This window comes from Pseudomonas sp. RL_5y_Pfl2_69, assembly GCF_963970465.1.
Taxonomy (GTDB): domain Bacteria; phylum Pseudomonadota; class Gammaproteobacteria; order Pseudomonadales; family Pseudomonadaceae; genus Aquipseudomonas.
Window position 1 is genome coordinate 114,119 of record NZ_CAXAOU010000015.1, and the last position, 46,915, is coordinate 161,033.

Below are 46,915 nucleotides of genomic sequence, written 5' to 3' on the forward strand. Positions count from 1 at the left end.
AGGCGTGGGGGTGGTTGCAGGTGCATTCATGGCCAGTTCCTTGTGCTGGAAAACCCGTGGAGCATAGGCCAGGAACAAGCGATGGGCCTTGATGCCTGTCAAGGCCCAGGGTAGGTAACCTTGTAGCAGCTGCCGAAGGAACGAGGCTGCGTCCGATTGCGAAGCAATCGCAAACCCGAAACATCAGCTCTGCCTGACACAAGGATGAGTCCGACTTTACGACGGCTTCGCAATCGGACGCAGCCTCGTTCCTTCGGCAGCTGCTACGAATACTTCCTGCACACGTTACTGGATCTTGTAGTGAAAGGTATTGCGCACCCCCGGTACGGTCACGGCCTGACCATCGACCATCCGCGGTTGATAACGGAATGTCTCCGCCGCCACCAGTGACGGCCGGATAAACGCGGGATGGCAGTTGCCCACCACTTTGGGGTTGTCGACCTTGCCTTGCGGGGTCACCGAATACTCGACCGTGCAATCACCCTCAATGCCCTTGTCCAGTGCCCGCTGCGGGTAATCCGGGGCTTGCTTGCTGATGGGCAGGTATTGGCGCACATCCGATGCCGCTGCCGCCTGTTGCGCTCGCCTGGCGTTATCTGCTGCCACACGGGCCTGCTGCTCCGACGCTTCGGCCAGCGCTCGCTGGCGCTGAACCTCAACCTGCGCGGCTTTTTGTTGCTCCACTTGCGCCTGTTTCTGCTCCTCCACACGTTTGCGCGCAAGCGCCGCCTGTTCCAGTTTGCGTGCCTGTAACTGCGGGTCCACTTTAGGCTTTACCACCTCGGGTTTTGCCTCAACCACCGGCGCAGGGGCTACCACCGGCAGCGGCTCGGGCGCAGGTGGTGCCGCAGGCATTTCGGCGGGCAGCATCACCAGCCGGGTTTTCAGGGTCGACGGGGCGGGTTCCGGCAATGATTGCTCCATGCTCCAGCCCAGCACCAGAAAAGCCACCACGGCGCTGTGCAGGGCAACACTCACCACCACGGCCTGGCTGTTGTGCCACAGCCGGGTCCAGGGCAACGGCGGAGCGGGCGCCAGCGCGCCATGCATCAACGCGGCACTCATTGCGGCGCCTCGGTCACCAGCCCCAGGTTGTTCACGCCACCTTGCTGCAGGGCCGCCATCGCCTTGACCACGCTGCCGTAACCCGCTTCGTTGTCGGCACGGATATACACCTGGGTGTCGCTGTTTTGCGCCACCACCTGACCGATCTTGGCTTGCAGCTCTTCAAGACTGACGGCACTGTCGGTCTGGTTTTTGGTGTCCAGTTCACTGCCCAGATTCCAGTAGTAACCGCCCTCGGCCTTGACTGACAGCGTGAGGATTTTTTGCTGGCTGTCATTGATCAGGGCTTCGCTGGCGACTTTGGGCAGTTCGATTTTTACCCCCTGGGTCAACATGGGCGCGGTCACCATAAAAATCACCAGCAGCACCAGCATCACATCGATGTAAGGCACCACGTTCATTTCGGCCTTGGGCCCGTGTTTGCGCTGTGGTCGAGCAAGCATGTTCAAACTCCCTTTCAAGCGACGGCGGACATGTTCCGCGAACCGGCATGCAAGCTGCGGTACAAGCGCATCTGCACTTCGTTGCCCAGGCTGTAATAACGGGTCAGCAGGGTCTGGCCACGGGCCGAGAAGCGGTTATAGGCAATCACCGCCGGAATGGCTGCAAACAGGCCGATGGCCGTGGCGATCAGGGCTTCGGCAATGCCGGGGGCCACGGTGGACAACGTCGCCTGTTGCACCTGCGACAGGCCGATAAAGGAATTCATGATCCCCCACACGGTGCCAAACAGCCCGATGTAGGGGCTCACCGAGCCAACGGTCGCCAAAAACTGCAGGCCTTTTTCCAGGCGGATTTCCTGCTCGCTGATGGCCACATACAACGCACGCTCAACCCCTTGCATCACCCCTTCGGCATCCACGGCGGGCTGCTGCCTGAGCTGGGCGTACTCCGTGTACGCGGCGACAAACACCTGCTCTGCGCCCGCGTCTTCATGGCTGACATCGCTGCTTTCGCGGTACAGCGCATTCAGCTCACCCTGAGCCCTCAGCCGCTGCGCAAAGCTGTCCATGTCGCGCTCGCTGCGACGCAAAATGGCGCTGCGCCGCACAATCAGAAACCAGCTCAACAGCGAGGCCACCAACAGGGTCAGCATTACGCCTTTGACCAGCAGACTCGCGTCGCTGATCAGGCCCCAGATCGTCATGTGTTCCATGGTTGCGTGCATGTTGTTACTCCATTGATCCGCGATTTAAGGATTGAAAAGCATTCAGATGACCGGGTTATGGCAAGTGCAACGCATTGGCCACATCGCTCCAGGGGATGTACTTGAAGTTCTGGGCTTGCTCGGGCATGCGTTTGCGACCGTCCTGCACCACCAGCATGCCTTTGCTCCAGGGGCCACCGAGGTTGGCCGACGTCACATCCAGGCCATCGGTTTCCGACGCGCCATCGATGCCCGCGACAGCGTTCACCCCAACCCAAAAAGCACCACGCAGGGCGTAAGGCGGCTCGGCATCCACCACCACATAGCTGTCGTTGCCCTGGCTGGAGATCACCAGGTAGTTGTCTTTTTCGGTCTGATACAGGCCCATCCCCTCGATGTCGTCATGCACCTGCTCACCCACCCGGATCACGCTGGTCAGCGTTGCCGGCTGGTCGGGACGGGCATCCACCGCCCACACCGCCACATCCTCTTCACCGAGGAACAGCCGTTGATTGCGGTCGTCCGCCACGCAACCTTCGGGCTGGGTTTGCACCTTGAACTGGCGCACCAGTTCGCCCTCGACCGTATTGCCTCTGGCGACCAGGCGGTGCTGCACAAAAGTGCCGTCCTTGTCGTTGGCAAAGCTGTAGATTTCCCCCGAGGGCGCCTTGAACAGGCACAGGCCGTAGATGTCCGAAACCGGCGTGGCGATCTCGCCCGCCTCCTGCAAGGTGCCAGTGGCGCGGTCGATGCTGAACACGCTCAGGCTGTTGTGATCGCGATTGGTCGCCACGGCCAGATCCACGGTGCGCCCGCCCAGCTCGAAGCCCGGGCGCACATCGACGTTATTCAACCGCCCGACCGGCAGATGCTGCACACGCTTGCCCTGCAGGTCGTATACCTCAAGGCCCTGCTGTTTATTGGTGCCCAGCACACGGCTGAGGGCCGGTGTTTGCGGGTGAACCCAGATCGCCGGGTCATCCGCCGCATCGCCCTGACTCATCACCACCTCGGTTTGCACCGCAGGTTTTACGCTGACCAGCACAGGGGGCTGGCTGGTCGGTGTGGCTTTCCAGGCCAGTGCGCCTTCGTACAATTTGCTGCTGGCGCCGTCCTGCACCAGCAGTTGCAGACCTTGGGGCGTCTGGCGCAGGGCCAGGTGTTCGGGCTCGATCATCCCGTTCAGCGTCAGGCTGGCTACAGGCGACCAGCGTTTGCCCTGCTGCTGATACAGATTCAACTGCTCTGCTTGCGGGTCAAGCCCGAGCATCCCGCCCGGTACCAGCGCCATGGCCCCTGCACTTTTCTTCACATTGCCGAAGGGCTCGACCATCGCCACGGGCACGCGCTCAACATCGGCTTCTGCGTGCGCCGGGTAAGCCCACCAGCCGACATTTTCTTCGTTGACGAACAGGTTCTGCGCGCCATCGTCCACCTGACAAAACTTCGCCTGTGGCGGCAACGGCAGGCTGCGCACCAGCCGTGGTGCGGGCAAGCGCTGGCTGTCGGCAGCTACCAGCCACTGCTCGCCCTTGCCTTCTTCGCCCACGGTGAACAGGTAGATATTGCTTGCGTCATCCTGGTACAGGCACACCCCTTCAACCCCATAGTCACGGGCGGGCAAGTACGTCGGGGGTTGCCATTGATGGCTCTTGGGGTCGAGGCTGAACAGCGCCACTTGCTGCCTGTCCTTGTCGTGACTGGCTACCAGGACCTGATCCCCCAGCGCACGGCTGTCCAGCCCGGCAAAAGCCCCCGGCACCCGGCTCAGGGTTTTGCCCTGTTTGTCGAGCAGCAACACACCCTCGCGCTTGCTCACGGCCAGGCGTTCGTCCCCGGTGCCATTTGGCAAATAACTCAAGGCCTGGGCCTTGCTGGTGGACCATTGCTGCAATGCCGGGGCGGCCACTTCGGTAGCCGCCTGCACGCTGCCTGCGCCCAGGCACACCAGCAATGGCAGTAGTCGGGGTGTGCGTTTGAATACATGGGTCATGGGTCATGCAATCCATAAGAAGATGGGGTTAAAGCCTGGTCTGCCCAGCGCTTAGAAATGGGTGAAGGTCAGGCCTACGGAGTAGGTGGGGCCGTATTCTTCGTACTGGTTGTTGTAGCGACTGTTGCCGCTGTAGACGAAGTACGGCTGGTCCGTAAGGTTCTGGGCGTCGAACTTGATTTGCAGGTTTTTGGTCAGCGAGTAGCGGGCGCTGAAGTCGACAAACGTCTGGGCATCGACATGGGTGTCATGGGCCTTGTCGTTGACCCCCGCCAGTTCGTAGAGGTAGTCCGACTTGTAGTTGGCCGACAGGCGCAGGCTCAGCTTGTCGTCTTCCCAGCCGAGCATCAGGTTGCCGACGGTGTTGGACTGGTTCGGCAAATCAATATCGCGCTTGAGGCTTGCTCCGGTGGCTGCATCAACGCCCTTGATGCTGGCGCTGGAGCGGCTGAACGTGCTGTTGGCACCCAGGATCACGCCGTTCCAGGGCGCTGGCAGCCAGTCGAATTTTTGCGAGTAGGCCAGTTCCAGGCCGTAGAGCTTGGCGCTGTCGCCGTTGGCATAGCTGTGAGCTTCAGTGAAGTCGACCCACTCGCCACTGCCGGCCAGGTCGTTGTTGTAGACGAAGTTCTTGATGTCTTTGTAGAAGAGGAACGCCGACACCGTGCCCGCCTGCCCCATGAAGTGCTCAATGCCCAGGTCGAAGTTGCTCGACTCCAGCGGTTTGAGGTTGGGGTTGCCGAACTCGGCCTTGTCATCCTCGATAACAAAACCCGGGGCCAGCTGGCCGAAGGTCGGACGCACCACGGTGTTGGTCCAGGCCGCACGCACCTGGGTGTTTTTCGCCAATTGATAACGGGCATGCAGGCCGGGCAACCAGTGGTGGTAATCACGCTGGGTGTCCTGATCTTCGAAAACGCCATCGCGCACACCCGTGCCCTTGGCTTCGAACTCGGTGCCTTCGTAGCGCATGCCGGCAATAAAGCGCCAGTCATCGATATCGACGGTGTTCATCAGGTAAGCCGCGTTGATGTCTTCGCGCATCGTGAAGTCATTGGCCCGCGAGTCTTGCTCGTTGTAGAAATCGTTGCGGTTCAAGCCTCCAATCAGATCCTTGATCGCACCGCCGCTGATGCCTGGTCCGAACCGGCCGAGGTTGTAGTGCAGGTTGCCCTTGTTGAACTGCTCGAGGCTGAGTTGCTCGTCACTGAAACCCAGATCCGAAAAGTCCTTGTAGGTCCAGGCATTGAGGTCATTGTCCTTGTTGCGACGGCTGACCTTGCCGCCGAATTTGACCTGGGAGGCATAGCCCTGCACGTCGTAGTCGCGGGCCAGGTCCAGGCGGATATTTTTCTCGGTGTCCTTGGTGTGTTGCTCTTGCCAGTCCACCTTGTCGAGGCTGAAATTGGCCGGGTCATAAAAGCCTGCGCCAATGATGGGCCGGGGTTTTTCGGTGTCGTAAAAACCCCCTTCACCGATGCCGGAATTGCCTTTGAAGGTGGCTCCGGCAATGCCACCCGGATTGTCTTCGCTGGATTCGCTGTAACCGGCCTGGCCGCTCAGGGTCCACAGGCCCATCATGCGTTCGCCGCCGAACACGTAGGACTGGATTTCCTGGGTTTCTTCGCGCTGTTTGAGCTTGCGCTTGGTCTTGGTCGGGCCCACTTCGCCTTCGGCCTGGGGGTCGGAAAATTCAAAACTGGTGGAGTTGCGGGTTTCGTTGTCTTCGAAGCGGCTGTACAACGTGCGCAGGTACAGGCTGGTGTCGTCGTCGGGCTTGTAGTCGAAGTTGAGGCCACCACCGGTGCGCTCGCGGCTGATCTCATACACCCGCTGCTCGAAGCTGTTGAGTCGTGCACCCTCGCTGAAGTCCCAGTCGCCGCCGGTCTCGACGTTGTCAGAGCGAAAGTCGCGCTTGTTCCAGCTCAGCGCTGCGGCGACACCAAAGTTGTCGACGCCGTCGCCCAGGCTGAAACGGTCACTGATGGCCCCCGACACCTTGGGGCTGGTCTTGTGGCTGTTCTTGTTGTACCCGGCCTCTGTGCTGCCCGTGTAGAACAGGCCCTTGTGGTCGAACGCGGACAGGCTCTGGACGTCCACCGTGCCACCCAGGGAGTTGGCGTCCATGTCCGGGGTCAGGGTCTTGATCACCGACAGCGACTGCACCAGCTCCGAGGGCAACACGTCCAGGGCCACGGCACGACGGGCGCTTTCCGGGGACGGCACCAGCGTGCCGTTGATGGTCACACTGTTCAGGTCCGGCCCCAGGCCCCGCACGCTGACGAAACGGCCTTCGCCCTGATCCCGTTCAATGCTGATACCGGGCAGGCGTTGCACGGCCTCGGCGACGTTGGCGTCCGGCAACTGCGCCACGCCATCGGCATGCACCACGCTTTCAATGTTGTCCGAATTGCGCTGCTGCTTGAGCGCCTTGTCCAGGCTGACGGCCTGCCCGACCACTTCAACGTGTTCGGTGGCGCCGATACTCGATGCCTCGGCGGCGCTCAGGCGCTCACTGGCAATTGCCAGGGCCAATGCACTGACGGTAAAGCCGACCCACTGCGCCTTGCTGCGACACTTGTACATGTTTGTCCTCCCCCAAAATCGCCCATCAGGCCGGGCAAATGGCCCGACAACTTGGGAGCGAAAGCTAGGGTTGGTGGATGACAACGCTGTGACAGTGTTTGGCTAAAACCCCGGAACAGAGGGTTTTTAGCGGCACTTTGAAGGCAATTGAGCTGATATGACCCGCGTCAGCTACCCCGCACCCTGTGGGAGCGGGCTTGCTCGCGATAGCATCAACGCGGTGCAACTGAGCCACCCCGTCGCCTGCATCGCGAGCAAGCCCGTTTTCACGATCAAACAGGGGAATGTTCAAGATTTTTGCACGAGACACCTGAGCTGATTCGACCCGCACGCCCCGTCACACCGCTGTCACACACCTCTGTTCTGCTGACCGGCAATACGTTTTGGCAGAACTGAAATGACTTGGTTAAACGTCCTTAAACACCACCGCTACAAGCTCGGCCTGCTCCTGTTGGCGGCCAATCTTGCCGTACTGCTGAATCTGGCTTTTGGTACGCCCAAAGCCTTCAGCGAGTGGCATTGGCTGGACATCATCGGCGAAGGGGGAACAGCCCTGTTCATGCTGTTCTGGCTGGGGCTGGTGCTTAAAAGCCGGCCCACCGGACGGGTCACCAACTACCTGGCCTACGGTCTGTGCTTCATGTTTTTTTCCTGGTGGATGGACGTGCTGGACGAGTTTGTCCGCCTGCCCAAGCACATCGGCTGGGATCACTGGCTGGAATCGGGGCCAATGCCCATCGGCATGATTTTGCTGACCATCGGCCTGTTCCACTGGCACCGTGAACAACAGGCGATCAACCAGCACATGGAGAAACGCGAACGGGTGTTTCGCGAGCATCGGCTGTTCGACAAACTGACTCCCCTGGGCGGCGCCGAATACCTCAAGCGCCAAGTCAGCGAATGCCTCGTGCAAAGCCTTGAGCAGCAACAGCCGCTGTCACTGCTGGCGCTGGATATCGACGACTTTGCCTCGATCAACCGGCACTACGGGCACCCCGAAGGTGATGCCGTGCTGCAAGCCCTCAGCCAATTGCTCCTGCTCAACCTGCGCCGCCACGACCTGCTCTGCCGATTGGCCGGTGACCGCTTTGTCGTGCTGCTGCCCGGCACCGGAGAAAGTCAGGCCCGGTTGCTGGCCCTTGAGTTGCAACAGGCGGTTCAAAGCCTGGCCCACAAAACCCGGCAACATGGCGAGCGGGTCTATTTGTCGGCCAGCACCGCCGTGGTGATGGCCCTCGATGATGCACCCGATGAGTTGCTCAAGCGGCTGAATCTGGCGCTGGTGCGCGCCAAGCCGCCACGGAGCAAACGCGCATGACGCTCCATACCCGCTGGTACGAAACGGACAGCCGTTTTATTGCCGGGCATTACCAACCCGCCACACTGATTGATCTGGCGCTATCACGGGACATCGACAGCCATCGCCTGCTGCGCGGTACCGGGCTGTTCTACGACGATATTGTGGCCGGCCACACCCGCCTCAGTCCCCAGCAGTGCTTTGGCCTGATTGCCAACGCCCAGCGCTTGCTCGAAGCCGATGACAGCAGCTTTCTGTTTGGCCAACGCCTGTGGCCGGGGCACTACGGCCCGGCCAGCCACGCCCTGCAACAGGCGCAGAATCTGCATCAGGCCCTGGAAACCCTGATCCATCACCGCGCCCTGCTCAGCCCGCTGCTGACGCCGCGCCTGTTGCTGGACGACAAGTACGCCTACGTGTACTGGCTCGACAGTTGCGGGGCCCGGGAGCAATTGCGTTTTGTGCTGGAGGCCAGCATGACGGCGCTGATGGCGATGAGTCAGTGGCTCAGCGGCGAACGCCTGCCGTGGGAGTGCAGCTTCAGTCATCCAGAGCCGCGCTATGTGGAGCAATACTGGGTGCATCTGGGGGAAAACACCCAGTTCGGCTGCCAGCTGGACATGATGCGCCTGCCCCGCGAATACCTGACGCGGCCCTGGCCCAACGGCTCGGCCATTGCCCGGCAGGTGGCGTACCAGCAGGCCCAGGAGCAATTGCACAGCCTGGGCTTCAGCGCCAGCCTGCTGGATCGGTTGTATGTGTACTTGCGCAACAATGCGCAACACGCCCCGAGCCTTGAGCAGGCGGCGCAGCATTTTTCAATGAGCCAGGCCACCCTCAAGCGCAAACTGAACAAGCATGGCACGCACTTTCAGGCCCAGCAGGATCAAGCGCGCAAACACATGGCGCTGTACCTGTACCAGATCAAGGGGCTGAGTAACGAGGCCGTGGCCGAGCACCTCAACTTCAGCGACCCGGCAAACTTTCGCCGGGCGTTGAAGCGCTGGACGGGGTGTACGCCCAATCTGATCCGGCAGTTTCTGGCGCTATAAGCAACCACCCAACCTGATGCGCGCAGATGAATTGTGGGAACGGGCTTGCTCGCGATGCAGGCCACGCGGGGTTTCAGGCAAACCGCGGTGATGCTATCGCGAGCAAGCCCGCTCCCACAGGTAATCGGATCCTTCGCGCAGTTACCCCGCCAGCTCACGCAACCTGGCCAACTCTTCAGCCCCAAGCGGGATGCCTTCGTCCAACGATTTCGCACGTTCGATAAAGCGACGGTCGCCGGGCATGCGCTCCAGGCCCACGGCGTGCATCTGACGCACCAGTTCTGCGCTGCGCTGGGCAAAGCTGTCGCCGCCGGATTTGCTCGGGTCGATCACGATCAGCAATTGGCCCGTCCACGGGGTTTGCGCACCCGGGTGTTTCGACCAGTCGAACTCAAACGAGAAGTTGCCACCCGTCAGCGCCGCCGCCAGCAATTCGACCATCATCGACAGCGCCGAACCCTTGTGCCCGCCAAATGGCAGCAAGGCACCGCCGTCAAGAATCGCTTTCGGGTCTTGAGTCGGCTCACCCTGTTTATCTACCCCCATACCGGCAGGCAACTGATGACCCTTGCGCGCGGCAATTTGCACATCGCCGTGGGCGATGGCGCTGGTAGCCAGGTCGAATACGATCGGATGACCCTCGGCGCGGGGCGCCGCAAAGGCAATCGGGTTGGTGCCAAACAAGGGCTTTTGCGCACCGTGGGGCACCACGCAGGTCATGCTGTTCACCACGCTCAACGCCACCAGACCTTCTTCGGCAAACGGTTCCACGTCCGGCCAAAGCGCAGCAAAGTGATGCGAGTTGCGAATCGCCAGTACCGCAATCCCGGCGTTGCGGGCTTTCTCGACCAGCAACTGACGGGCAGCAGCCAATGCAGGCTGGGCAAAGCCACCGGCAGCGTCCACGCGAATAAAGCCCGAGGCTACATCTTCCACGACCGGAACAGCCTGACCATCGACCCAATTACTGGCCAGCGAAGACAGGTAGCCCGGAATGCGGAATACCCCGTGGCTATAAGAACCATCGCGCTGAGCCCGTGCGCAGTTGTCAGCCAACACCCGAGCAACCTGCGGCGAGGTGCCATGACGCTCGAAAATCCGTTGCAGCAAGGCGGTCAGTTCGACCAGGGAAAGCGACTGCGTAGAAGACATTCTGGCGCTCCAATCTGATTATTTTTGTCTGTGGCAAACTATCCTTGGGTGACAGTTCTCTGTCAATTGTTGACTTAATGACAGAAAACATTCACTTTCTGCAACGCGCTGAAATAAAAACAGGAAGCAGTCGTGAGCCAGCCGATTAAACAACGCCTTGAAAGCAGTCTGTCAACCGCCGCACCTTCGGGTCGGGCGATTGCCAGCTACATGCTGGCCAATCTTTACGAACTGCCCTTCCAGACCGCCGCCGACATCGCCAGCAAACTGGGGGTCAGCGAATCCAGTGTCGGGCGTTTTTGCCGCTCGCTGGGCTACAGCCATTTCAAGGATTTGAAAAACGATCTCAAGGACGACCTGGGCGATGGCCCGTGGCTGGTCGGTGATCGCTTGCAAGAATTCCGCCAGCAGTCGAGCCAGAGCCCCCAGGCGTTGCCACGCAGTTTTGAGCTGGAAGTCGGTGCGCTGGTCAAGGTCTACGAATACAGCCTCACGCCGCAGTGGCGTGCGGTCAGTCAGCGCCTGGCCACGCGGCGCAAAGTGTTTGTCGCTGGGTTCCAGACCGAGCGCGGGATCGCCGCCTCCATGGTGCATTTGCTGCAATACCTGCGCGATGGCGTGCAACTGGTCGATGGCGCCGCCGGGCATTACGCCGACGTGCTGCTGTGCCCGCCCGCAGACTGTGCCCTGGTGGTGTTTGAAGCCCGACGCTACTCGCGCCACGCCCAGCTGTTGTGCCGCAAGGCACGTGAGGCCGGGATCGAGGTCACGCTGGTCACCGATACCTTCTGCGACTGGGCCGACCAGAGCGCCAATGAAGTGTTTCGCGTGCCCACCGAGTTCAACCTGTTCTGGGAATCCACCGCGGCCATGCTGTCGCTGGTGCATCTGCTGATCAATGAAGTGTGCAAACAACTGGGGCCGGACGTTGAGAAGCGTCTTGAGGCTACCGCGGCCTTACACAATGAGTTCGTGGGCTACACATCCTCACCCGGATCAAAACAATAAAACGAGGTGCTAGATGAAATACGTCATTCGCTTTGCAAGTGCATGTGCACTGGTGGCCGCCGTTGCAGCAAACGCGCACGCCGACACGCTGACTATCGCCACGGAAGGCGCCTACCCTCCCTTCAACACCACTAATTCGGACGGCACGGTGTCGGGCTTTGACGTCGACATCACCAACGCCCTGTGCGAACGCATGAATGCCCAGTGCAAGATCGTGGCCCAGGATTGGGACGGCATCATTCCGGGGCTGATGGCTAAAAAGTACGATGCCATCGTGGCGTCGATGATCGTGACCGATGAACGCAAAAAGAAAATCGCGTTCACCAATCACTATTACCGCACCCCGCTGTCGATTGCCGTGCCAAAAGACTCTGACATCACCGATGCCCAGATCAACTTCAAGGGCCGCACCATCGGTGCCCAGGGCGCAGCGACCCAAGGTATTTACGCCGAGGATCACTACGAGAAAGCCGGCGCCAAACTCAACCTGTACCCCACGCTTGACGAAGCCAACGCCGAACTGAAAAACGGCCGCGTCGATGCCGTCATTGCCGACAAATTCCCGCTGCTGGAATGGATCAACAAGGCCAGCGACGACTGCTGCAAAATCATCGGTGACGTTGACGGCACCAATGCCGACGCGGCAATTGCCGTGCGCCAGAACGACAACGTCCTGCGCGAGCGCTTCAACAAGGCGCTGGACGAAATCGTGGCCGACGGCACGTATAAAAAGATCTCCAGCAAGTACTTCGACTTCGACATTTACTGAGTCGCCCGCCTTCGTTTGAGGGCTCCCTGCCAATGACCCTGCCCCGCGCACCTGACGTGCGCGGCGGCTGAATTTCGGCCCAATTTTGCCCGGGGATTCGAGCATGCTCGATCAACTCTCACTTCTTTCTTTCGCCAGTGGCGGCTGGGGCTCGGCCCTGCTCGCAGGCGCCATGGTGACCATTGCCCTGGCCCTGAGCTGCCTGCCTATCGGTTTGCCACTGGGCCTGGCCGTGGCCGTGGCGGCACGCTCCAAAAACCGCTGGGTGCGGGCGTGGGCAACCACGTTCTCCACGGTTTTTCGTGGTTTGCCGGAATTGCTGACACTGCTGATCATTTACTACGGCTGCCAGATCGCCGCGCAAAAGATCCTCGCCATGATGGGCTACGACGCGCAGGTCACGATCAATACCTTCGTGGCCGCGATGGTCGCCTTCAGCCTGGTGTTTGCCGCCTTCTCCAGCGAGATCTGGCTGGGTGCGTTCAAAACCATCCCTAAGGGCCAGTTCGAAGCCGCATCGGCACTGGGCCTGAGCAAATTCACCACCTTTCGCAAAGTGGTGCTGCCACAACTGGCGCGCATCGCCCTGCCCGGCCTGTCCAACAACTGGCTGTCACTGCTCAAGGACACCTCGCTGGTGTCGACCATCTCCCTGGTGGACCTGATGCGCCAGACCAACCTGGCGGTCAGCGTGACCAAAGACCCGATGCTGTTCTACAGCGTCGCGTGCCTGGGCTATCTGTTTTTCTCGGCGATTTCCGGGCGGCTGTTTGCCTTCCTTGAACGCTACTTCAGCCGCCATCAACGGAGCGCGCAGCCATGAGTCTGGCGGATCTGCAAAACATGTTTCTCAACCCCGACCTGCTTGAACGCTACGGCCCGCGCTTTATCGACGGGCTGCTGGTGACGGGCAAGCTGGTGGCAATTTCGTTCACCCTCGGCGCCCTGCTTGGCTTGCTGATTGCCCTGGGGCGCTTGTCCAGCAACCGCTTTTTGCGCAGCTTTACCGGCGCCTACGTGTACTTCTTCCGTGGCTCGCCGCTGCTGGCCCAACTGTTTTTGCTGTATTACGGCCTGGGCTCGTTCAAGGGCTTCTGGCAAGACGTGGGCTTATGGTGGTTTTTCCGCGATGCCTGGTTCTGCACCCTGCTGGCCTTCACCCTCAACACGGCGGCGTATCAGGCCGAAATCCTGCGCGGCAGCATCCTGTCCGTTGCCCAGGGCCAGCGTGAAGCCTGCAAGGCGCTGAACCTGTCGCGATGGACGGCCTTTCGCAAGATCATCCTGCCGCAATCGCTGTTGGTTGCAATCGGCCCCCTGGGCAATGAGCTGATCCTGATGATCAAGGCCAGTGCCATTGCCTCCCTGGTGACCATTTACGATTTGATGGGTGTCACCAAAATGGCGTTTTCGCGCAGCTTCGACTTCCAGATCTATCTGTGGGCCGCTGTGCTGTATCTGCTGATCGTAGAAGTGGTGCGACGCAGCCTGAAACTGATCGAAGGCCGTCTCGGCCGCCATTTGCAGTAAGCCCATTGTTCGGGCTGCGAACACGGCCCCTGTTTAAGGATTTGTTTATGCACTGCGACACTATCGTTCTGGGGGCCGGCATCGTCGGCGTCAGTACCGCGTTGCAACTCCAGGCCCGCGGGCGCAGCGTCGTGCTGCTCGACCGCGCAGCGCCTGGCAGCGGCACCAGCCACGGCAATGCCGGGCTGATCGAGCGCGCCAGCGTTATCCCCTACTCGTTCCCCCGTGAAATTTCGCGCTTGCTGCGCTATGGCCTCAATCAGCAATCCGATGTGCGCTATAGCCTCAAGCACCTGCCAAAGGCCGGGCCGTGGCTGTTGAAATACTGGCAGCAGTCCGGCCCCAAGGAACTGGCCAAGGCCACCCGGGCCATGCTGCCGCTGATTGAAAAATGTGTGACCGAACACGACCTGCTGGCTGAGCCGGCGGGTGTGACCGAGCTGATTGACGACAGCGGCTGGATCGAGGTGTATCGCACCCAGGCCGACTTCGACAAAGCCCAGCGTGACGCTGGCGCCCTGAGCGAATACCAGCTCAACTATCGGGTGCTCGGCGAGCAGCAAGTCCACGCCCTGGAGCCGGGCCTGCACACCGATGTCATCGGCGGCATTCACTGGCTGGACCCCAAGACCGTCAGCGATCCGGGTGGCCTGACCCGTGGCTACGCCGAACTGTTCATCAAGCGCGGTGGCACCTTTGTGACCGGCAATGCCACCAGCCTGCGGGCAACGGCAGGGCAATGGCAGGTTGAAAGCCAGAAAGGGCTGATCGTCGGCAATGAAGTGGTGGTTGCACTCGGCCCACAGGCACGGGACATCTTCGAGCCCCTGGGCTATCGCATTCCTTTGGCGATCAAGCGCGGCTACCACATGCATTACGCGGCCAGGGACGGCCAGACCATGCAGCATCCGATCCTCGATTCGGTAGGGGGTTACGTGCTGGCGCCGATGGTGGGCGGCATCCGACTGACCACTGGCATCGAGTTCGCCGACAGCGATGACCCGATCAACGAGATCCAGTTGCGCCGCTGCGAAGAGCGGGCCCAGCGCCTGTATCCATTGGGTGAACGTGTGGATGCCGAGCCCTGGCTCGGCCGACGCCCGTGCCTGCCGGACATGTGCCCGGTCATCGGGCCTGGCAATCGCCACAAGGGTCTGTGGTTCAACTTTGGCCACGCCCACCACGGCCTGACCCTGGGCCCGGTCAGCGGGCGCCTGTTGGCCGAGATGATGACCGGCGAAAAGCCTTTCACCGACCCTGCGCCCTACAGCGCCGAACGTTTTCACTGATCACTGGAGACACACCATGCACGCACAACCTGCTTACGTTCACCCTGTGTCGCCAGTCACTGATACCCGCAAGGTAGTGGTGGATATCGCCGGGCTGAACAAGTACTACAGCGCCTTTCACGTACTCAAGGGCATTGACCTGAAAGTGCGCGAAGGCGAACGCATCGTGCTGTGCGGCCCTTCCGGCTCCGGCAAATCGACCTTGATCCGCTGTATCAACCGCCTGGAAATCGCCGAACAGGGCCGCATCCTGATCAACGACACCGACCTGTCACTGCCCACGCGCGAAGCGAGCAAGGTGCGCAGCGAAATCGGCATGGTGTTTCAGCACTTCAACCTGTTCCCGCACATGAGCGTGATCGACAACTGCATCCTGGCGCCGATGTCGGTGCGCGGGTTGTCGCGCAAGAAGGCGATCGAACTGGCGCAGCATTTTTTGACCAAGGTCGGGATTGCCAGCCAGGCCGACAAATACCCGAGCCAGCTGTCGGGCGGCCAGCAGCAACGCGTCGCCATTGCCCGGGCGCTGTGCATGGAGCCGAAAATCATGCTGTTCGATGAGCCCACTTCGGCGCTGGACCCGGAAATGGTCAGCGAAGTGCTGGACGTCATGGTCAACCTGGCCGGCAGCGGCATGACGATGCTGTGCGTGACCCACGAAATGGGCTTTGCCCGTCAGGTGGCCGAGCGGGTGTTGTTCCTGGATGGCGGGATGGTGATCGAGGACTCGCCACCGGAAGAGTTTTTCAACGCCCCGAAAAGCCCGCGGGCCAAGGCGTTTTTAGCGCAGATCGTGCACTAGACACCACCCTGTGGGAGCGGGCTTGCTCGCGATCAAGGCGCCGCGGTATTGAAGTTGAACCGCGTCGATCCAATCGCGAGCAAGCCCGCTCCCACAAAGGGCACAGGCGGGAGTCTAGAGCTGCGCCGCCAGGCGCGAACCCTGATCAATGGCGCGCTTGGCATCCAGCTCGGCCGCCACGTCGGCACCCCCGATCAAATGCACGCTCTGCCCGGCCGCGACCAGGCCGTCGTGCAGCTCTCGCAACGGGTCTTGCCCGGCGCAAATCACAATGTTGTCGACCGGCAACACCTGCGGCTCACCCTCGCCAATGCGAATGTGCAGCCCTGCATCGTCGATGTTCAGGTATTCAACGCTGTTGAGCATGTGCACCTGTTTGTTTTTCAGGCCCGCGCGGTGGATCCAGCCAGTGGTTTTGCCCAGCCCGTCGCCCACCTTGCTGGCTTTGCGCTGCAACAGGAACACTTGGCGAGCAGGTGCGTGGACTTCTGGCTTTATACCGGCAACACCTCCCCGGGCTTCAAGCGCACTGTCGATGCCCCATTCTTTCCAGAACGCGTCACGGTCCTGGCTGGTGGACACGCCCTGATGCACGAGAAACTCGGATACATCAAAGCCGATACCGCCTGCGCCAATCACTGCCACTTTGGCGCCCACCGGCTTGCGTTGCAGGATCACGTCTAGGTAGCTCAGCACCTTGGGGTTGTCGATACCTGGAATGGCAGGCGTACGCGGCGCAATGCCGGTGGCCAGGATAATTTCGTCAAAGCCACCATCGACCAGTTGCTGCACATCCATACGGGTGTTCAGGCACAGTTCGACACCGGTGGTTTGCAGCTTGCGCTTGAAGTAGCGCAAGGTTTCGAAGAACTCTTCCTTGCCCGGCACACGCTTGGCCACATTGAACTGACCGCCAATCTCGCTCGCCGAGTCAAACAGCGTGACCTCATGCCCGCGCTCTGCCGCCACCGTGGCCGCTGAAAGACCGGCGGGACCGGCTCCGACCACGGCAATTTTTTTCACCGCAATGGTCGGCAGGTAGTTGAGTTCGGTCTCGTGGCAGGCGCGGGGGTTGACCAGGCAGCTGGTCAGCTTGCCGCCGAAGGTGTGATCCAGGCAGGCCTGGTTGCAGCCGATGCAGGTGTTGATTTCGTCACTGCGCCCGGCAGCCGCCTTGTTGACGAATTCGGGATCGGCCAGGAACGGACGGGCCATGGACACCATGTCAGCGTCACCTTCGACCAGGATCTGCTCGGCAATGTCCGGGGTATTGATGCGGTTGGTGGTAATCAGGGGCACGCTGACCGAACCGCGAAGCTTGGCCGTCACCTTGCTGAAGGCGGCACGGGGCACTTTGGTAGCAATGGTGGGGATGCGCGCTTCGTGCCAACCGATCCCGGTGTTGATCAAGGTCGCACCGGCCGATTCGACGGCCTTGGCCAGTTGCACGATTTCTTCCCACACGCTGCCGCCTGCCACCAGGTCCAGCATCGACAGGCGATAAATAATGATGAAGTTCGGGCCTACGGCTTCGCGCACGCGACGCACGATGTCCACCGCCAGGCGCATGCGGTTTTCGTAGCTGCCGCCCCAGCGGTCGGTGCGCTGGTTGGTGTGCGCCGCGAGGAACTGGTTAATCAGGTAGCCTTCGGAACCCATGATTTCGACACCGTCATACCCGGCGCTCTGGGCAAGTTGGGCGCAGGTCACGAAGTCACTGATCTGCTTTTCAATGCCCGCTTCGTCCAGCTCTCTGGGCTTGAACGGATTGATCGGCGCCTGAATCGCACTCGGCGCAACTTGGCGCGGGCTGTAGGCATAACGCCCGGCATGGAGGATCTGCAAGCAGATCTTGCCGCCGGCATCGTGAACGGCCCGGGTGACGACTACGTGCTTTTCCGCCTCTTCGACCGTGCTCAGCTTGGCCGCGCCACTGTACACACCGCCCTCGTCGTTGGGCGCAATGCCCCCTGTCACGATCAAGCCCACGCCGCCTTTGGCCCGCTCGGCAAAGTAGGCAGCCATACGCTCAAAGCCACCGGGCTTTTCTTCGAGGCCGGTGTGCATTGACCCCATCAGGGTGCGGTTGCGCAACGTGGTAAAGCCCAGATCCAGCGGGGCCATTAAATGCGGGTAGTGCGTGGCAGTCATCAGTCAGCTCCACAACGGTCTAAATCACGGAACGCGGGATGCTCTGCGGCTCCCGTCGTTTAATGTCCGCCAAGGTAAAGGCTGGATGGGCCCCACTCAATGACCCAAAGTTACAAATTATTAACCCAACTGCACATCCCCCCTTGGCAAGCCCGCAAGCGCCGCCTACCCTAGACGTCGAATTCCGCTGAAAGCTGTCCGTTCTATTTCTATGCGCAAACTTATTGGCTGCACCTTATTGATCGCCCTTGTCGCCGCTGCCAGCGGCTATGCCTGGTGGACCACGCAACGGGATGTAGGTCATTACCTCTCTGACCTGCGCATCGAGCTGGCCATAAACGAGGGTGTCAATAATGATCGTGGCAACCTGCTGGGTATCGAGCCGGACCTGTCACCCCGCGACTATCAAAGCCTGGCGCTGGTACACCTGAAGCTGGCGGCTTATCTCGACACCGCTCGCGCTGCAGGTTTGCTCAATGACAAAACCGTCGTGGTGCTGCCAGAGCACATCGGCTCCTGGCTGATGTTTCGCGGTGAAAAAAGCGAGCTGTACCAGGCAGCCAACCTGAATGAAGCCATGCGCTGGCTGGCGGTGAGCAACCCGCTGGCCTTTGCCAATGCCTGGCTTCGTGCTGACGGCGAAAGCCGGATCAACGATGCTCACTTGCGCATGAAGGCCAGCAGCATGGCAGCCGATTACCAGACGCTGTTTGGCGGCCTGGCCAAAGAGTTCGGCGTCACCCTGGTGGCCGGGAGCATTGCCCTCCCTTCGCCGCGTATCGAGAACGGTACGCTGCTGCCCGGCACGGGCCCCTTGTACAACAGCAGTGTGGTCTTCGGCAGTGATGGCGCAGCGCTGGGCACTCCCCAACGCCAGTTGCTGCCCACCTATGAAGAACAAAGCTACATCCAGCCCAGCCCCGACCATGAGTTGAATGTGGTTGATACCCCGGCCGGACGCCTGGGCATCCTGATCGGTAGCGACAGCTGGTACCCGGAGAACTACCGCACCCTGAACGAAAAACGTGTGCAACTGATCGCCGTGCCCGCGTTCATCGTTGGCAAAACCACCTGGGACAAACCCTGGGGCGGCTACAAAAGCGTATCGACACCCAGCGAAATCAGCCTCAAGCCCGGCGAAGTGACCGAAGGCGACGCCTGGCATCGCCTGACATTGATCAGCAGCCTGCCCAGCAGCACTGCCCAAGCCGGTGTCACCGTCTTCTTGCGGGGCAAGTTCTGGGACAAGCACAGCACCGGCCTGGGCTTTATCAGTCACAACGGCCAGACCAGTGCGGATCAGCCCGGCACCGGTGCGCGGCTGTTGAACGTCTGGCTCTAGCACGATGAAACCGCTGCCGATGCGCCTGGGCGATCTGTCGGTGGGGTTTGTCCAGGCTCTGGCCGATGCCGTGCACAGCTGCGGCAAAGACCCTGCGCCCCTGCTCGAACAGTTCGGCCTTGACGCCGCCCGTCTCGCCCAGCCGCTGGCGCGCCTGTCGATACCGCGCTACATGCGCCTGGGGCACGCGGCAATTGCGCTCACCGGCGACCCGGCACTGGGCTTGCGCATGGGCCAGCTAAGCCGCCTCAACCAGGTCGGACTGGCCGGTGTGACCGCGGCCCAGGCACCCACTGTTCGGGAAGCAGCACGCACCCTGATTCGCTTTGAGGCCCTCTACGGCTCCAACTATCGAGGGCAATCGAGCTTTCACGAAGACGCCCGGGGCGCCTGGTTGCGTTTTTATTCCATCAGCCCGTACAACGCCTACAACCGCTTTGTGGTGGACTCGATCATTGCCGGCTGGCTGCAACACCTGTCATCGGTCGCAGCCCACCCCCTGAGCTGCGAGCACATCGACATTGAGTTCAATGAACCTGAATACGCGGCGCGCTACAGCGCGCTCGGCAGTTCGACGGTCCATTTTCGCGCCGAGACCAATCAGCTGCGCCTGAACCATGCCACGCTCGACCTGCGCAACCCCCAGCACTGTCCAAGTACCTGGACCTACCTGCTGCAGTTGTGCGAACGCGAACTGGAACAACTGACCCGCACCCGCAGCCTGCGCGAACGCATCACACAACTGTTGGGGCCTTTGCTCAACGGTGGTCGTGAACCCGACCTGGAAGAAGTGGCGGCTCGCCTGAAGCTGCCGACCTGGACCTTGCGGCGCAAGCTCACGGAGGAAGGCACGCAATTTCGCGCCATTCTCAACGACACACGCCGCGACCTCGCCATGACCTACATCCGCGATACGGAACTGGCCTTTGGCGAGATTGCCTATTTGTTGGGGTTTGCCTCAGCCGAGGCGTTTCAACGCGCCTTCAAGCGCTGGAATGCGCAGACGCCGGGGGAATACCGACGCCGTCAGCGCCAATCTGCGTAAACGTGCCTGGAGCTCAAAGCTCGGTCGCATCGTCAGCAGGTTCAAGCGGGTCGAGCTCAAAAGCCCGGTACTCAAGCAGTTCTTCCTGATAATCGTCCATAGCAGCATCCCTTTTCAGTCTGTTTGTTTAAGTCATGCCTGAGCATAAAGTGCCCCCATGAAGGAAAAATGACACCTTCGCGGGCACTGTCACAACTCATTTATAAACGTAGCAGAGCTTTTGGGATTTACCGCACGGTTATTGAGGGGGCGAAGGCTCTACCGCAACAGGTACAGGGGTGATCGCAGACTCGCCCTGTGGCGCGACGGGCTTGGCCGGTTCAGGTTGTTCGGTTGCAGGCTTGATCTCGGGTACCGCCGCCGCAGGGGCTGCCTGGACTTCTACCGGGGAAATGGGCTCGACGTCTGCCGGTGGCACGACGGGCTCACTCACAGGCTCTACAGCAGGCGCTGGCGGCTCAATGGCAGGCGCAGCGGCTTCGTCCTTGGCAGGCACTGCCTCGGGCACTCCCAGGTCAGGCTTGGGCGCTTCAGGGGCGTGCACCGTCTTTTCCACTTCCTTGGGCTTGGGCAGAAATGCTTCTACCAGCGTGAAAAAGCGGTCGTAAAACTGAGGCGAAGAGACTGTCTCGCTGGCGACCTTGACCATCGAGTCATCGGTCGAGCCAATCGGCATCGATACCGACCCCAGCACACCAACCCCCAGGCTCGCGGAGTTGTTTACCTTTTTAAGTGCATAACGGTCCTGCAGGGCATTGGCAAACATGGTGGCGTGGTGCTGTGAACCGCCATCGTCGGCGCACACGATGTTGAAGCTGATCTCCAGATGGCTTTCACCCGTTTGCTGGAAGCTCTTGTGGCCACTGATGATTTTCGGATCGCTGCTGGTGATGATGTAGCCCTGGCTGAGCAACGCGCGGCGCGCAGCCTCACAGGAGGTTTTGTCGGTTACCGGGTAATTACGCGAGAACGTACCGGAATCATCGAAACTTTCATGTTCGTAGATCGCTGTCTTCTTCGATGAGCAACCTGCGAGTCCAGCCAGCACTAGGGCGACTACCACGGCACGCACGGGGAATGACATAAGCATTAAAGATCCTGAAGAGAACGGTACGGGGCGTATTGTGCATCAGTTCGCGTTTGGCTGGAGCAGTTTCCATGTGTAGCCGCTGCCGTAGAATTTCAGGCACAAAAAAAGCGACCCTAAGGTCGCTTTCTTTGTAGCTTCAGAGAGTTCAAGGGCTCTGAAGCAAATATGGCGCAGCGGACGGGACTCGAACCCGCGACCCCCGGCGTGACAGGCCGGTATTCTAACCGACTGAACTACCGCTGCGTATCGCTCGGACTTGCGTCCGTTTGAAACTTTTAAAACCTGTGACTGAAGAGCTTCGGTGCTTTTCAATCGCAAACCAGGCGAACCTGATTTGTACAAATATGGCGCAGCGGACGGGACTCGAACCCGCGACCCCCGGCGTGACAGGCCGGTATTCTAACCGACTGAACTACCGCTGCGCGTCGGTGGTTGTTCCTTTCAGAACGACCTTTCTCTTGCGAGAATCTCAAGAAGTGGTGGGTGATGACGGGATCGAACCGCCGACCCTCTGCTTGTAAGGCAGATGCTCTCCCAGCTGAGCTAATCACCCTTTGCTTCGTTGAGGCCGCGAAATTTACGCATCTATCGAAGCTAAGTCAAGGACAAGATTGAGTTTTTTTCAAAAAAAGCAAAAATAGTGGCCAGCCTGCAACAAGGCCTACTCGCCATAGATCATCTTTTTGCTCATCCCTCCGTCAACCACAAACTCCTGACCCGTCACAAATCCGGCATTACGTGACAATAACCAGGCAACCATCGATGCGACGTCCTCCACGGTCCCTACCCGGCCAGCCGGGTGCTGAGCGTGATCGGCGTCCGTCAGCGGCTCTGCACGCCTCACAGAGGGGTCCCGGGCATCAATCCAGCCCGGGCTGACCGCATTGACCCTAACCTGCGGCCCAAGGCTGATGGCCAGTGCATGGGTCAACGCCAGCAACCCGCCCTTGCTTGCCACGTAAGCCTCGGTATCAGGCTCCGACTGGCGGGCGCGGGTGGAAGCCAGGTTGACGATCGAACCATTGTGCGCACGCAGGTACGGCGCACAATGCTTGGCCAGCAACATGGGCCCGGTCAGGTTGACTGCCAGAACACGATTCCAGTGTTCCAGATTGAGGCTTTCAAGGCCCATGTTGTGCGGATCCGCAATGGCGGCATTGCACACCAGCCCGTCCAGCCGCCCAAACTGGCCAAGGACTTGCGCGACACACTGAATGACATCGGCCTCGACCGAAACATCCATCGTCACGAACCAGGCACTCTCGCCCAGCGCCTTGGCCACCCTGGAACCCCGGGCGCGGTCAATGTCGGTCAATACCACTTGCCAACCTTCACTGACCAGCCAGGCAGCAATCCCCAGGCCAATGCCCCGCGCAGCACCCGTCACCAGCGCTACGCGGCCATTGCCGCCAACCGGAGTTTCGTCCATCCAGTCACTCACAGCGCAGCAAGACCTCGTGCGAGGTCGGCTTGCAAGTCGGCGACATCTTCCAGACCGACCGCGATCCGGATCAGGCTGTCGCGAATACCCGCCGCTTCACGCTCTTGTGGCGCCAGACGACCATGGGACGTGGTCGCCGGATGGGTAATCGTGGTTTTGCTGTCACCCAGGTTAGCGGTGATCGAGATCAGGCGGGTTGCGTCGATAAAGCGCCAGGCGCCCTCTTTCCCACCCTTGACCTCAAAGCTGACCACCGCACCAAAACCACGCTGCTGACGCTGGGCCAGCTCATATTGCGGATGGCTCTTGAGACCGGCGTAGTGAACCTTTTCAACCCCGTCCTGCTGCTCCAGCCACTCGGCCAGCGCCTGGGCACTGGCGCAGTGAGCGCGCATGCGCAGGTTCAGGGTTTCAAGACCCTTGAGGAAGATCCAGGCATTGAACGGGCTCAGGGTCGGCCCGGCAGTGCGCAAGAAGCCGACGATTTCTTTCATCAGCTCGCCACGACCGGCAACCACACCGCCCATGCAACGGCCCTGGCCGTCGATGAATTTGGTGGCCGAATGCACCACGATGTCCGCGCCCAGCTTCAGCGGCTGCTGCAAGGCAGGCGTGCAGAAACAGTTGTCGACCACCAGCAGCGCACCCTTGGCATGGGCAATCCCGGCCAGGGCGGCAATGTCCACCAGCTCGGCCAGCGGATTGGACGGCGACTCGACAAACAGCAATTTGGTGTTGGGCTTGATCGCCGCGTCCCAGCCAGCCAGTTCAGCCAACGGCACGTAATCGACCTGCACGCCAAAGCGCTTGAAGTACTTTTCAAACAGGCTGATGGTCGAGCCGAACACGCTGCGCGACACCAGAATGTGATCGCCGGCGCTGCACAGGCTCATGACCACCGACAAAATGGCCGCCATGCCGGTGGCGGTTGCCACGGCCTGCTCGGCGCCTTCAAGGGCCGCAATGCGCTCTTCGAAGGCACGAACGGTGGGGTTGGTGTAACGCGAGTAAACGTTGCCTGCCACTTCGCCCGAGAACCGTGCTGCCGCGTCAGCCGCCGTGCGGAACACGTAGCTGGAGGTCAGGAACATTGCATCACCATGCTCGCCCTCGGGCGTACGGTGCTGGCCAGCACGCACAGCCAAGGTGTCGAACGCTACGCCCTCAAGGTCGCTGTCCAGCCGACCCGCATCCCAATCCTGACTCATGCTGCCCACTCCTTGCTTTGTATTGGATGAACGCAAACCGGCCCATCAGGGCCGGTTTGGTGAACACTTAGTTGTTGTACAAGCCTATCGTCGCACCGACACCCTGGGCAACCACCTTGGAAGCATCATTGCGCGCACGCTCGATACGTTCCAGATAGTTGTCATCGATATCGCCGGTGACGTACTTGCCGTCAAACACTGCGCAGTCGAACGCGTCGATCTTGATCTTGCCACCACCGACTGCTTCGATCAGGTCAGGCAAGTCCTGGTAGATCAACCAGTCAGCACCGATCAACTCGGCCACTTCCTGGGTGCTGCGGTTGTGTGCGATCAGCTCGTGGGCGCTCGGCATGTCGATGCCATAGACGTTCGGGTAGCGAACTGCCGGGGCCGCCGAGCAGAAGTAGACATTCTTGGCGCCGGCTTCGCGGGCCATCTGAATGATCTGCTTGCACGTTGTACCGCGCACGATCGAGTCGTCCACCAGCATCACGTTCTTGCCACGGAACTCCAGTTCGATGGCGTTGAGCTTCTGGCGCACGGATTTTTTACGCGCTGCCTGGCCCGGCATGATGAAGGTGCGGCCGATGTAACGGTTTTTGACGAAGCCTTCGCGGAACTTGACGCCCAAGTGGTTCGCCAGCTCCAGCGCCGCGCAGCGGCTGGTGTCCGGAATCGGGATAACCACGTCGATATCGTGATCCGGGCGTTCGCGCAGGATCTTCTCGGCGAGCTTCTCACCCATGCGCAGACGCGCCTTGTACACCGAAACACCGTCGATGATCGAATCCGGACGAGCCAGGTACACGTGCTCGAAGATGCACGGGGTCAATTGCGGGTTCACCGCGCACTGACGGGTGTGCAGCTTGCCATCTTCAGTGATGTAAACCGCTTCACCCGGCGCAAGGTCGCGAATCAGGGTAAAGCCCAGCACATCCAGGGAGACGCTTTCGGAGGCGATCATGTACTCGACGCCTTCGTCGGTATGACGCTGACCGAAGACAATCGGGCGAATGCCGTTCGGGTCGCGGAAACCGACGATGCCGTAACCGGTGATCATCGCAACCACGGCGTAACCGCCACGGCAGCGGTTGTGCACGTCTGTCACGGCAGCAAACACGTCTTCTTCAGTCGGCTGCAATTTGCCGCGCTGAGCCAGTTCATGGGCGAAGACGTTGAGCAACACTTCCGAATCGGAGTTGGTGTTGACGTGACGCAAGTCAGATTCGTAAATCTCCTTGGCCAGCTGTTCAACGTTGGTCAGGTTGCCGTTATGCGCCAGGGTGATGCCATAGGGCGAGTTGACATAAAACGGCTGAGCTTCAGCTGAAGTCGAGCTGCCAGCGGTTGGATAGCGTACGTGGCCAATGCCCACGTTGCCGACCAGGCGCTGCATGTGACGCTGATGAAACACGTCACGAACCAGCCCGTTGTCCTTGCGCAGAAATAACCGGCCATTATGGCTGGTCACAATACCGGCAGCATCCTGGCCGCGGTGCTGGAGGACGGTTAGCGCGTCATACAGCGCCTGATTGACGTTCGACTTACCGACGATACCGACGATGCCACACATGCGACGCAACCCCTACTTAATGGATCTGAACTGAACACCGCTCACTTGGGCTGGGTAGCCGGCAAGAGGTGCTCCTTGAACGGAATGTCAGCGGGTACGCTGATTCCGCTGGCCAGCCACTGACTGCTCCACCCCAGAATGAGGTTTTTGGACCAGTCGGCAACCAATAGAAATTGTGGCACGAGCCGCGACTCTTGCCACCATGAGTCTTGCTGTACCGGCCCCAGGCTAAGCAGCCCGACCGCAGTCACCACCAGCAACGCGCCACGCGCAGCGCCGAAGGCCATGCCGAGAAAACGATCGGTCCCGGACAAGCCGGTGACGCGAATCAGTTCGCCGATAAGAAAATTGATCATTGCGCCTACCAGCAAGGTGGCGACAAACATGATGGTGCACCCAACGATAACGCGGGCGGAAGGTGTTTCGATGTATCCGGAGAGATATTGAGACAGTGAACCGCCGAACATCCAGGCAACGACCCCGGCAATGATCCAGGTGCACAGCGACAATGCTTCTTTTACAAAGCCGCGCTTCAAGCTGATCAAAGCGGAGATGGCGATAATTGCAACGATCGCCCAGTCAACCCAGGTAAATGGCACAGTTCAGCCTACAGACAGATGAGGCGGCGCATTTTAGCAGAGCGCCGCCGCTCAGGTAAGGCGATTTATCCGTGCTTGAGCAATCAGATTGAACCTTTTTGCGCGCTCAACCACGTTCAGGCTGGAAGCGCACCACAAAACCCTTGAGATTTTGCTGTTTGCCGAGCAAATCACGCAGGCGATCGGCTTCTGCACGCTCAAGCAACGGACCGACAAAAACCCGATTCATCCCGCCGGAAGATCGAACGTAAGCGTTATACCCTTGATTACGAAGGGTTTTTTGAAGGTTGTCAGCACTCGCCCGATTGGACAGGCTCACCAACTGAACCGACCAGCTGATCGGCAAGCCGTTGGGATCAACACGCTTTTGCGTGGTATCCAGCTTGGCCGGTGCCTGGGCAACCGTTTGTGCCGGGGTGACAGCCGGTGGCTTTGGGGCAACAACTGCAGGCTTTGCAACCACAGGCGCGACAGGAGCCGTCGCCACCTGCTGCTCGACAACCGGCAACTCTTCAGGGACCGGCTCTTGGGCAATGACTTGCGGTTCCGGCACGGCAACCGGCTCAACCTGAACCGGCTGCATGACCGGAATCTGTGGCGCCGTGGGTGCATCCACCTGGATTTGACGCTGCTCGTCCTGACGCGAGAACAACATCGGCAGGAAAATCACGGCCAACGCCACCAATACCAGGGCGCCTACCATACGCTGCTTGAATACCTTATCCAGCAAAGCCATTTGCAGCCTCCTCCTTGGCACGCCGCTCCAACCACTCGAGCGCTTGCGCGACACAATAAAATGATCCGAACAACAGGATTTCGTCTTCGGGCGTGGCCCGTTCGCATTGAGCTTCGAGCGCGGCATCCACACTGTCATGGGCCGAGACCGAAGCACCAAGCCCCTGCAGCGCAGCCTGAACTTCAGCCGCCGACCGAGTGCGCGAGGTATTCAGCGGTGCAACCGCCCAATGCTCGACCGACGACGCGAGCTGTGACACTACGCCATCAAGGTCCTTGTCTGCCAGCAGACCGAACACGGCCAGGCGCTTGCCAGTGACAGGCCGCTGCGCCAAACGCCGCTCAAGGTACTCGGCCGCATGGGGGTTGTGCCCCACGTCCAGCAGCACATTCAAGGCTTTGCCTTTCCAGTTGAATTGGCGGCGATCCAGTCGGCCCGTGACGCGAGTGCCAACCAGTGCACTGATGATGCGCGCCGGCTCCCACGGCAAATCGGTCAACGCATAGGCCTGCACAGCAAGCGCTGCGTTTTCCATGGGCAAATCCAGCAGCGCAATGTCACGCAGCTCCAGAACTTGCCCTTTCGCATCCAGGCCACGCCAGTGCCACACCTGCTCTGAACTGGCCAGATCGAAGTCACGACCGCGCAAGAACAGCGGACAGCCCAGCTCCCTGGCCTTGTCGAGCAGGGTGTGAGGAGGATTGAGGTCGCCACAGAGGGCTGGCTTGCCCGCACGGAAAATCCCGGCCTTCTCAAAAGCCACCGATTCGCGGGTATTGCCCAGGTACTCGACATGATCGACACCGATGCTGGTCACCAGCGCCAGGTCGGCATCCACCAGATTGACCGCATCCAGACGTCCGCCCAAGCCGACTTCCAGCACTACGGCATCCAGCTGGGCACGCTCAAACAGCCAGAACGCTGCCAACGTGCCCATTTCAAAATAAGTCAGGGAAGTCTCGCCCCGCCCTGCGTCCAAAGCCGCGAAGGCCTCGCACAGCAGTTCGTCGCTGACTTCAACCCCGTCAATCTGTACGCGCTCGTTATAGCGCAGCAAGTGGGGCGAACTGTAAACCCCCACCTTGAGCCCTTGCGCCTGCAGCAACGCTGCCACAAACGCACAGGTCGAGCCCTTGCCATTGGTGCCCGTAACCGTCACCACCCGAGGCGCGGGCTTTTGCAGCCCCATGCGGTTCGTTACCTCGCGTGCGCGATCCAGCCCCATATCAATGGCGGCCGGATGCAGCTGTTCAAGATAGGCGAGCCACTCGCCAAGGGTGCGCTGGGTCATAGGTTTGCAGGTGCCGGTGGAACAACGATGGTTTCAACAGGTGCCGCGACGAACACAGGTGTCGGCAAGCCCATCATCTGTGCCAGCAGGTTGCCCAGGCGTGGACGCAGCTCCTGACGCGCAATGATCAGGTCGATTGCGCCGTGCTCCAGCAGGAACTCGCTGCGCTGGAAGCCTTCTGGCAGTTTTTCGCGAACGGTCTGTTCGATAACCCGCGGACCGGCAAAGCCGATCAGGGCTTTAGGCTCAGCCACGATGACATCGCCCAGCATTGCCAGACTGGCCGAAACGCCGCCATAGACAGGGTCGGTCAGCACCGAGATGAACGGAATGCCTTCTTCACGCAGACGCGCCAGCACCGCAGAGGTCTTGGCCATTTGCATCAGGGAGATGAGTGCTTCCTGCATCCGCGCACCGCCGGAGGCTGCAAAGCAGATCATCGGGCAGCGGTTTTCCAGCGCGTAGTTGGCTGCACGCACGAAACGCTCGCCGACGATGGCACCCATCGAGCCGCCCATGAACGAGAATTCAAAGGCAGACACAACCACCGGCATACCCAGCAAGGTACCGCTCATGGAGATCAACGCGTCTTTTTCGCCCGTCTGCTTTTGCGCGCCGACCAGACGATCCTTGTACTTTTTGCTGTCACGGAACTTGAGACGGTCAACCGGCTCCAGGTCTGCGCCCAACTCGGCACGGCCGTCGGCATCCAGGAAGATATCGATGCGGGCACGCGCACCAATGCGCATGTGGTGATTACATTTCGGGCAAACGTCCAGGGTCTTTTCCAGCTCTGGACGATAAAGCACAGCGTCGCAAGACGGGCACTTGTGCCACAGGCCTTCAGGTACCGAGCTCTTTTTGACCTCGGAACGCATGATCGAAGGAATCAGCTTGTCTACCAACCAGTTGCTCATGCTTTCTTTCTCCAGTACCGGTGGCCAGAACAGTTGAGTTCAGGCCCCGTGTATGCCCTTGAGCTAAATTCATTAGGTGTGTGGCGATGATTGCAAGAACTGCGGTCAGCACACGGCAAACCAGCGAAACCCTGCAACCCTCAGCCTCCCGACAGCACGCCCCAGAGCGGCCGCCACTTTAATTTCTGCCCGTCAAACCACCGGGCCCGCCTGCTTTGCAGAACGGTAATGATGGACGGCGGCAGACTGCCAGCCGTCACATCGGGCATCAGTTTGTTACACGCACTGCCTGCATAAAGGCGCGAATCTTGTCGTGATCCTTGATGCCCTTGCTCTTTTCTACTCCGCCACTGACATCAACGGCATAAGGACGCACCTGAGCAATGGCACCTGCAACGTTCTCGACCGTGAGGCCACCCGCCAAAATAATCGGCTTGCTCAGACCCTGCGGTATCAAAGACCAGTCAAACGCCTGACCGGTTCCACCGGGCACACCTTCGACATAGGCATCGAGCAAAATACCGCTGGCGCCTGCATACGCGTTGCAGGCACCGGCGATGTCATCACCGGCCTTTACGCGCAATGCCTTGATATAAGGACGGTGATAACCCTGACACTGCTCCGGTGTCTCATCGCCATGAAACTGCAGCAAATCAAGCGGTACGGCATCCAGGGTTTCGTTGAGCTCACAGGCACTGGCATTGACGAACAACCCGACCGTCGTCACAAAAGGTGGCAGGCCCGCAATGATGGCTCGCGCTTGCAACGCCGTAACGGCACGGGGGCTTTTTGCGTAAAACACAAAACCCAAGGCGTCAGCTCCGGCCTCGACCGCAGCCAGAGCGTCTTCTATGCGGGTAATACCGCAGATCTTGCTGCGAACAACGGACATCTCGATAACACCCCGAACGCGAAAGCCCCGGATGGTAACAAATGCTTATCCGGGCGTCAGCCGTCCAGTTCGGTAAAACCGGTCAAGAAATGTGGGCCTATGTAACGTTCCGGCAATTGAAACTCATCGCGGTATTCAACTTGCACCAGATACAAGCCATAAGGATGTGCCGTCACACCACCCGAGCGGCGGGTTCGACTCTCCAGCACTTCCTTGATCCACTCTACCGGTCGCTCTCCCGTACCGATGGTCATCAGCACACCGGCTATGTTGCGCACCATGTGATGCAGAAATGCACTGGCGCGAATATCCAGTACGATCATTCGCCCGTGACGGGTCACGCGCAAATGGTGCATCTCCTTGATCGGGGACTTGGCCTGGCATTGACCGGCGCGAAACGCACTGAAGTCATGCACACCCAACAAGTACTGGGCAGCCTCGGCCATGCGCTCTACGTCCAGCGGACGATGATTCCAGGTGACTTCCTGATTCAAGTGCGCGGGGCGGATCTGGTCGTTGTAGATCACATAGCGGTAGCGCCTGGCAATGGCCTTGAAGCGCGCATGAAAATCCGCAGGCATGACCTTGGCCCAGCTGACACTGATGTCATGGGGCAAGTTGATATTGGCGCCCATGACCCAGGCTTTCAACGAGCGCTCGGCCTGGGTATCAAAGTGCACGACTTGCCCGCAGGCATGCACACCGGCGTCTGTTCGCCCGGCGCACATCAACGAAACCGGAGAGGCCGCGACCTTTGACAAGGCGTTTTCCAGGGTTTCCTGGACAGTCAGCACACCATTGGCCTGACGCTGCCAGCCGCTGTAGCGCGAGCCTTTGTATTCCACGCCAAGCGCGATTCGGAAAAAACCGTCGGCAGCCATTTCAGCGGCTGGGTTATCTATATTTGCCAAGGACTTACAGCCTGCTCATAAACGCAAAGGTGGCCATTATAAGGCGCACCCCGCAAGACGCCATGAAACATTTCACCCAATCAGGTCAACCGCGCCAGCATTTCCAGGGCTTCAGACTGCTGCTGAGCATTACCCTCCTCCATGACTTCAGTCAGGATATCCCGCGCACCTTCGTCATCGCCCATGTCGATATAGGCCTGGGCCAGATCGAGCTTGGTGGCGGTTTCGTCGGCGCCCGACAGGAAGTCGAACTCGGGCTCATCATCGGCAAAAGGCTCAGCCAGGGTTGACTGCTCAAGGCTTTGGGACAGTCGATGCAGCTCGGCATTGACCTTGTCCAGCTCCAGAGAAAAGCTGTCAGGCTCAACACTCGCCGGGGCGCTCTCATCCGCCAGGGACAAGTCGAAATCCGCCGGCAGGCCCAGATCAAAGTCCGAGAGTTCTTCACGGGCAGCCTGAGCTTCAGCCTGTTGTTCAAGAACCGCTTCAAAACTGTCGACCGCAGGCTTGTCCTTGCCCGGCAGATCGGCAGACACCACCGCAGGTGACGCGGCCTCAAGCTCGTCGAGGCTCAGGTCGAAATCGTGATCAAACTCATCTACAGGAGGAGCAGTCACAGGCTCGGACTCTACCTCGCGATCGTCACGCATCATCTCCTGGACGAATTGTGCTTGAAGTTGCGTTGCCACAGCCGCCGTGGCGATGCCCGCCGCCGCAGCCACCAGCATGCCCGGGTAGCGCTTTTTAAGCTGCTCGACCTCGGCGTGGTTCTTGCCATTGGCAACCAACTGGCGCTCTTGGGCGACAAAGGCTTCACGCTCACCCAGCTCGCCATAAACCTGCATCAGCTTGAGACGCAAATCACTGCGCTGCGGAGCTTGATCGATCGATGCCTTGAGCAGCGCTGCGGCTTCAGTCAACTGACGCTGCTCGATCAGTTGCTCCGCCTGTTCCAGCACATCAGCAGCAGGTTTGGCCAACGACACGGGGGCAATCACGGGCGCTATCACTTCAGCTTCAGGCACTGACACTGGTGCAGGTGCCGGTGCCGGTGCCGGTGCCGGCTCGAGCCTGACGCTGCGCGATGGAGTCTCCAACCCTTCAAAACTGCTCTGCGGCATGTCCAGATCAACTGAAAAATCGGACTCTACTTCGAGTTCCCGAGCCATCCGCGCATGCTTTTCGGCTGCCTGCAGCGCTTTACGCCGACGCGCCATCAAGAGAAGAAGGAGCAGCAACAACACCGCCCCGCCACCTATCAGCCCAAGCAACATCGGGCTTGCCAGCAGATCCTGGATTTTTCGCTCCGCGCTTGGTGGTGCAGTGCTTTCAACAGGGCTTGGCGGGACTGCGGTAGCGGGTACACCCTCAAGCGCCGGGGCTATATCCGCTTCAGGCGCGTCCGCCGCCTGGGCGACGATTTGTGCCGGTATCGCCGCCGCCGGGTCGGCAGGCAGCCCTTTTTCGGCCTCAAGCTTGGCCAACTGATCATTCTTCAACACGATCAAACGCTGAAGTTTGTCCAACTGGCTTTGCAAATCTTTCATCCGGCTTTGCAGCTCGGCATTTTCACGGCGACTGGTGTCCAGCCCCTCCTGGGTCATTGCCAGCTTGTCGCTCACATTGCTGGCGTCCCCTGCAACACCCTTGCCTGCCGCCTTGCCCGCCTGGCCCGACACCAGGCTCAAACCGTCCCGCGCCACAGCCTTGGCAGGAGATGTCGATTCAGGCTTGCGACCGGTTGCATCCAGCTGCTGAGCCAGCGGCACCGTGCGACGGCCATTGCGCCAATCGGCATTTTGCGAGGCCACTTCGTTGACAGCCTTGGCCTGGGGCAACTGAACGCTTTGACCCGCGTCCGGCAAGCGCAGCACCTGACCGGTTTTAAGGCGGTTGATATTGCCGTTGATGAAGGCATCAGGGTTCAGGGCCTGAATCGCCAGCATGGTCTGCTGCACCGAGCCGCCATTACGTGCCTTGGCCGCGATTTCCCACAAGGTGTCACGGGCCGATGTCGTGTAATGCGCTGGCTGCGCAGAGTCAGGCGCAGAGGTTGATGCCGCCGCTGCGGTCTGAGGCGAGAACTTTGCAGGGTCGAGCAACACGCTGTAGTCGCGCATCAAACGGCCGTTAGGCCACATCACCTGCACCAGGAACTTTACGAAAGGTTCGGACAACGGCTGACTGGAAGTGACGCGCAATACGCTCTTGCCATCCGCGTTGATCACCGGAGTAAAACGCAGATCATCCAGAAATGCCGGACGCGGCACCCCTGCCTTGCTGAACTCCTGCTCGGGAGCCAGGCTCGGCACCACTTGCGCCGCGGTCAGATCCTTGACGTCCAGCAGCTCGATTTCTGCAAGCAATGGCTGGTTCTGGGTCGACTTGAGCGTCAGCTCCCCGAGCCCAAGCGCGTGTGCCATACCGGATGACAGCGCCGAAGCGGCGGCGATTGCTAACACTAATTTGCGAACCTGAACCATAGCCTCTTCCTTATTGGTACAGGCCTCGTCCCGCGAGACCTGTAGAGCTGCTGCCTGAAAGCAACCTGACTGCGACGACCGGCGCTGGAACCCTGTGACAACCTGCTACAAATTGGCGCCAAGTATCTTTTACAGCAGGTCTTTTATCAACAACTCAGCCAACTGCACGGCGTTCAACGCAGCACCCTTGCGCACGTTGTCCGAGGTCAGCCACAGATTGAGCTGCGAAGTGTCGTCCACACCGTGACGGACACGACCGACATACACCACGTCCTGACCCACCGCGTCCCCCACGGCTGTAGGGTAGTCGCCCTCTTCAACCAGCTCGATACAATCGCCAGCTTCGAGCGCCGCATTGACCCCGACCAAGTCCACCGGCCCGGCCAGCTGCAAGGACACACTAAAGCTATCGCCAAAAAACACCGGCGCTTGAATGCATGTGACCGAAATTTTCAGTGCTGGCATGCCCAAGACTTCGCGCAACTCCGTCACCAGGCGTTTTTCCAGCGGTACATGGCCCTGGGCATCTGGTTTGCCGACTTGCGCCAGCAGGTTGAACGCCATCTGGCGATCAAAAAAGCTAGTTTCCAGCGGATGCAGGTTCAGCAACGCCGTGGTTTGGCGCGCCAACTCGGAAACCGCTTCACGCCCCTGAGCAGACACTGCCAGGCACGCGGTCACACTCACCTGTTGAATGTCCAGCAAGCCGCGCAACGGGGCCAGGGCTACTGCCAGGGCGGTGGCCGAAGGGCTCGGGCTACTGACCTGCACAGGCTTTTGCAACGTTGCCAGAACCGGCGCATTCGCCTCAGGCACCACGTGAGGTGCTTGAGCCGAAGGCAGTGCACCTGACAAATCGATCACAATGCAGCCGGCTGCGCTGGCTTTGGCGGCAAAGCTCAAGGTCACGCCAGGCCCTGCGGCAAAGAAAGCCAGCTGAACCTTGCTGAAATCGAACTCGTCGACTTCGCGCACTCTCACGTTCTTGCCGCGAAAAGGCACCGAATGTCCAACTGACTCACTGCTGGCCAGCAGGTGCAAATCCGCAACCGGGAAATCCCGTTCCTCCAGGATTTGTACGATGGTTTCGCCGACGGTGCCGGTGGCACCAACAACGGCGATATCAAAGGACTGGCTCATGTGTCTACCTCAGGCGAAACGTGGGGAGCGGCACTTTACCGGTCGCAACTGCGACAGGCAACGCAACCGGCATATTTGATCCTGCCAAGTTGACTGTGGGAGCGGGCTTGCCCGCGATGGGGCCCACACGGTTCACCAGGTAAACCGCGGTGATGCTATCGCGGGCAAGCCCGCTCCCACAGATTTGAGCAACGCTACAAATGCACGGAGTTCTCATGCCCTGCCCAATAAAAAACCCGCCACTCTTGCGAGAGGCGGGCCTTTTACTTGCCAGGAAGCATTAACGCTCCAGCAAGATCCGCAGCATGCGACGCAACGGCTCAGCCGCACCCCACAGCAATTGGTCGCCTACGGTGAAAGCACCGAGGAATTGCGAACCCATGTTCAGCTTGCGCAGACGGCCAACCGGTACATTCAGGGTACCTGTTACCTTGGTCGGGCTCAGTTCCTGAATGCTGGCTTCACGCTGGTTCGGCACCAGCTTGACCCACGGGTTGTGCTGGCTGATCAGGTCTTCGATATCAGCAATCGGCACATCCTTGTTCAGCTTGATGGTCAATGCCTGGCTGTGGCAACGCATCGCACCGATACGCACGCAAATGCCGTCCACCGGAACCGGGTTCTTGAAGCGACCCAGGATCTTGTTGGTTTCAGCCTGCGCCTTCCATTCTTCGCGGCTCTGACCGTTTGGCAGCTCTTTATCGATCCACGGGATCAAGCTGCCAGCCAGTGGCACGCCGAAGTTCTCGGTCGGGTACGCATCGCTGCGCATGGCTTGCGCAACACGACGGTCAATGTCGAGGATGGCGCTGGCCGGATCAGCCAGTTGATCTGCGACCGCAGCATGGGTCGCGCCCATTTGCTTGATCAGCTCACGCATGTTCTGCGCGCCGGCGCCCGAGGCCGCCTGGTAGGTCATGGCACTCATCCACTCCACCAGACCCGCTTCGAACAGGCCGCCCAGGCCCATGAGCATCAGGCTGACGGTGCAGTTGCCGCCGATGTAGTTCTTGGTGCCCGCATCCAGTTGCTGGTCGATCACCTTGCGGTTGACCGGGTCCAGAATAATGACCGCGTCATCCTGCATCCGCAGGCTCGAAGCCGCATCGATCCAGTAACCTTGCCAACCCGCCTCACGCAGCTTGGGGAACACCTCGGTGGTGTAGTCGCCGCCCTGGCAGGTCAGAATCACATCGAGGGTTTTCAACTCTTCAATGTTGTAAGCATCCTTGAGCGGGGCAATCTCTTTGCCCACGGACGGACCTTGTCCACCGACATTGGAGGTAGTAAAAAACACGGGCTCAATAAGATCGAAATCCTGCTCTTCCAGCATCCGCTGCATGAGTACGGAACCAACCATACCGCGCCAACCGACCAGACCTACACGCTTCATCACAACGACACCTTTAACAAAAAGTGGGGTCGTTACTTCCACCAACAGGAAGTAACGGGCCAGAGAGATTACAGATTCTGTAGCGCGGCGACTACTGCATCGCCCATTTCCTGTGTTCCAACCTTGGTGCAACCCGCCGACCAGATGTCACCGGTACGCAAACCCTGGTCCAGCACCAGGCTCACCGCCTGCTCAATGGCATCGGCCGCAGCACTCTGATTGAAGCTGTAACGCAGCATCATCGAGACCGACAAAATGGTTGCCAGCGGGTTGGCAATGCCCTGCCCCGCGATGTCCGGCGCCGAACCGTGGCACGGCTCGTACATGCCTTTATTGTTGGTATCCAGGGACGCCGACGGCAGCATGCCAATCGACCCTGTGAGCATCGAGGCCTGATCGGACAGGATGTCGCCGAACATGTTCTCGGTCACGATCACGTCAAATTGCTTGGGCGCACGCACCAGCTGCATGGCAGCGTTGTCGACGTACATGTGGCTCAGTTCAACGTCCGGGTAGTCCTTGGCCACTTGCTCGACCACTTCACGCCACAGCTGGCTGGAAGCCAGCACGTTGGCCTTGTCTACCGAGCACAGCTTTTTGCCGCGAACACGGGCCATGTCGAAACCGACACGGGCGATGCGACGGATTTCACTTTCGCTGTACGGCAGCGTGTCATAGGCCTGACGCTCGCCGTTTTCCAGTTCGCGGGTGCCACGTGGCGCGCCGAAATAAATGCCGCCAGTCAGTTCGCGAACGATCAGGATATCAAGGCCCGCGACGATTTCAGGCTTGAGGCTCGAAGCATCCGCCAGTTGCGGGTACAGGATGGCCGGACGCAGGTTGCCGAACAGGCCCAATTGCGCACGGATTTTCAGCAGGCCGCGCTCAGGACGAATGTCGCGTTCGATCTTGTCCCATTTCGGGCCACCCACGGCGCCCAGCAGTACAGCGTCCGCAGCACGGGCGCGTTCCAGGGTCTCGTCGGCCAGCGGCACGCCATGCTTGTCGATGGCAGCACCGCCGATCACGTCGTGGGTCAGTTCAAAGTTCAGGTTGAACTTGTCGTTGGCCAATGCCAGCACCTTGACCGCTTCGGCCATGATTTCCGGACCGATACCGTCGCCTGGGAGAATCAGAATCTGCTTGCTCATGGGTTCCTCTTTTCTTGTCTGTTGATGCCCCCGCAGGCGCATCCTGAAATAGTGGGGTTACTTCTCGGCCCACAGCACCAGCACATCGGTGCTGAACGTGCCATCGGCTTCAATCTCGAAATACTCGCGAACCTCGCTGCCCATCGCCTGCTGCAGTTGGCGAATGGCCGCGCTCATGACCTGCGGCGTGCGCATGCGCTCGATCCAGGAGCTGAACTCTAAACGCAAACGCTGACGCTGTGTGCTGCGCGTATGCAAACCGGCTTCACTGACCTGACGCAGCCATTCGCCCGCAGAGTAGTTGCGCACATGACTGGTATCGCGCAGCACCTCGACCGCTTGCAGGTAGGTGTCCAGCAACGCGCTGCCCGGCGACATCACATCAATAAACACCGCTACACCACCGGGCTTGAGTACCCGGCGAACTTCGCGCAGGGCCAGGCCGACGTCGTTCCAGTGATGGGTCGAATAACGGCTGAGTACGTAATCGAATTCAGCGTCGGCAAACGGCAGGCGCTCGGCCGCACCGCACACGGTGGTGATGTTGCCCAGTCCGCGATCGGTTGCCGCCGCACTGACCACATCGAGCATTGGCTGCGACAGGTCGTAGGCCACGACATCCTTGACCAGTGCTGCCACGTGAAAGCTCACATGACCCGCGCCACACCCCAGGTCCAGCACCCGCGCCTGCGGTTTGTCAGCCAGCTCAGCCTTTAGCAGGCCGAACTCAGTGCCTTGCGCGTGCACGGCACTGCTCAGATAGGCCGACGCCTGTTCGCCGAACTGCTTTTGTACAACCTGGGTGTGCTGGGCGGTGCTGGTCATGTTGATGTCCTTGTTGAATCTGTAGTCGCTGCCGCAGGCTGCGATAGGGGTCGCGGAGATTCCAGAAAACGGGTTGCTACGAAACCCTTCGCAGCCTGCGGCAGCGACTACAAGGCGTGTTATGCGTCGCGGAACAACCACGGCTGGCTTGCACGGTGCTTGCTTTCAAATGCGGCAATCGCTACGTCGTCCTGCAAGGTCAGACCGATATCGTCCAGGCCGTTGAGCAAACAGTGCTTGCGAAACGCATCGATCTCAAAGCTCAAGACCTTGCCATCAGGACGGGTCACGGTTTGTGCTTCAAGGTCGATATTGAGCTGGTAACCCGGCTCGGCTTCGACCTGGGCAAACAGCTCATCCACTTCGGCGTCGCTCAAAATGATCGGCAACAAGCCATTCTTGAAGCTGTTATTGAAGAAGATGTCGGCATAACTCGGTGCGATGATGCTGCGAAATCCGTACTCTTCCAGCGCCCAGGGCGCGTGCTCACGGCTGGAGCCGCAACCGAAGTTTTCACGGGCCAGCAACACACTGGCGCCCTGATAACGCTCGGCATTGAGTACAAAGTCCTTGTTCAGCGGACGCTTGGAGTTGTCCTGATAGGGCTGCCCCACATCCAGGTAGCGCCATTCATCAAACAGGTTCGGACCAAAGCCGGTGCGTTTGATCGACTTCAAAAACTGCTTGGGAATGATTTGGTCCGTGTCCACGTTGGCTCGATCCAAAGGCGCGACCAAACCGGTGTGCTGAGTAAAAGCTTTCATGCTGCGCTCCTTAGATCAATTCGCGGACGTCGATGAAACGACCGTTCACAGCGGCGGCGGCGGCCATTGCCGGGCTCACCAGGTGCGTACGGCCACCGGCACCCTGACGGCCTTCGAAGTTGCGGTTGGAGGTCGATGCGCAATGCTCGCTGGACTCCAGTCGGTCCGGGTTCATCGCCAGGCACATCGAGCAACCTGGCTCACGCCATTCAAAACCGGCCTCCAGGAAAATCTTGTCCAGCCCTTCCGATTCAGCCTGGGCCTTGACCAGGCCCGAGCCCGGTACCACGATCGCCTGCTTGATGGTGGACGCCACTTTACGGCCTTTGGCAATCACGGCTGCAGCACGCAAGTCTTCGATTCGAGAGTTGGTGCACGAGCCGATAAACACGCGATCCAGCTGGATATCGGTGATCGCCTGATTAGCCGTCAACCCCATGTACTTCAGCGCACGTTCGATCGAGCCGCGCTTGACCAGGTCGGCTTCCTGCGCCGGATCCGGCACGTTCTGATCAACTGCCAATACCATCTCGGGCGAAGTACCCCAGCTGACTTGAGGCTTGATCTGGGCAGCGTCGAGTTCAACCACGGTGTCGAAGGTTGCATCGCTGTCGGAAACCAGGTCTTTCCAGGCTTCGACGGCCATGTCCCATTCGGCGCCTTTAGGAGAGAACGGACGACCCTTCACGTAATCGACCGTCTTCTGATCCGCCGCTACCAGGCCTACGCGGGCACCGGCTTCGATGGACATGTTGCAGATGGTCATGCGGCCTTCAACCGACAAGTCGCGGATCGCGCTGCCGGCAAACTCGATGGCGTGACCATTGCCGCCTGCGGTGCCGATCTTGCCGATCACTGCCAGTACGATGTCCTTGGCTGTCACGCCGAACGGCAATTGCCCTTCGACCGACACCAGCATGTTCTTCATTTTCTTGGCGACGAGACACTGCGTGGCGAGCACATGCTCAACCTCGGAGGTGCCGATGCCGTGGGCCAATGCACCGAATGCACCGTGGGTCGAGGTGTGCGAGTCGCCGCAGACCACGGTCATGCCCGGCAAGGTGGCGCCCTGCTCCGGGCCGATCACGTGAACGATGCCCTGGCGCACGTCGTTCATCTTGAACTCGGTAATGCCGTACTCGTCGCAGTTGTCGTCGAGGGTCTGGACCTGCAAACGGGAAACTTCGTCAGCAATCGCTTCGATCCCGCCTTTGCGTTCCGGCGTGGTCGGTACGTTGTGGTCCGGGGTGGCGATGTTGGCATCGATGCGCCAAGGCTTGCGCCCGGCCAGACGCAGACCTTCAAAGGCCTGCGGCGACGTCACTTCATGAATGATGTGACGGTCGATATAGATCAGCGCCGAACCATCGTCGCGCTGCTTGACCAAATGCGAATCCCAGAGCTTGTCGTAGAGCGTTTTGCCGGCCATCAGACGGTTTCCTCATCAGCTACTTTTCTGTGCCAATAACCACTTGGCTTGTGAGGTCGATCCTATGGGGTTACAGTTAATAACTCAAATTCATAATTTTCATGCTTTGGATAACCAACAGGAATTCGAATAGATGGATCTCGCGAATCTCAATGCCTTTATTGCCATTGCTGAAACCGGCAGCTTTTCCGGGGCCGCCGAACGGCTGTTCCTGACCCAGCCCGCCATCAGTAAACGCATCGCCAGTATCGAGCAGCAACTCAAGCTCAGGCTGTTCGACCGGCTGGGGCGTGAGGTCAGCCTGACCGAGGCGGGACGGGCATTACTGCCACGGGCCTATCAGATTCTCAACGTGCTGGATGACACCCGCAGGGCGCTGAACAACCTCAATGGTGAGGTCAGCGGGCGTCTGACCCTGGCCACCAGCCATCACATTGGCCTGCACCGTCTGCCGCCTTTGCTGCGCGAGTTCACCCGCACCTATCCCAAAGTCGCGCTGGACATTCAGTTCCTGGATTCAGAGGTGGCCTATGACGAAATTCTCCATGGCCGCGCCGAACTGGCCGTGATCACCCTCGCACCGGAACCTCACTCGCTGATTCGGGCCGTGCCCGTATGGGATGATCCGCTGGACTTCGTGGTCGCCCCCGAGCACAGCCTGACCCGGAAAAAGGCGGTCAGCATGGCGGATATCGCGCGTCATCCGGCGGTGTTCCCTGGCGGCAATACCTTCACCCACCATATTGTCCATCGCCTGTTTGAAGCCCAGGGCCTTACCCCCAATATCGCCATGAGCACCAACTACCTGGAAACCATCAAAATGATGGTCTCCATCGGGCTGGCCTGGAGCGTACTGCCGCGCACCATGCTCGACGAGCAAGTGGCATCGATTGCCTTGCCCGGCATCCAGTTGACGCGCCAGCTGGGTTATATCCTGCATACGGAGCGGACTCTGTCCAATGCGGCCCATGCCTTCATGACCCTTCTGGATGGCCAGGTCGACACCCGGCCCCTTCAAACGGACGACGCTCCACTAAGCATCCCAGTGAAATAATCCAGCGCATTTGGCCCACTAAAACAACAAGGATCCGCCATGCAAGCTCCTGACATTTTCATTCTCAGCGCCCAGCGAACGGCCATTGGTACGTTTGGTGGCGCCCTCAAGGACGTGCCTCTGGCCGACCTGGCAACCACCGCCGTAAAAGCCGCGTTGCTGAACAGCCAGGTCGATCCCGAGCGCATCGGCCACGTAGTGATGGGCAACGTGATTCCAACCGAGCCCCAGGATGCCTACCTGGCGCGAGTCGCCGCGATCAATGCCGGGATCCCCAAAGAAACCCCGGCCTATAACGTCAATCGCCTCTGCGGCTCCGGCTTGCAGGCCATTATTTCGGCCGCCCACACCCTGATGCTCGGCGATGCCGAATTTGCCATTGGCGCCGGGGCCGAAGCCATGAGCCGCGGCCCGTACCTGCTGCCTGCTGCCCGTTGGGGAGCGCGCATGGGGGATGGGCAGATGCTCGATTACATGCTCGGCATTCTGCACGACCCGTTCCACGGCATTCATATGGGCGTCACCGCCGAGAACATCGCCCAGCGCAACAGCATCAGCCGCCAGACCCAGGATGCCCTGGCATTTGAAGACCAGCAGCGCGCAGCGCGCGCCATCGCCCAGGGGTACTTCGACAGTCAGATCGCCGCAGTTGAGGTACGCAGCCGCAAGGGCAGCGTGATGTTCAGTCAGGATGAACACCCGCGGGCCACCACCCTGGAACAGCTGGCGCAGATGAAACCTGCGTTCAAGAAGGACGGCAGCGTGACCGCAGGCAACGCATCAGGGCTCAATGACGGTGCAGCGGCGCTGGTATTGGCCAGTGGCGCTGCGGTACAGGCTGGCAACCTGACGCCAATGGCCCGCCTGGTGGCGTATGCCCATGCCGGGGTAGAACCCGAATTGATGGGCCTTGGACCGATTCCGGCAACGCGCCTGGCGCTTAAACGGGCGGGGTTGAACATTGAAGACATGGACGTCATCGAAGCCAATATCGCCTTCGCCGCCCAAGCCTGCGCCGTGATGCAGGAGCTGGACATGGACCCGGCCAAGGTCAACCCCAATGGCTCGGGGATCGCCCTGGGGCACCCGGTTGGCGCCACCGGCGCGATCATCGCCACCAAGGCCATCCATGAACTGCACCGGATCAAGGGCCGCTACGCCCTGGCAACCATGTGCATCGGTGGCGGCCAGGGCATCGCGGTGATTTTCGAACGGGTTTGAACCCTCGTACATGAGTGGGAGCGGGCTTGCTCGCGATGCAGGCCCCGCGGTCTGTCAGGTAAACCAGGGCGATGCCATCGCGGGCAAGCCCGCTCCCACAGGTCGCATGGCACTACGCAGGCATACGGCCAAACTTGCCCGACTGGAAGTCAACAAATGCCTGCTGGATCTCGGCATCCGTGTTCATCACAAACGGGCCATGCCCCACGATCGGTTCGTCGATCGGCTCACCACTCAGGATCAGCAGCACCGCATCGTTATTGGCCTCAAGCCGGACTTGCGAACCGTCACGCTCGAACAGCGCCAACAGCCCTTCGCGCACCACTTCCTGACCGTTGACCTCAACCGCACCGTGCAACACCACCAGCGCCGTGTTGCGCCCCTGATGCACATCGAATGTCGCCGACTTACCCGCGTTCAGGCGGATGTCCCACACGTCGATATCGGTGAAGGTCCGCGCCGGGCCACGCGTGCCATCGAACTCACCGGCAATCAGGCGCAACCGACCGGCATCGTCCTTTAGCGCCAGATCAGGAATATCCCGGTCCACAATGCCCTGATACCCCGGCGCCGACATTTTGTCCCTGGCCGGCAGGTTGACCCATAGCTGCACCATTTCCAGCGGGCCGCCACTGCGGGCAAACGCCTCGGAATGAAACTCCTCGTGCAGGATCCCCGAAGCCGCAGTCATCCATTGCACATCACCAGGGCCGATCACCCCGCCGTTACCGGTGGAATCACGGTGCTCAACTTCGCCTTTGTAGACGATGGTCACGGTTTCGAAACCACGATGGGGGTGCTGGCCCACACCACGACGCTCTGTGGTTGGCGAGAACTCGGCTGGCCCAGCGTAATCAAGCAGCAGGAACGGGCTGATGTATTTGCCCATGCTGTCATAGGAAAACAACGTGCGAACCGGAAAGCCATCGCCGACCCAATGGGGACGGGGAGCTGTGTACACACCCAGAATTTTTTTCATGTTGCACCTCCTGTCAATCATGGGGACAAGCTTAGATTCGATTCATCCATAAGACTAGACAGTGTTTTTGACACTAATCGTCCCACTAACAGAACAATCTATTGCACTGTGGGAGCGGGCTTGCTCGCGATGGCATCAATGGGATCAATCAGGCAAACCGAGTCGCCTGCATCGCGAGCAAGCCCGCTCCCACCAAGGCCCCGACTGTGGCCATCAGCTAAATAAAACTATTTGAAAATCCTGTTTCTGGTTTCTCCATCGCGCTGCGTCTAATAACTATTCCCATTAACAAAAAAGAAATTCCCCACTTCGGAGCCTAGGCACGCGATGCAACGACCCAACTTGAGCCGGACCCCTCTTTCGATCGCTACCCAGCGCCAGACTGTTCGCCGCACCCTGCTGTCCAGCGCCTTTGTAGCCTCGGTATTGCTGGGTTCATCCATTGCCCAGGCGGCGCCGGTGGCCTTGAATATTCCGTCTCAATCCCTGGCCAGCGCGCTGAATGAACTGGGCAAGCAAGCCAATCTGCAAATCCTGTATAGCCCGGATCAGGTCCAAGGCATCACGTCCCGCCCCGTGTCCGGCTCGCTCGAACCGGTCAAGGCTCTGGAGTCCCTGCTGCAAGGCAGCGGCATTTCGTATCAGCTCAATGGCGACACGGTGATTCTGAGCGCCCCCCAAGGCAAAGGCCTGGAATTGGGTGCGACCACTGTTTCCGGCAAGGGTCTGGGCGACTCGCTGACCACAGAAGACACCCGTTCCTACACGACCGGGGCCAGCAACAGCTCGACCAAACTGGCCCTTTCATTGCGCGAGACCCCGCAAACCGTGACCGTAGTCACCCGCCAGATGATGGACGACCAGGCGGCCCAAAGTATCGGTGACGTGCTGCGCAACGCGCCGGGTGTGTCCACCCAGGCCTACGACAGCGACCGGATGGAATACTCGGCCCGCGGCTATGCAATCACCAACTTCCAGTACGACGGTGTCAACACGCTGTATGACGGGGTGTTCGATGAGGGCGCAACCAAGGTCGACATGGCCCTGTATGACCGGGTAGATATCGTCAAGGGTGCCACCGGCCTGCTGTCCGGCTCGGGCGAGCCTTCGGCCACGGTCAACCTGATCCGCAAAAAGCCGACCCGCGACTTCAAGGCCTCGATCTCGGCCAGCGCAGGTTCGTGGGACAACTACCGCACCGAAGGCGATATTTCGGGGCCGCTGAATGAAGATGGCAGTGTGCGCGGTCGCATGGTGGCGGTGTACCAGGATGCCGACTCGTACCGCGATCACTATTCAAAAAAGAATGATGTGATGTACGGCATCATCCAGGCCGACCTCACCCCCGACACCCTGCTCACCTTTGGCATGGACTACCAGAACATCAAGCCACGCGGCTCGTCCTGGACCGGCAACCCGTACTACTACTCCAACTACACCAAGACCGATTTCAGCCGCTCGTTCAACCCGGCCACCGACTGGAGCCGTCGCGACGTTCAAATCCAGACGACCTTCGCCTCCCTGGAGCACCGCTTTGCCAATGACTGGAAAGTCAAAGGCAGCCTGACCCAGCAAACCAACGACCACGACACCCTGCTGGGCTCGGCCAGTGGCGGCATGCCTGATCCGGTGACAGGCGACGGCATGTCCTTCTACTGGGGTCACTGGGAAGGCCATCGCGTCCAAAACACTGTCGATATCAATGCCACCGGCCCGTTTACCCTGTTTGGCCGCGAGCATGAACTGGTGGTCGGCGCCACGTCCCAGTCCTCCCGCCAGACCGGGGCGACCTTCGACAGCAGCGAATATCGTGTGCTGTCCGAAAGCATCTTTGACTGGAACGGCAACTACCCACGGCCGGACTTCCCGAAGAACGGCAAATATGAAACCAACCAGAATCAGAACAGCGCCTACATCGCCGCACGCTTCAAGCCTGCGGACGACTGGTCGATTATCCTCGGCAGCCGCCTGAGTGACTTCCAGTACAACAGCACCTATCGGTATTACCAGCAGAGCAGCAACTTCCAGGACAACAAAACCTCTGCCAAGCAACACGGCGAGGTGACGCCCTACGCTGGCGTGGTGTATGACATCAATGAAAACTACTCGGTGTATGGCAGCTACACCTCCATCTATAAACCCCTCACCGAGCAAAGCGGTTCTGGCGCCACCCTGGCACCCACTGAAGGCAACAGCTACGAACTCGGCGTCAAGGCCGAGTACTTCGATGGTCGTTTGAATGCCAGTGCAGCGGTGTTCCGTACCGAACAGAAAAATGTACCCATCCAGGTGGGCACAAACGCAAACACCAACCTGGGCATCTTCGAATCCCTGGATGGTGCAACCACCAACGGCATTGAACTTGAGCTGTCCGGTGAGCTGATGCCGGACTGGAACCTGATGGCAGGCTACACCTACGCCAGAACTCGCTCCGATGATGGGGAGCGTGTCTATGGCTACCCGCTGGAAACCACCAAACCGGAAAACGTGGCGCGGGTGTTTACCACCTACCGCCTGCCGGGCGTGATGAACAAGGTGACCGTGGGCGGTGGCGTGAACTGGCAGAGCCCGTTCTACGGCAAGATCTACAACTCGGCCAAAGAAGACTACGACATCATCGAGCAGCAAAGCTTTGCGCTGGTCAACCTGATGACCCGCTACGAGTACAACGAACACCTGTCGTTCAACCTCAACGCCAACAACGTGTTCGACAAAAAATACCTGTCGGGCCTGGGCAACTTCAGCACCACCTACTACGGCGAACCTCGCAGCCTGATGCTGACCTCCAAATACACCTTCTAAGCTCTCATCCCTAAACCCTTCAGATGGGATCCATAAACCTCACCGGCTCAACGATGGGGTTAATGGATCCCACTCCCTGCCCTCTTTCCAGGTCAACCGGACGCGTGCTGGGGCCATCGGTTTTCAGCGCTCAGTCACAATGCCCGGTCAGCGTTTGCGAAGCTGGCTTTAAGAGAAGTCATGTTCTGTTCACGCAGCGCGAGAGCCATATCCCAAACGGGCTAGCTAAACGAATCAATATCGAAATTGAAGGGTGTTCCCGGAATGCGGACTCCGATAATGGCTGCTATCGCCCGCTCATCATCGCCGGCTGCTGGCGGAGCCATTGCCAGTTGTTCCTCCTTACGGTTCTCTGCATGAGCTTTCCAGCGAGGCAAATCCTCATCAGTCAGTTCGGGTAGTCCCGCGAACACGCCATACACATCGGCCTCACTGACACGGCTAACCCGTAACTCGCTCAGCCGCGTGCGCGTGATCTCTATGTTGCGAAACTCTTGTTGAAGAGCGGCCATCGCCGCGGCTTGATTACGGACATATTTGTCGGAGCTCGCCGCCAGGCGGCTCTCCAGGGTGAGTACTTGCCGCTTGGCATTGGTTAATGCCTCATCCACCTGCTCAAACTCATCAATAGTCACCAATGAGCGATTGGACTCCTGAGCATCCTGCCAGCGGCGCAGGCTGGCCCAGCAGTTGGGAATGTAGCTGACGACCATTTTGTGGTGGGCATTATCAATCACTTGTCGCAAGAATGAGCCACGGGAGGGCAGGCCGTCCGTTGCCTTTAGCGC

General features: G+C 59.9%; 39 protein-coding genes, 3 tRNA genes and 1 pseudogene (1 of these 43 only partly in view). 13 read left to right on the forward strand and 30 right to left on the reverse strand.

Going from position 1 to position 46,915, the window contains the following annotated elements:
• The 6 genes from AACY07_RS21935 to AACY07_RS21960 form a co-directional block, all read right to left on the reverse strand.
• Positions 1-30, reverse strand: the 5' portion of a protein-coding gene (locus AACY07_RS21935; protein ID WP_133079386.1) for a DASS family sodium-coupled anion symporter. 1,461 nt of this gene lie to the left of the window's left edge; 30 of the gene's 1,491 nt are visible here — the first part of the coding sequence; its start codon is at positions 28-30; its stop codon lies beyond the left edge, outside the window.
• A gap of 255 nt (positions 31-285) precedes the next feature.
• Positions 286-1,065 (reverse strand): energy transducer TonB, encoded by a 780-nt coding sequence (locus AACY07_RS21940; RefSeq protein ID WP_339477604.1) that lies wholly within the window; start codon positions 1,063-1,065, stop codon positions 286-288.
• Positions 1,062-1,508: a protein TolR gene (gene tolR / locus AACY07_RS21945; RefSeq protein WP_339477606.1), complete on the reverse strand. Its 447-nt coding sequence runs from the start codon at positions 1,506-1,508 to the stop codon at positions 1,062-1,064. Before tolR ends, AACY07_RS21940 begins: the two co-directional genes overlap by 4 nt.
• Positions 1,509-1,522: 14 nt before the next feature.
• Positions 1,523-2,233, reverse strand: coding sequence for a protein TolQ (tolQ, locus tag AACY07_RS21950; RefSeq protein ID WP_339477608.1), 711 nt, complete (start codon positions 2,231-2,233; stop codon positions 1,523-1,525).
• Positions 2,234-2,288: 55 nt separating this feature from the next.
• Positions 2,289-4,205 carry a phytase gene (locus AACY07_RS21955; RefSeq protein WP_339477611.1) on the reverse strand — a complete coding sequence of 639 codons (1,917 nt, stop codon included), beginning with the start codon at positions 4,203-4,205 and terminating at the stop codon, positions 2,289-2,291.
• Between the two features lie 51 nt (positions 4,206-4,256).
• Positions 4,257-6,791, reverse strand: a complete 2,535-nt coding sequence (locus AACY07_RS21960; protein ID WP_219261353.1) for a TonB-dependent receptor — start codon at positions 6,789-6,791, stop codon at positions 4,257-4,259.
• A gap of 397 nt (positions 6,792-7,188) precedes the next feature.
• Here AACY07_RS21960 and AACY07_RS21965 point away from each other — a divergent pair, with 397 nt between their 5' ends.
• On the forward strand, positions 7,189-8,109 hold the full coding sequence (locus tag AACY07_RS21965; RefSeq protein ID WP_219261352.1) for a GGDEF domain-containing protein: 921 nt from the start codon (positions 7,189-7,191) through the stop codon (positions 8,107-8,109).
• Positions 8,106-9,140 (forward strand): AraC family transcriptional regulator, encoded by a 1,035-nt coding sequence (locus AACY07_RS21970; protein ID WP_326426173.1) that lies wholly within the window; start codon positions 8,106-8,108, stop codon positions 9,138-9,140. Before AACY07_RS21965 ends, AACY07_RS21970 begins: the two co-directional genes overlap by 4 nt.
• A 141-nt stretch (positions 9,141-9,281) precedes the next feature.
• On the opposite strand, the gene AACY07_RS21975 is transcribed toward AACY07_RS21970, so the two are convergent.
• Entirely contained in the window at positions 9,282-10,292 is a 1,011-nt protein-coding gene (locus AACY07_RS21975) for an Ldh family oxidoreductase (RefSeq protein ID WP_133079395.1), read from the reverse strand.
• A gap of 132 nt (positions 10,293-10,424) precedes the next feature.
• On the opposite strand from AACY07_RS21975, the gene AACY07_RS21980 reads away from it, so the two are divergent.
• From AACY07_RS21980 to AACY07_RS22005, 6 genes are all read left to right on the forward strand, one after another.
• Positions 10,425-11,300, forward strand: coding sequence for a MurR/RpiR family transcriptional regulator (locus AACY07_RS21980; RefSeq protein WP_133079396.1), 876 nt, complete (start codon positions 10,425-10,427; stop codon positions 11,298-11,300).
• Positions 11,301-11,313: 13 nt separating this feature from the next.
• Entirely contained in the window at positions 11,314-12,069 is a 756-nt protein-coding gene (locus AACY07_RS21985; RefSeq protein ID WP_133079397.1) for a transporter substrate-binding domain-containing protein, read from the forward strand.
• A 103-nt stretch (positions 12,070-12,172) separates the two neighbouring features.
• Complete coding sequence (locus AACY07_RS21990; protein WP_046810349.1) at positions 12,173-12,892, forward strand: ABC transporter permease; 720 nt, start codon at positions 12,173-12,175, stop codon at positions 12,890-12,892.
• Positions 12,889-13,599, forward strand: coding sequence for an ABC transporter permease (locus AACY07_RS21995; RefSeq protein WP_133079398.1), 711 nt, complete (start codon positions 12,889-12,891; stop codon positions 13,597-13,599). Before AACY07_RS21990 ends, AACY07_RS21995 begins: the two co-directional genes overlap by 4 nt.
• A gap of 47 nt (positions 13,600-13,646) precedes the next feature.
• On the forward strand, positions 13,647-14,888 hold the full coding sequence (locus tag AACY07_RS22000) for an NAD(P)/FAD-dependent oxidoreductase (protein WP_339477619.1): 1,242 nt from the start codon (positions 13,647-13,649) through the stop codon (positions 14,886-14,888).
• A 16-nt stretch (positions 14,889-14,904) separates the two neighbouring features.
• On the forward strand, positions 14,905-15,690 hold the full coding sequence (locus AACY07_RS22005; protein WP_257622807.1) for an amino acid ABC transporter ATP-binding protein: 786 nt from the start codon (positions 14,905-14,907) through the stop codon (positions 15,688-15,690).
• Positions 15,691-15,804: 114 nt separating this feature from the next.
• Here AACY07_RS22005 and AACY07_RS22010 read toward each other — a convergent pair whose 3' ends face one another.
• Positions 15,805-17,841, reverse strand: coding sequence for an NADPH-dependent 2,4-dienoyl-CoA reductase (locus tag AACY07_RS22010; protein WP_339477623.1), 2,037 nt, complete (start codon positions 17,839-17,841; stop codon positions 15,805-15,807).
• 211 nt (positions 17,842-18,052) lie between these two features.
• Here AACY07_RS22010 and AACY07_RS22015 point away from each other — a divergent pair, with 211 nt between their 5' ends.
• The gene (locus AACY07_RS22015; protein ID WP_339477625.1) at positions 18,053-19,183 is read left to right on the forward strand and encodes a carbon-nitrogen hydrolase family protein; all 1,131 of its coding nucleotides are present in this window, start codon (positions 18,053-18,055) and stop codon (positions 19,181-19,183) included.
• Between the two features lie 4 nt (positions 19,184-19,187).
• Positions 19,188-20,228: an AraC family transcriptional regulator gene (locus tag AACY07_RS22020; RefSeq protein ID WP_339477628.1), complete on the forward strand. Its 1,041-nt coding sequence runs from the start codon at positions 19,188-19,190 to the stop codon at positions 20,226-20,228.
• A 238-nt stretch (positions 20,229-20,466) separates the two neighbouring features.
• Here the strand turns inward: AACY07_RS22020 and AACY07_RS22025 are convergent, their stop codons facing one another.
• The 20 genes from AACY07_RS22025 to leuC all read right to left on the reverse strand — a co-directional run bounded on the left by AACY07_RS22025 (position 20,467) and on the right by leuC (position 40,071).
• Complete coding sequence (locus tag AACY07_RS22025; protein WP_339477631.1) at positions 20,467-21,318, reverse strand: DUF2242 domain-containing protein; 852 nt, start codon at positions 21,316-21,318, stop codon at positions 20,467-20,469.
• Positions 21,319-21,484: 166 nt separating this feature from the next.
• Positions 21,485-21,561: transfer RNA gene (locus AACY07_RS22030), tRNA-Asp, on the reverse strand.
• 102 nt (positions 21,562-21,663) lie between these two features.
• Positions 21,664-21,740: transfer RNA gene (locus tag AACY07_RS22035), tRNA-Asp, on the reverse strand.
• Positions 21,741-21,795: 55 nt separating this feature from the next.
• A tRNA-Val gene (locus AACY07_RS22040) sits at positions 21,796-21,871 on the reverse strand.
• A gap of 108 nt (positions 21,872-21,979) precedes the next feature.
• The gene (locus tag AACY07_RS22045) at positions 21,980-22,747 is read right to left on the reverse strand and encodes an SDR family oxidoreductase (protein ID WP_338649446.1); all 768 of its coding nucleotides are present in this window, start codon (positions 22,745-22,747) and stop codon (positions 21,980-21,982) included.
• An 8-nt stretch (positions 22,748-22,755) separates the two neighbouring features.
• Positions 22,756-23,967, reverse strand: a complete 1,212-nt coding sequence (locus tag AACY07_RS22050) for an O-succinylhomoserine sulfhydrylase (RefSeq protein WP_339477634.1) — start codon at positions 23,965-23,967, stop codon at positions 22,756-22,758.
• A 67-nt stretch (positions 23,968-24,034) separates the two neighbouring features.
• Positions 24,035-25,540 carry an amidophosphoribosyltransferase gene (gene purF / locus AACY07_RS22055; RefSeq protein WP_133079406.1) on the reverse strand — a complete coding sequence of 502 codons (1,506 nt, stop codon included), beginning with the start codon at positions 25,538-25,540 and terminating at the stop codon, positions 24,035-24,037.
• A 41-nt stretch (positions 25,541-25,581) separates the two neighbouring features.
• Positions 25,582-26,139 (reverse strand): CvpA family protein, encoded by a 558-nt coding sequence (locus tag AACY07_RS22060; RefSeq protein WP_095028330.1) that lies wholly within the window; start codon positions 26,137-26,139, stop codon positions 25,582-25,584.
• Between the two features lie 106 nt (positions 26,140-26,245).
• Entirely contained in the window at positions 26,246-26,875 is a 630-nt protein-coding gene (locus tag AACY07_RS22065) for an SPOR domain-containing protein (protein ID WP_338646885.1), read from the reverse strand.
• Positions 26,859-28,166 (reverse strand): bifunctional tetrahydrofolate synthase/dihydrofolate synthase, encoded by a 1,308-nt coding sequence (folC, locus tag AACY07_RS22070; protein ID WP_133079408.1) that lies wholly within the window; start codon positions 28,164-28,166, stop codon positions 26,859-26,861. Before folC ends, AACY07_RS22065 begins: the two co-directional genes overlap by 17 nt.
• Positions 28,163-29,083 carry an acetyl-CoA carboxylase, carboxyltransferase subunit beta gene (gene accD, locus AACY07_RS22075; protein WP_095028327.1) on the reverse strand — a complete coding sequence of 307 codons (921 nt, stop codon included), beginning with the start codon at positions 29,081-29,083 and terminating at the stop codon, positions 28,163-28,165. Before accD ends, folC begins: the two co-directional genes overlap by 4 nt.
• Before the next feature lie 268 nt (positions 29,084-29,351).
• Positions 29,352-29,975: a phosphoribosylanthranilate isomerase gene (locus AACY07_RS22080; protein WP_339477639.1), complete on the reverse strand. Its 624-nt coding sequence runs from the start codon at positions 29,973-29,975 to the stop codon at positions 29,352-29,354.
• 56 nt (positions 29,976-30,031) lie between these two features.
• Positions 30,032-30,856 (reverse strand): tRNA pseudouridine(38-40) synthase TruA, encoded by an 825-nt coding sequence (truA, locus tag AACY07_RS22085; RefSeq protein ID WP_339477668.1) that lies wholly within the window; start codon positions 30,854-30,856, stop codon positions 30,032-30,034.
• A 110-nt stretch (positions 30,857-30,966) separates the two neighbouring features.
• A complete protein-coding gene (locus tag AACY07_RS22090) occupies positions 30,967-33,369 on the reverse strand; it encodes a FimV/HubP family polar landmark protein (protein WP_339477642.1) in 2,403 nt (800 codons plus the stop codon).
• Between the two features lie 129 nt (positions 33,370-33,498).
• On the reverse strand, positions 33,499-34,509 hold the full coding sequence (locus tag AACY07_RS22095; protein WP_339477645.1) for an aspartate-semialdehyde dehydrogenase: 1,011 nt from the start codon (positions 34,507-34,509) through the stop codon (positions 33,499-33,501).
• Positions 34,510-34,789: 280 nt separating this feature from the next.
• The gene (asd, locus tag AACY07_RS22100; RefSeq protein ID WP_133079412.1) at positions 34,790-35,902 is read right to left on the reverse strand and encodes an aspartate-semialdehyde dehydrogenase; all 1,113 of its coding nucleotides are present in this window, start codon (positions 35,900-35,902) and stop codon (positions 34,790-34,792) included.
• Between the two features lie 68 nt (positions 35,903-35,970).
• The gene (gene leuB, locus AACY07_RS22105; protein WP_133079413.1) at positions 35,971-37,053 is read right to left on the reverse strand and encodes a 3-isopropylmalate dehydrogenase; all 1,083 of its coding nucleotides are present in this window, start codon (positions 37,051-37,053) and stop codon (positions 35,971-35,973) included.
• A 57-nt stretch (positions 37,054-37,110) separates the two neighbouring features.
• On the reverse strand, positions 37,111-37,878 hold the full coding sequence (locus AACY07_RS22110) for a class I SAM-dependent methyltransferase (RefSeq protein WP_339477648.1): 768 nt from the start codon (positions 37,876-37,878) through the stop codon (positions 37,111-37,113).
• A 119-nt stretch (positions 37,879-37,997) separates the two neighbouring features.
• Positions 37,998-38,642, reverse strand: a complete 645-nt coding sequence (leuD, locus tag AACY07_RS22115; protein WP_326398181.1) for a 3-isopropylmalate dehydratase small subunit — start codon at positions 38,640-38,642, stop codon at positions 37,998-38,000.
• A gap of 10 nt (positions 38,643-38,652) precedes the next feature.
• The gene (leuC, locus tag AACY07_RS22120) at positions 38,653-40,071 is read right to left on the reverse strand and encodes a 3-isopropylmalate dehydratase large subunit (protein WP_339477651.1); all 1,419 of its coding nucleotides are present in this window, start codon (positions 40,069-40,071) and stop codon (positions 38,653-38,655) included.
• A 133-nt stretch (positions 40,072-40,204) separates the two neighbouring features.
• On the opposite strand from leuC, the gene AACY07_RS22125 reads away from it, so the two are divergent.
• Positions 40,205-41,125, forward strand: a complete 921-nt coding sequence (locus tag AACY07_RS22125; RefSeq protein ID WP_339477653.1) for a LysR family transcriptional regulator — start codon at positions 40,205-40,207, stop codon at positions 41,123-41,125.
• Positions 41,126-41,164: 39 nt separating this feature from the next.
• Positions 41,165-42,346, forward strand: coding sequence for an acetyl-CoA C-acyltransferase family protein (locus tag AACY07_RS22130; protein ID WP_339477655.1), 1,182 nt, complete (start codon positions 41,165-41,167; stop codon positions 42,344-42,346).
• Positions 42,347-42,458: 112 nt separating this feature from the next.
• Here the strand turns inward: AACY07_RS22130 and AACY07_RS22135 are convergent, their stop codons facing one another.
• Positions 42,459-43,325 (reverse strand): pirin family protein, encoded by an 867-nt coding sequence (locus AACY07_RS22135; protein ID WP_339477658.1) that lies wholly within the window; start codon positions 43,323-43,325, stop codon positions 42,459-42,461.
• A 327-nt stretch (positions 43,326-43,652) separates the two neighbouring features.
• Here AACY07_RS22135 and AACY07_RS22140 point away from each other — a divergent pair, with 327 nt between their 5' ends.
• Positions 43,653-46,127 (forward strand): TonB-dependent siderophore receptor, encoded by a 2,475-nt coding sequence (locus AACY07_RS22140; RefSeq protein WP_339477660.1) that lies wholly within the window; start codon positions 43,653-43,655, stop codon positions 46,125-46,127.
• Positions 46,128-46,348: 221 nt separating this feature from the next.
• On the opposite strand, the pseudogene AACY07_RS22145 reads toward AACY07_RS22140, so the two are convergent.
• Positions 46,349-46,915: pseudogene (locus tag AACY07_RS22145) on the reverse strand (lipase family protein); the annotation flags it as partial.

What these genes read in the sequence shown, in the direction of transcription:
- accD (WP_095028327.1), bottom strand. Translation starts at nt 29,083, where the DNA reads ATGAGCAACTGGTTGGTAGACAAGCTGATTCCTTCGATCATGCGTTCC.
- AACY07_RS21960 (WP_219261353.1), bottom strand. Translation starts at nt 6,791, where the DNA reads ATGTACAAGTGTCGCAGCAAGGCGCAGTGGGTCGGCTTTACCGTCAGT.
- AACY07_RS21995 (WP_133079398.1), top strand. Translation starts at nt 12,889, where the DNA reads ATGAGTCTGGCGGATCTGCAAAACATGTTTCTCAACCCCGACCTGCTT.
- AACY07_RS22015 (WP_339477625.1), top strand. Translation starts at nt 18,053, where the DNA reads ATGCGCAAACTTATTGGCTGCACCTTATTGATCGCCCTTGTCGCCGCT.
- AACY07_RS21985 (WP_133079397.1), top strand. Translation starts at nt 11,314, where the DNA reads ATGAAATACGTCATTCGCTTTGCAAGTGCATGTGCACTGGTGGCCGCC.
- AACY07_RS22050 (WP_339477634.1), bottom strand. Translation starts at nt 23,967, where the DNA reads ATGAGTCAGGATTGGGATGCGGGTCGGCTGGACAGCGACCTTGAGGGC.
- AACY07_RS22125 (WP_339477653.1), top strand. Translation starts at nt 40,205, where the DNA reads ATGGATCTCGCGAATCTCAATGCCTTTATTGCCATTGCTGAAACCGGC.
- AACY07_RS21940 (WP_339477604.1), bottom strand. Translation starts at nt 1,065, where the DNA reads ATGAGTGCCGCGTTGATGCATGGCGCGCTGGCGCCCGCTCCGCCGTTG.
- truA (WP_339477668.1), bottom strand. Translation starts at nt 30,856, where the DNA reads ATGGCTGCCGACGGTTTTTTCCGAATCGCGCTTGGCGTGGAATACAAA.
- leuB (WP_133079413.1), bottom strand. Translation starts at nt 37,053, where the DNA reads ATGAGCAAGCAGATTCTGATTCTCCCAGGCGACGGTATCGGTCCGGAA.
- AACY07_RS22020 (WP_339477628.1), top strand. Translation starts at nt 19,188, where the DNA reads ATGAAACCGCTGCCGATGCGCCTGGGCGATCTGTCGGTGGGGTTTGTC.
- AACY07_RS22005 (WP_257622807.1), top strand. Translation starts at nt 14,905, where the DNA reads ATGCACGCACAACCTGCTTACGTTCACCCTGTGTCGCCAGTCACTGAT.
- folC (WP_133079408.1), bottom strand. Translation starts at nt 28,166, where the DNA reads ATGACCCAGCGCACCCTTGGCGAGTGGCTCGCCTATCTTGAACAGCTG.
- AACY07_RS21955 (WP_339477611.1), bottom strand. Translation starts at nt 4,205, where the DNA reads ATGACCCATGTATTCAAACGCACACCCCGACTACTGCCATTGCTGGTG.
- AACY07_RS21990 (WP_046810349.1), top strand. Translation starts at nt 12,173, where the DNA reads ATGCTCGATCAACTCTCACTTCTTTCTTTCGCCAGTGGCGGCTGGGGC.
- AACY07_RS22130 (WP_339477655.1), top strand. Translation starts at nt 41,165, where the DNA reads ATGCAAGCTCCTGACATTTTCATTCTCAGCGCCCAGCGAACGGCCATT.
- tolQ (WP_339477608.1), bottom strand. Translation starts at nt 2,233, where the DNA reads ATGCACGCAACCATGGAACACATGACGATCTGGGGCCTGATCAGCGAC.
- AACY07_RS22140 (WP_339477660.1), top strand. Translation starts at nt 43,653, where the DNA reads ATGCAACGACCCAACTTGAGCCGGACCCCTCTTTCGATCGCTACCCAG.
- AACY07_RS21970 (WP_326426173.1), top strand. Translation starts at nt 8,106, where the DNA reads ATGACGCTCCATACCCGCTGGTACGAAACGGACAGCCGTTTTATTGCC.
- AACY07_RS21975 (WP_133079395.1), bottom strand. Translation starts at nt 10,292, where the DNA reads ATGTCTTCTACGCAGTCGCTTTCCCTGGTCGAACTGACCGCCTTGCTG.
- AACY07_RS22010 (WP_339477623.1), bottom strand. Translation starts at nt 17,841, where the DNA reads ATGACTGCCACGCACTACCCGCATTTAATGGCCCCGCTGGATCTGGGC.
- AACY07_RS22095 (WP_339477645.1), bottom strand. Translation starts at nt 34,509, where the DNA reads ATGAGCCAGTCCTTTGATATCGCCGTTGTTGGTGCCACCGGCACCGTC.
- AACY07_RS22135 (WP_339477658.1), bottom strand. Translation starts at nt 43,325, where the DNA reads ATGAAAAAAATTCTGGGTGTGTACACAGCTCCCCGTCCCCATTGGGTC.
- AACY07_RS22090 (WP_339477642.1), bottom strand. Translation starts at nt 33,369, where the DNA reads ATGGTTCAGGTTCGCAAATTAGTGTTAGCAATCGCCGCCGCTTCGGCG.
- AACY07_RS21965 (WP_219261352.1), top strand. Translation starts at nt 7,189, where the DNA reads ATGACTTGGTTAAACGTCCTTAAACACCACCGCTACAAGCTCGGCCTG.
- AACY07_RS22000 (WP_339477619.1), top strand. Translation starts at nt 13,647, where the DNA reads ATGCACTGCGACACTATCGTTCTGGGGGCCGGCATCGTCGGCGTCAGT.
- leuD (WP_326398181.1), bottom strand. Translation starts at nt 38,642, where the DNA reads ATGAAAGCTTTTACTCAGCACACCGGTTTGGTCGCGCCTTTGGATCGA.
- AACY07_RS22080 (WP_339477639.1), bottom strand. Translation starts at nt 29,975, where the DNA reads ATGTCCGTTGTTCGCAGCAAGATCTGCGGTATTACCCGCATAGAAGAC.
- asd (WP_133079412.1), bottom strand. Translation starts at nt 35,902, where the DNA reads ATGAAGCGTGTAGGTCTGGTCGGTTGGCGCGGTATGGTTGGTTCCGTA.
- tolR (WP_339477606.1), bottom strand. Translation starts at nt 1,508, where the DNA reads ATGCTTGCTCGACCACAGCGCAAACACGGGCCCAAGGCCGAAATGAAC.
- AACY07_RS22045 (WP_338649446.1), bottom strand. Translation starts at nt 22,747, where the DNA reads ATGGACGAAACTCCGGTTGGCGGCAATGGCCGCGTAGCGCTGGTGACG.
- AACY07_RS22065 (WP_338646885.1), bottom strand. Translation starts at nt 26,875, where the DNA reads ATGGCTTTGCTGGATAAGGTATTCAAGCAGCGTATGGTAGGCGCCCTG.
- AACY07_RS22025 (WP_339477631.1), bottom strand. Translation starts at nt 21,318, where the DNA reads ATGCTTATGTCATTCCCCGTGCGTGCCGTGGTAGTCGCCCTAGTGCTG.
- leuC (WP_339477651.1), bottom strand. Translation starts at nt 40,071, where the DNA reads ATGGCCGGCAAAACGCTCTACGACAAGCTCTGGGATTCGCATTTGGTC.
- AACY07_RS22110 (WP_339477648.1), bottom strand. Translation starts at nt 37,878, where the DNA reads ATGACCAGCACCGCCCAGCACACCCAGGTTGTACAAAAGCAGTTCGGC.
- purF (WP_133079406.1), bottom strand. Translation starts at nt 25,540, where the DNA reads ATGTGTGGCATCGTCGGTATCGTCGGTAAGTCGAACGTCAATCAGGCG.